This is a genomic window from Streptomyces albireticuli, assembly GCF_021228125.1.
In the GTDB taxonomy this organism is placed as follows: domain Bacteria; phylum Actinomycetota; class Actinomycetes; order Streptomycetales; family Streptomycetaceae; genus Streptomyces; species Streptomyces albireticuli.
In genome coordinates this window covers 198,744-253,965 of record NZ_JAJQQS010000007.1, presented here as the reverse complement: position 1 = coordinate 253,965, position 55,222 = coordinate 198,744, and the positions used below count along the sequence as shown (strand labels likewise).

The window sequence follows — 55,222 nt, the reverse complement described above, 5'->3', positions numbered from 1 at the left end:
CCCCTCTACTACACCGACGCCTCCTCCAACTACGGGAAGTTCAGCGACCCGCAGTTCGACAAGCTCGTCGACGAGGCCAACGCCGAGAACTCGCAGGACAAGGCGAACGCGAAGTTCCAGGAGGCGGAGCGGATCCTCGCCGCGCAGATGCCCGCCATCCCGCTCTGGTACCAGAACGGCAGCGCCGGCTACTCCAGCCGGATCTCCGACGTCACGCTCAACCCCTTCAGCGTCCCGGTCTACGAGCAGATCAAGGTCGGCTGACCCGTCAACCGGGGGAGCCGGCACCGCGCCGGCGGCCCCCACGCGAACCCCCGTGAACCCCCGGAGCCCCCATGGGACGGTATGTGATCCGGCGGCTGCTCCAGATGATCCCGGTGTTCATCGGCAGCACCTTCCTGATCTTCTTCATGGTCTACGCCCTGGGCGACCCCGTCGCCGCGCTCTTCGGCGACAAGGCGCCCGACCCCGCGACCGCCGCGCGGATCCGCAAGGAGCTCTACCTCGACGAGCCGCTGTGGAAGCAGTACCTGCACTACATGGGGCAGATCCTCACCGGTGACTTCGGCACCGCCTTCAACGGGCAGAAGGTCACCGAGCTGATGGCGAGCGCCTTCCCGGTGACCCTGCGCCTCACCCTCGTCGCCCTCCTCTTCGAGGTCGTCGTGGGCATCGTCCTCGGCGTCCTCAGCGGGCTGCGGCGCGGCCGCTCGGTGGACACCACCGTCCTGCTGCTCACCCTGATCGTGGTCTCCATCCCGACCTTCGTCAGCGGCTATGTGCTCCAGTTCCTCATCGGCGTGAAGTGGGGCGCCGTCACCCCGGCCGTCTCGCCCTACGCGCCCTTCGACGAGCTGATCCTGCCGGGCGTCGTGCTCGCCCTGACCTCGCTCGCCTACGTCACCCGGCTGACCCGCACCACCATCGCCGAGAACTCCCGCGCCGACTACATCCGCACGGCCGTCGCCAAGGGCCTGCCACGCCACCGGGTCGTCACCCGGCACCTGCTGCGCAACTCCCTCATCCCCGTCGTCACCTTCATCGGCACCGACGTCGGCGCGCTGATGGGCGGCGCCATCGTCACCGAGCGGATCTTCAACATCCACGGCGTCGGCTACCAGCTCTACCAGGGCATCCTCCGGCAGAACTCGCCCACCGTCGTCGGCTTCGTGACCATCCTCGTCATCGTCTTCCTGCTGGCGAACCTGCTCGTCGACCTCCTCTACGCCGTGCTCGACCCGAGGATCCGCTATGCCTGAGCCCGAGCCCCACGGGGACCCGCGCGCCGCGGATCCCCGGCCCGCGATGGACGCCATCACCCCCGGCGACGGCGGTGCGATGACCCTGGCCACCGGGGACGCCCGCAGCCTGGACGAGGGACCGCAGCCCGGCGTCCCCGGCAGCGGAAAGTCCCGCAGCCTCTGGTCCGACGCCTGGCACGACCTGCGGCGCAACCCCGTCTTCGTAGTCTCCGCGCTGGTCATCGTCTTCCTGGTGCTGATCGCGATCTGGCCCGGCCTGATCGCGAGCGGAAACCCCCTCCAGTGCGACCTCGCCAAGGCCCAGGAGGGCTCCCAGCCCGGCCACCCCTTCGGCTACGACACCCAGGGCTGCGACGTCTACACCCGTACGGTGCACGGGGCGCGGGCCTCCATCGCCGTCGGCATCTGCGCGACCGCCGGGGCCACCCTGCTCGGCAGCGTCCTCGGCGGGCTGGCCGGATTCTTCGGCGGCTGGTGGGACGCGCTGCTCTCCCGGATCGCCGACATCTTCTTCGGCATCCCCATCATCCTCGGCGGACTCGTCTTCCTCTCCGTCGTCACCAGCGGCTCGGTCTGGCCCGTCGTCGGCTTCATCGTGCTGCTCGGCTGGCCGCAGATCTCCCGCATCGCCCGCGGCTCCGTCGTCACCGCCAAACAGAACGACTACGTCCAGGCCGCGCGGGCGCTCGGCGCGGGCAACAAACGGATGCTGCTCCGGCACATCGCGCCCAACGCGGTGGCCCCGGTCATCGTCGTGGCCACCATCGCCCTCGGCACCTACATCGCCCTGGAGGCGACGCTGTCGTTCGTGGGCGTGGGCCTCAAACCGCCCACCGTCTCCTGGGGCATCGACATCTCCAACGCCTCCGTCCAGATCCGCAACGCCCCGCACATGCTCCTGTGGCCCGCGGGGGCACTGAGCATCACGGTGCTGGCGTTCATCATGCTCGGCGACGCGGTGCGCGACGCCCTCGACCCCAAGCTGCGCTGAGGAGCGGGCGATGGAGCACCAGAGAGACCAGCCGGTGACGCTGCTGGACGTACGCGACCTCCAGGTGGAGTTCCACACCCGGGACGGCGTCGCCAAGGCCGTCAACGGTGTCAACTACAGCGTGGACCCCGGCGAGACGCTGGCCGTGCTGGGGGAGTCCGGCTCGGGCAAGTCGGTCACCGCCCAGGCCGTCATGGGCATCCTCGACTCGCCGCCCGGCCGGATCACGGGCGGCCAGGTCCTCTTCCGCGGCGAGGACCTGCTCACCATGGGCGCCGAGACCCGGCGCCGGATCCGTGGCGCCAAGATGTCGATGATCTTCCAGGACGCGCTGTCCGCCCTCAACCCCGTGATGAGCGTCGGCGCCCAGCTCGCCGAGATGTACGAGGTCCACGACGGGATGACCCGCAAGGACTCCCGGGCCAAGGCCGTCCAGCTGATGGACCGGGTGCGCATCCCGGCCGCCAAGGACCGGGTGGGTGACTACCCGCACCAGTTCTCCGGCGGTATGCGCCAGCGCATCATGATCGCGATGGCGCTGGCCCTGGAACCCGACCTCGTCATCGCCGACGAGCCGACCACGGCGCTCGACGTGACGGTGCAGGCGCAGGTGATGGACCTCCTCGCCGAGCTCCAGCGCGAGTACAACATGGGCCTCATCCTGATCACCCATGACCTGGGTGTCGTCGCGGACGTCGCCGACAAGATCGCCGTGATGTACGCGGGCCGGATCGTCGAGACCGCCCCGGTCCACGAGCTCTACGCCGCGCCCGCCCACCCCTACACCCGCGGCCTCCTCGACTCCATCCCGCGCCTGGACCAGAAGGGCCGGCAGCTCTACGCCATCAAGGGCCTGCCGCCCAACCTGACCGCCATCCCGCCCGGCTGCCCCTTCAACCCGCGCTGCCCCATGGCCCAGGACATCTGCCGCACCGACCGGCCGCCGCTCTTCGCCGTCGCCCACGGCCGCGCCAGCGCCTGCCACTTCTGGAAGGAAACCCTCGATGAGCGCTGACGGCGAGGCGATTCTGGAGGTGCGGGACCTCGTCAAGCACTACCCGCTGACCCAGGGGATCCTCTTCAAGAAGCAGGTCGGCGCGGTCCGGGCCGTCGACGGCGTCTCCTTCGACCTGCGGCGCGGCGAGACCCTCGGTATCGTCGGCGAGTCCGGCTGCGGCAAGTCGACGGTCGCCAAACTACTGGTCAACCTGGAGCGCCCGACCGCGGGAGAGATCCGCTACAAGGGCGAGGACATCACCCGGCTGTCCGGGCGCGCCCTGAAGGCCGTACGCCGCAACATCCAGATGGTCTTCCAGGACCCGTACACCTCCCTCAACCCCCGGATGACCGTCGGCGACATCATCGGCGAGCCGTACGAGATCCACCCGGAGGTCGCGCCCAAGGGCAGCCGGCGGCAGAAGGTACGCGAGCTCCTCGACGTCGTCGGCCTCAACCCCGAATACATCAACCGCTACCCGCACCAGTTCTCGGGCGGCCAGCGGCAGCGCATCGGCATCGCCCGCGGCCTGGCGCTGCGCCCCGAGGTGATCGTCGCGGACGAGCCGGTCTCGGCGCTCGACGTCTCCGTGCAGGCCCAGGTCGTCAACCTGCTGGAGCGGCTCCAGAACGAGTTCGCGCTCTCCTACGTCTTCATCGCGCACGACCTCTCCGTCGTGCGGCACATCTCCGACCGGGTCGCCGTGATGTACCTCGGCCGGCTCGCCGAGATCGGCACGGACACCCAGATCTACGAGCACCCGACGCACCCCTACACCCAGGCCCTGCTCTCGGCGGTCCCCGTCCCGGACCCGGGCGCGCGTGAGCGGCGCGAGCGCATCCTGCTGGCGGGCGACGTGCCGTCCCCGGCAGACCCGCCGTCCGGCTGCCGCTTCCGCACGCGCTGCTGGAAGGCCCGGGAGAAGTGCGCGCGGGTGGTGCCGCCGCTGGAGGTACCGGAGTGGTTCAAGGAGGGCGCGCGCCCGGCGGCGCACCCCTCGGCGTGCCACTTCGCGGAGGAGAGGTCGGTGGTCCCGCCCGAGGAGGAGTGATCTCCCTCGGGCCGGGCCGGGTCCCCGGACACCGGGCGGGCTGATCTCAGCCCGCCCGGCGCTTGAGGACACCGCGCGACAGCGCGGAAAGGGGGCCCCGGGGGCGTCAGCCCCCGGTTCCGGGAAGGGGCGGGGTGGGGGAGAGAACCGGCACCGCCTCCGGGAAGTGACATGCCGACAGATGCCCGGAAGCACTCCCTTCCGCCCGCACCAGCGCCGGCACCTCCACGCCGCACACCTCCCGCGCCTTCCAGCACCGCGTCCGGAACCGGCACCCCGACGGCGGCAGGATCGGCGACGGCACGTCCCCGGCTAGCCGGATCCGCTCCCGCCGCACCCCCTCCGGTCCCTCCATGAGGTCGGACGCCTCCGGCACCGCCGACAGCAGCGCGTGCGTGTACGGGTGCCGGGGCCGCTCGTAGATGTCCGCCCGCCCGCCCACCTCGACGATCTTCCCCAGGTACATCACCGCCACCCGCTGCGAGAAGTGCCGTACGACGGCCAGGTCGTGGGCGATGAACAGGAACGCGATGCCGAGCTCCCGCTGGAGCCGCTGGAGCAGGTTGACCACCTGGGCCTGGATGGAGACGTCGAGCGCGGACACCGGCTCGTCCGCCACGACGATCTTCGGGTCCAGGGCCAGCGCCCGGGCGACCCCGACGCGCTGCCGCTGGCCGCCGGAGAACTCGTGCGGGAAGCGGTTGTAGTGCTCGGGGTTGAGGCCCACGATGTCCAGGAGCTCCCGGACGCGGGCCTCCCGGCCGCCGGCGGGCTCGACGCCGTGGATCTCCATCGGTCCCGAGACGATCTTCCCCACGGTCTGCCGGGGGTTGAGCGAGGAGTACGGGTCCTGGAAGATCATCTGAATGTCGCGGCGGACGGGGGCGAGCTGCCGGCGCTTGGCGTGGGTGATGTCCTGCCCCTGATAGGTGATCCGGCCGGCGGTCGGCTCCAGGAGCCGGGTCAGCAGCCGCCCGGTCGTGGACTTGCCGCAGCCGGACTCGCCGACCAGTCCGAAGCTCTCGCCCGCGCGTACGGTCAGATCGATGCCGTCCACGGCCTGGACCGCCCCGACCTTCCGCTTGACGGGGAAGCCGCCCATGATCGGGAAGTGCTTGGTCAGGCCCTCCGCGACGAGGAGTTCGGTCATCGGGTGCCTCCTCGGCCCGGCCGGGGCGCGAGCCGCGCGGCGAGGGCCGTACGCCGCTGCCCGGGGGTGAGGTGGCAGGCGGCGCCGCGGCCCGCCGGCAGCTCCGGACGCTCCGTCCGGCACCGGTCGCCGCCCACCTCGGCGACGTGGGCGCAGCGCGGGTGGAAAGGGCAGCCGGGCGGGGGCGTCAGCAGACTGGGCGGGGCGCCGGGGATGGGCACGAGGGGTTCGTCGACGTCCGAGGTCAGCCGGGGCATGGAGCCCAGCAGGCCCCAGGTGTACGGGTGGCCCGGCGCGCCCAGCACCTCGCGGACCGGGCCGCGCTCGACGGCCCGGCCCGCGTACATCACCAGCAGGTCGTCCACCGTGTGGGCGACGACCCCGAGGTCGTGGGTGACGAGCACGATCGCCGAACCGGTCTGCCGCTGGAGGTCCTTGAGCAGGTCGAGGATCTGGGCCTGGACGGTGACGTCCAGCGCGGTCGTCGGTTCGTCGGCGATCAGCAGCTCGGGGTCGCAGACCAGGGCCATGGCGATCATGGCGCGCTGGCGCATGCCGCCGGAGAACTGGTGCGGGTAGTCGTCCACGCGCCGCGCGGCGTTGGGGATGCCGACCTTGTCCAGCATCTCGACCGCGCGCCGGCGGGCGTCGCGCCGGGAGGCGCCGGTGTGCTTGCGGTAGGGCTCGGCGATCTGCCGGCCCACCGTGTAGTAGGGCGAGAGGGCGGTGAGGGAGTCCTGGAAGATCATGGCCATCTTGTTGCCGCGCAGCTTCTCCAGCGCGGACTCCGGGGCGGTGGTGAGCTCCCGCCCGTCCAGTGTGATCGTGCCCGTGATCTCGGTGCCGCGCCGCTCGTGCAGGCCGAGGACGGCGAGGTTGGTGACGGACTTGCCCGAGCCTGACTCGCCGACGATGCCGAGGGTCCGCCCGCGCTCCAGGTCGAAGGAGAGCCCGTCGACGGCCTTCACGACGCCGTCCTCGGTGGTGAAGCGCACATGGAGGTCCCGTACGGAGAGAAAGGGTGTGGCGGAGGGGGCGGGCGGGGGAGTCGTGTCGGGTGAGGTCGCGGTCACGGCAGTCGTTCTCCTGGCGGTCAGGCGAGGCGCACGCGCGGATCGATGAAGGCGTAGGCGGCGTCCACGACGATGTTGGCGATGACGATCGCCGTGCAGCCGACGAGCATCACGGCCATCAGGGTGGGCAGGTCGGTCTCGCCGACCGAGGAGACGGCCAGCCTGCCGAGGCCGTGCAGGCTGAAGGTGAACTCGGTGATGATCGCGCCGCCGAAGAGCGAGCCGAGGTCGATGCCGAAGATGGTGACGACGGGGGCGAGCGCGCCCCTCCAGGCGTAGCGGAAGAAAACCGTCCGGCGGCTCAGTCCCTTGGCGCGCGCCGTGCGCACATGGTCCTCACCCATCTGCTCGATCATCTGCGAGCGCGTCATCCGGCTGTAGTTGGCGATGAAGATGATGGAGAGCACCAGCCAGGGGATGAGCATCCCCGTGAACCACTTCCCGGGGTTCTCCGTGATCGGGTGGTAGGCGGGGTTGTCCATCCAGTGCAGCCCGCTGACCAGGACCGCGAGCGCGATGACGCCCACGAAGTAGATCTGGAGGGAGTTGCCGATCAGCGACAGGGAGCTGAAGAACTTGTCGACCCAGGTGCCCCGGAAGGCGGCGGCGAGCATGCCGATGCCGACGCCGACGACGAGGAAGACCACGGCCCCGCCGACCGTGATCGACAGCGTGGTCGGGAAGCGGTCCACGATGGTGCCCCAGACCGGCTGCTGGTTGGAGAAGGAGTAGCCGAAGCAGGGTGCCGGGCAGTGGCCGACGCTGAAGTCACGGCCGGTGAAGATGCCCGCCATATAGTGCCAGTACTGGACGGGCACCGGCTCGTCCAGGCCCAGGTTCTTGTTGATGAGCGCGAGGGCGTCCGGTGTGCAGTTCTTGCCGCAGGACATCAGGGCCGGCTCGGAGGGCAGCGCGAAGAACAGGAAGAAGGTGATCGCGCTGATCAGCACGATGATGACGAGTGCGCCTAGGACGCGGCGGGCGAGGAATCTCAGCATGGCTCCGCGGACTTCCGTCAGGGCGGGGCGGCCGGCCGGGGTACCGGGTAACGGGCCCGGCCGGCGCCGGGGCTACTTCACGAACACGCCGGTCGGGTCGACGGTGCCGTAGACGGGCTGGTACCGCACGCCGCCGATGTTCGAACCCCATAGGGAGAACTGCCGGTTGTAGAAGACCGGCACCGCGGGGACGTCCTCGGTGAGGATCCTGTCGGCGAGCTTCTGCCACTCGGGCCCGGCCTGCTTCACATCCGGGATCTTGTTGATCCGGTCCACCTCGGCGTCGACGGCGCGGTTGTTGAGATGGCTGTAGTTCTGGCTGCCGTCGGCGATCTGCCGGCTGTCGAACAGCAGCGGGATCACCGTCGAGGAGACGGGCCAGTCCGCGCCCCAGGAGTTGCGGTAGACGTCGAACTTGTTCTTCACCTCGGCGACCGCGGTCCGCCAGATGTTGGCGTCGACCTCCTTCTTCTGCACCTTGAAGCCCGCCCGTTCCAGCGCCTGGGTGACCACCACGGACACCTTCTGCTGGACGTCGGTGTTGGCATAGGCGTAGACGATCTCCATGCCCTCCTTTCCGGCCTCCTTGAGCAGCGCCCTGGCCTTCTCGGGGTCACCGGAGGGCTTGGCCTTCTTCCCCAGCGGGTCCGTGGGCCGGTAGCCGTCCATGGCGGGCGAGAGGTAGTTGGTGGCGAGCAGCCCGGCGGTCGCGCCGCCGTTCTGCTGGAGGATCTGCCCGTTCGGCATGGCGTGGGCGATGGCCTTGCGGACCCGGACGTCCTTCACCCGGTCGACGTTGATGCTCATGTAGTCGACGTAGGGCTGGACCTCGACGAAGCGGCGCGACCTGGTGTCCGCCTGCTTCAGCACCTTCTCGGTCATCTCCGGCGCGACGGCGCTGGAGAACGACAGGGCGTTCTTGTCACCGCCCTGGTCGGCGAGGAAGCGGCGGGTGGAGTCCGCGTACTGGTGACCGAAGCTGATCTCGAACCCGTCCGCGTACTGGTGGCGGATCGGATCCGTCTTCGGGTCCCAGTGCTCGTTGCGCACCAGCTTCAGCGACTTGCCGACCTTGTACTCGCCGACCTTGTACGGGCCGGAGGCGAAGGGGGCGTTGTCGTACTTCTGCTTGGTGTCCTTCTCCGCCTTGACCGCTCCGACGTTGGGCATGGCCGTGGCGAAGGGCGTGTCGGCGTGCGGCTGAAGGAAGTGGAAGATGATCGTCTTGTCGTCCGGGGTGTCCAGCACGGACGACGGCAGGTGCTTGCCCTCGTACGGGCCGTCCGGCAGCGCCTTGCGGAAGGTGCTGCCCTCGCCCGAGAGCCACTGCGGGATGTACAGCGGCCCGTCGGTCTCGAAGGGGGCGTAGAGCCGCTCGATGCCCCACCGGACGTCCCGGGCGGTGATCGGCGAGCCGTCCTCGAACTTCAGCCCGTCCTTGAGGGTGAACTTCCAGGTCCGGCCGCCGTCGGAGGCCGTGCCGGTGTCGGTGGCCAGATCGCCGACGACCTTCACCCTGCCCTGGTCGTCCACCTTGTAGGAGGTGAGCGAGCGGTTGTAGAGCATCTGCGCGGCGAGGACGTCGGCGAAGTAGATCTGGCCGGGGTCCAGGTGGTTGAAGGCGTCGCGCTGGAGGACGTTGACCGTGCCGCCCTTCTTCGCGCCCTTCACCTCGGGGGCGGGGCCGGCGGAGTCCTCCTTGGTGCCCAGGGAGTAGTTGGACGCCTTCGTCTTGTCCTCGCCGGGCCCCTCGCTCTTCCCGCCGCCTCCACCTCCGCCGCCCCCGCCGCTGCACGCGGTGAGGACCAGAGCGCCGGCCGCTCCCCAGCAGGCCAGCGCCACGGCCGCGGAACGCCGGTGTCTGTGCCTCAGTGCCTTCGTCATGGGTCGATGCACCTGCCTGTCCCCTCGGTGTCCGGTTCTGCCCTGTCGGCCGTGCGCCGTTCTCAGCGGGTGGTCCGGGGGTCGAAGGCGTCCCGGACGGAATCCCCGAGCAGGTTGAAGGCGACCACGAAAATGATCATCGCGAGGCCGGGGAAGAAGATGTAGGTGATGTCGCTCTCGTAGTAGTGGGCGCCGTTCGCGAACATCCGCCCCCAGTCGGGGGTGGGCTCCAGGATGCCGACGCCGATGAAGGACAGGCCCGCCTCGATGGTCACGACCGACGGCAGCATCAGCGTCGACTGCACCAGGATCGGCGTCCACAGATTGGGCAGCAGCTCCTTGCGGATGATCCGCCAGGGCGACGCCCCGGTGACCTTCGCGGCCTCGACGAACTCCCGCTCCCGCAGGCTCAGCACCTGGCCGCGCAGCAGCCGCGCCATCCCCATCCAGCCCAGCACCCAGAGCACCAGGATCAGGGTGAGGACCCGCAGCGAGGTCGGGGTCTCCTTGCCCGGGCTGACGAAGAGGGAATAGACCACCGGCGTGAAGGCGATGAACGACAGCTGGGAGGGGAAGGCCAGCAGGAGGTCGATGAACCTGCCGAGCAGATAATCGGTGCGCCCGCCGATGTATCCGGCCGTCACACCGACCAGGACGCCGGTCAGCACGCACAGGACCGTCGCCGCGGTCGCGATGAGCAGGGACGTACGGATTCCGTACACCAGCTGGGTGAGCACGTCCCGGCCCAGGGTGGGCTCGATTCCGAACCAGAACCGCCCGGAAATACCGCCGTTCGGCGCGACCGGGTAACCGAACTCGTTGAGCAGGCCCGGCTCGTCCAGCCCGTAGGTCTCCGTCGGATTCTTCCCGTAGACCTTCGAAAGAAGCGGAGCCGTCACGGCGACGAGAAAGAAGAACGCCACGATGTACGCGGAAACTACCCCGGAACGGTCACGCTTGAAGCGCCGCCACATCAGCTGTCCGGGTGAACGGCCCGCCAACTCTGTTTGCGTCAGCGGTAACTGGGAAGGACTCGTCATCGCGTAAATCCCCCGCACTGTCGTCTTGTCGACCTCTCGCGGACGCCGGTCACGCGATGGGTTGAGCGGACTTTCGCAATGGATTCACGGCCCAGTCAAGAGGGCTGCGCGGAAGAGGCGGCACCCCCCGCCATCTTGAGCGAAGGTTGAGCGGATCGACGACGCGGCGTGCTTGACAGGGTCTGCCGGGCACGCCGCGCACGTCACTCCACGGCGGTCAGGAGAGGCCCAGCGACCGCTTGAGGAAATCGACTTGGAGCAGCAGCACATTCTCCGCGACCTGCTCCTGCGGGGTCATGTGCGTCACCCCCGACAGCGGCAGCACCTCGTGCGGGCGGCCCGCCGCGAGCAGCGCCGAGGACAGCCGCAGCGTGTGCGCCGCGACCACGTTGTCGTCCGCGAGCCCGTGGATCACCATCAGCGGCCGGCTCTCCGCCGCGGCCCCCGACAGCCCCTCGTCGGTGACCAGGGAATTGCGCGCGTACACCTCCGGCCGCCGCTCCGGATCGCCCAGATAGCGCTCCGTGTAGTGCGTGTCGTACAGCCGCCAGTCCGTGACCGGCGCGCCCGCGATCCCCGCGTGGAAGACGTCCGGGCGGCGCAGCACCGCCAGCGCCGCGAGGTAGCCGCCGTACGACCAGCCGCGGATCGCCACCCGGCCGAGGTCCAGCGGGAAGCGCTCGGCCAGCGCCCGCACGGCGTCGACCTGGTCGTCCAGGGTGACGCCCGCGAAGTCGTCCCGGACGGCCTTCTCCCAGCCGGGTGAGCGGTGCGGCGTGCCGCGACCGTCGGCCACGACCACCGCGAAGCCCTGGTCGGCGAACCACTGGGACGTCAGATGGGCGTTCTGCGCGGCGACCACGCGCGGCCCGTGCGGGCCGCCGTAGGGGTCCATCAGCACCGGCAGGGGCCCGTCGCCCTCCTCATAACCCGTCGGCAGCAGCACGGCGCACGGGATGCGGCGCGCGCCCGCCTCCGTCAGGCGCGCGCGGGCGGTCAGCACGGGCGTCTGCGCGTACGAGGGGACCGTGGCCGCCCGTACGCCGTCGCGCAGGACCCGAACGAGGGCACCGCTGCGCTCCGGTGACGTGGAGACCAGGACCGTCACCGCCCCGCCGCGCACCGCCGAGTGCCACCCCGGCCCCTCGGAGAGGCGCTCCACGCCCTGCGCGCCGACCCGGTAGACATGGGTCTCGCCGGTCTCCGGGTCCGCCGCCTCCGGCCCCGCCGACGCCGAGACCAGCACGTCCTCCGCACCGGCGTCCAGCACGGCCCGCACATGCAACCGCGGCCCGGTCAGCGCCCGGTCGCCCACCACCAGGACCCGCGCGTCACCCTCGTCGGCGATCCGTACGAGTCGCCCGTCCGGGTTCCACACGGGCACCCCAGGGAAAAGATCCAGCCAGTTTGCGTCCTCCTCCACGTGCAGCACGCGCGTGCCGCCCGTCGCGGTGTCCACGGTGAGGTACACCTGGCTGCGCTGGTCGCGCGCCTGCACCAGGAGCAGCGGGGGACCGGCCGCCGACCAGTGCACACGCGCCAGGTACGGATAGCGCTCGCGGTCCCATTCGACGTCCTTACGGCTGCCGTCCAGGCCCAGCAGGGCAAGCGACACCTCCGCGTTGGCGGTGCCGGCCACCGGGTAGCGGACCTGGGCGGGCGCCCGGTCCGGATGGGCGGGGTCGGCGATCCACCAGCTGCTCACCGGCGCCTCGTCCGCCCGTGCCACCAGCAGCGACGTCCCGTCCGGCGCCCACCAGAAGCCCCGCGAGCGCCCCATCTCCTCGGCGGCGGCGAACTCCGCCAGCCCCCAGGTCACGGTGTCGCCCTCGGGCTCGGCCAGGGCGCGGTCGCCACCGCCGTCCGCCTCCACCACGCGCAGCGCGCCGCGCGTCACATAGGCGACCCGGCGGCCGTCGGGCGAGGGCCGCGGATCGACCACCGGGCCGGGGACGACCAGCTCACGGGCGGTGCCGCCGCGCAGCTCGGCCACGAACAGCCGCCCCGACAGGGCGAAGGCCGCCCACTCCACGGCGCTGTCCACGGCGTATCCGACGATGCCCGCCGAGCCTTCGCGGCTGCGTTCGCGGCGCGCCCGCTCCGCCGCGGACAACTCCTCCTCGGCGCCGCCCAGCAGCAGGGCGGGATCGGCCGCCACGCGCTCCCGTCCGTCGTCGAGGTCGAGCACCCACAGCACCCCCGCCCGGTCGGTGCCCGAGCGGGAGCGCAGGAACGCGACACGCGCGCCGTCCGGCGACACCGTGAACGCGCGCGGCGCGCCGAGGGAGAAACGTTGTGTACGGGCTTGCTGCCGAGGAAACGAGAGCTGTCCGGTCATGCGTGGAGCCTATTGCGGGGCGGCGAGAAGTCGCCGTGCGCCCCGGATTTGCTCCTGTGCACCGAGTGATGTCCGGGCACCGGAAAGTTATGATCACTGACGCATAGGTGATAAGTCCCGAGCGGCATCCGTGTGCCGCTCGTTCGTCGTCCGTCCGACCGCGCGTTCCTGGAGGTGAACCGCTGTGGCACTCTCGATTTCGGCGGTGGTGCTGCTGGCGATCATCGTCTTCCTGCTGGTCCGGAAGTCCGGTCTGAAGGCGGGCCACGCCGCGGTCTGTGTGTTGCTGGGGTTCTATCTCGCGAGTTCGTCGATCGCCCCGACGCTGCACAGTCTCACCTCGAGCGTGACCGGGATGATCAGCAACATCAAGTTCTGACGGTCCGGCGGAGGGCCCCGGCGGGGTCCTCGCGCCGGTCCGCGCGGGGCTGCGCCCGGCGGCGCCCCGCGCCGCCCGGTGTGCTCGTAGGCTGTCCCCATGACCGACCGCTCCGCCCTGCCAGGCCGCCGGCTGCTCCTGGTGCACGCGCACCCGGACGACGAATCGATCAACAACGGCGCGACCATGGCCAAGTACGCCGCCGAAGGGGCCCATGTCACCCTCGTGACCTGCACCCTCGGTGAAGAGGGCGAGGTGATCCCGGCCGGCCTCGCGCACCTCACCGCCGACCGGGACGACACCCTCGGCCCCTACCGCGTCGGTGAACTGGCCGCCGCGATGAGGGAGCTGGGCGTCACCGACCACCGCTTCCTCGGCGGCACCGGGCGCTACCGCGACTCCGGGATGATGGGCATCCCGCAGAACGACCGCCCCGGGTCCTTCTGGCGGGCGGACGTGGACGAGGCCGCCGCATCCCTCGTAGAGGTGATTCGCGAGGTCCGGCCGCAGGTCCTGGTCACCTACGACCCCGAGGGCGGCTACGGCCACCCCGACCACATCCAGGCGCACCGCGTCGCGATGCGCGCCGCGGACCTCGCGGGCGAAACGGCCTTCCGGCGCGACCTGGGCGACCCGCACGAGATCGCCAAGATCTACTGGAACTGCGTGCCGCTCTCCGTCGTGGAGGCGGGCTTCGCACAGCTGCGCGAGCGCGGTGTCGGCGATCCCTTCCCCGGCATCGCCACCGCCTCCGACGTCCCCGGGGTCGTCCCCGACGAGGAGGTGACGGCGGTGATCGCCGGTGCCGCGTACACCGGGGCGAAGGCCGCCGCGATGCGCGCCCACGCCACCCAGGTCGCCGTCGACGGCCCCTTCTTCGCGCTCTCCAACGACCTGGGCCAGCCCCTCTTCCCGGACGAGTACTACAAGCTCGTCCGCGGCCGCGCCGCCGCGCCCCGCGAGGACGACCTGTTCGCCGGGGTGGACGCGTGACCGGCATGGCGGCACCGCTGAGCGCCGGGCGCCTCGCCCTCTACGCCGTCCTCGCCGTCCTCGGCGCGCTGGTGGGGGTCGCGGGCGGGCTGGTGCAAGCGGGCTGGTTCCCCGGCGGATTGACGCTCGCCCTGCTCGCCCTCGCGGGCCTCTGCTACGGCGGGCTCACCGCGGCCCGCACCCGGGCCGGCGGGATGGCGCCCGGCGCCGGCTGGCTCGTCGCGGTGCTGCTGCTGACCGACAGCCGGCCGGAGGGCGACTTCCTCTTCGGCGCCGGACTGGGCTCGTGGGCCTTCCTGCTGGGCGGGATGGTCGTGGCTGTGATGTGCGCCACGCTCCCGAAAGTGCCGCAACCGGACGGCTCCTCAGTCCGACTTGGCAAGTGACGTGACGATTTCTGCCTGACCGGCCCGAGGCGCGTGGACCCGCCCCGCGCGCCTCGCCGCCGGACCGATCCGGCGGCCGTCAAGTACGCGTCCGTGGTGCCCAGTATGGTGGTGCGCGCCGCCGAGCCGCCCGAACGAGGTCATGACGGGCGGCGGAGCTAACCGGGAGAACCTGCTTTGAGCCGTGAATCTGACAGTTCGTCCTCCGGGCCCCAGGGCCGCGGTGGCGCCGCGTACCCCTCGGGGACCCCGCCGTACGGAAGCCGCCAGCCGTCCGCCGACGGTGGCGTCAGCGAGGAGCAGGCCATGGCGCCGAAGCCGGAAGAGCACAAGACCGAGACCACGCTGACGACGCGGATCCGCATCAACATCCCGGGTTCGCGGCCGATCCCGCCGGTCATCATGCGCACGCCCGTCGGCGACGAGCCGGGTGCCGCCGCCCCGGGCCCCGCCGCCGTGCCGGCCCCGCCCGCGGCCGCCAAGAACGCCCCGCCGGCCGGCCCGTCGGCCACCGGCGCGCCCGCGGCACGCCGGAGCGCCGAGGGCAAGCCCGCCCTGCCCCGCCGCCCGGAGCCGTCCGCGGCCCCGGCCCGCCAGGAGGCGGAGCGCCCGGCGTCGAAGGACAAGACGAGCGACTGGTTCGCCCCGCGCAAGTCCTCCCCGGGCACGCCGCCGCCCGCGGGCCGCCGCACGCAGGGATCCGGCGGCGGCTCGGTGCCGCCCCTCCCGCAGCGGCAGAAGTCGACCCCGCCGCCCGTGACTCCGGCCGTTCCGGCCGCTCCGGTGGACGACTGGCCGGTCGGCCAGTCGGCTTCCTCGGTTCCTTCCGCTCCTCCGGCCCCCCCGGCTTCCACGACGGGGGCGACGCCGTGGCAGGGCGCGTCCTCCGGTATGCCCGGTGACGTTCCGGGCGTGCCGAAGCCGGTCGACGACTGGCCTGTGGGCGCTTCCGCCTCGGGCACCACCGGCACCACGCCCTGGCAGCCCGACACCTCCGCCGCCCCGGTCGACGACTGGCCGGGCGGTTCCTCGACGACGAGCGCGACGCCGTGGCCCGCCGAGGGCGTGGCCGGCACGGGCGAGCAGCGTCCGGCCGGCCCGGTCGACGACTGGCCGGGCGGCGCCTCCACCACGGGCGCCACGCCCTGGCAGGCGGAGACCCCCGCCGGTCACGTGGACGACTGGCCGGGCGGTTCCTCGACGACGGGCGCGACCCCGTGGCCCGCCGACGGCACCGCCGCCGCGGCTCCGGCCGCTCCGGTCGACGACTGGCCGACGGGCCCGTCGGCCTCCTCGGCCCCCGCGGCCTCGACGACAGGCACGACGCCGTGGCAGGGCGCGTCCTCCGGTATGCCCGGTGACGTTCCGGGTGCGCCGAAGCCGGTCGACGACTGGCCCGTGGGCGCTTCCGCCTCGGGCACCACCGGCACCACGCCCTGGCAGCCCGACACCGCCACGCACGGCGGCCGGGGTTCCGGCGCGCAGGCCGACGACTGGCCGGGCGGCGCCTCGACCACCGGCGCGACGCCGTGGCCGGGCGGCCCCGCCGACGCCTCCACGACGGGCACCACGCCCGCGCCGTGGGCCGGCGACCCCATGGCCACCGGCACCAACCCCGTCGTCGGGGGCACCCCGCAGGCCACGCCCGCCGTGCCGCCGCCGGGTCCCGGCGCCTCGGCCGGCGCCGCTCCGTGGGCCGGCGCCCCGGACACCACGCAGCAGTTCCCCGCGCCCACCGCGGGCCAGGACGGCGCCTTCCCCGGCACGCCCGGCGGCACCCCCGGTGGTGCCGCCTTCGCCCCCGGGCGTACGGACACTCCGCGCGAGGGCGTCCCGCGCGTCCCCGCGCCGCCCGCCGGCGACCGGTCGGCACCGCGCGGCCCCAAGGGCCCGCAGGGCACCCAGGCGCCCGGCAACGGCCAGCAGCAGACGAAGACGCCCAAGGCGCCCAAGGGCGGCGGCAAGGGTGGCAAGAAGGGCGGCCAGAAGGCGCCCGCCGCGCCCGGCGGGACGTCCGAGACGCTCGTCAGCGGTGTGCCCGTCGTCCCGCCGCCGGGCCCCGGCAAGAAGGCCGGCCCGGTCGACAGCGGCGCGCCCCGCGTGGCCGTGCCCAAGCCCAAGGTGCCCGCTCCCGGCGCCGTCCCGGCCCCGGCCGCGGCCGCGCCCAAGAGCGCCCCCAAGAAGGCCGCGAAGAAGAAGGGCCGTTCCAAGGTCGTCCTGCTGGGCGGCGGCCTCGTGGCGCTGGTCGGCGTCGCCTACGCCGCGGGCCTGCTCCTCGACCACGCGGACGTGCCCAACGGCACCACCGTCCTCGGCGTCGGCATCGGCGGCAGCTCCAAGGAGCAGGCCGTGCAGAAGCTCGACTCCGCGCTCGGCGGCCGTGCCACGGACCCGCTGAAGGTCTCCATCGGGGGCAAGGAGGCGGAGCTCAAGCCGTCGGTGGCCGGTCTGACGATCGACACCCAGGCCACCGTGCGCGAGGCGGCCGGCCGGGACTACAACCCGATGACGGTCATCCCCTCGCTCATCGGCGGCACCCGCAAGGCCGAGGCGGTCATCGGCGCCGACGAGGAGAAGATCGCGGCGGCCCTGAAGACCCTGGCCGGCGAGGCCGGCGGCGCCAAGGACGGCACGATCACCTTCGAGCCCGGCAAGGCCGTGCCCGTCTACGGCAAGCCGTACGTCGGCCTGGACACCGACAAGGCCGTGGCCGCCGTCGCCCAGGCGTACCGCGACCGCGCCGCCACGGGTGAGAACAAGACCGTCGAGCTGCCCAGCGCCCAGCAGCAGCCGAAGGTCGGCAAGGCCGAGGTCGACCGGATGATGAACGAGTTCGCGAAGCCCGCGATGTCGGGCATCGTCATCATCCAGACCGACCCGCTCCACAGCATCCGGTTCGGCCCGGACCTCTCGCTGCCGAAGATCCTGGCGGTCAAGGAGGTGAACGGGCAGCTGGTCGAGAACTACAACCTCGAAGCGCTCAAGGAGCTCTACGGCTCCAAGTTCAACGGCGTCACCATCCAGCGCGGCGACGGCAGCAAGACGCCCGTGCAGCCGACGGACGTCGTCGGCGCCCTCCGCAAGGCGCTCCGCGGCAAGACGGCCGCCGAGCGCGTCGGGGTGATCCCGGTCAACGGCAGCTGACCCCGGCCTCGCCTGCTCGCGGCCTGGTCGCGACGAGCCCCCGTGCCCCACCCGGCACGGGGGTTTTCGCATGTCACAGGGGTCAGATGAACCATGACAAGGGGTCAAGGAAGCCATGACATCTGTCATTGTCAGCACACGACACCCGACACTGCCGCGGCGCTCCCCGGGCCCGGATCATTGAGTACATGACCACCACAGCACGTACGTTCACGGGGGACCGGCACCGCACCGCACCACCCGTGGTCAGCTTCACCGACGTCAGCAAGAGCTTCGGCGAGGTGCGGGCCGTCTCGGAGCTGGACCTCCAGCTCCACCCCGGCGAGACCGTCGCCCTCCTCGGTCCGAACGGCGCGGGCAAGTCCTCCACGCTCGACCTCCTGCTGGGCCTGCGCACCCCCGACTCTGGGCGTGTCGAGGTCTTCGGCACCACTCCGCAGCAGGCCATCGCGCGCGGCAAGGTCGGCGCGATGCTCCAGAGCGGCGGCCTGATGGAGGACGTGAAGGTTCGTGAGCTCGTGCGGCTCGCCTGTGACCTGCACCCGCACGCCTACCCGGTCGAGCAGGTGCTGGAGCACGCGGATCTGACCGACATCGCGGACCGCATGGTCAACAAACTCTCCGGCGGCCAGGAGCAGCGGGTGCGGTTCGCGCTCGCCACGGCCGGTGCCAACGAGCTCGTCGTGCTGGACGAACCGACCACCGGCATGGACGTCTCGGCCCGCCAGGCGTTCTGGGGCGTGATGCGCGCCCAGGCCCGGGCCGGCCGGGCGATCCTCTTCGCCACGCACTATCTGGAGGAGGCCGACGCGATCGCCGACCGCGTGATCGTGCTGCACCGCGGCAGGGTGATCGCGGACGGCTCGGCCGCCGAGATCAAGGCGAAGGCCGGCGCCCGCCGGATCGTCTTCGACCTGGACGAGTACATAGGCGAGGGCGCGCTGCGCGAACTGCCGTTCCTGTCCTCCCTGGAGGTATCGGGCCGCACGGTGCGCATCCAGTCGCACGACGCCGACGCCACCGTCCACGCGCTCTACGGCCTGGGGCTCTACCCGCGCAACCTGGAGGTCGCGGGCGGGCCTCGGCCTGGAGCAGGCGTTCATCGCCATCACCGACGCCGCGACCGCTGAGGAGGCGGCCAAGTGAACACTCTGATCAAGCTTGAGATCCAGCGCACCCTGCGCAACAAGAAGTTCATGTTCTTCTCCGTGCTCTACCCGGCGGGTCTGTATCTGCTGATCGCCGGCGGGGCGAGCAGCACGGAGGTCGTCAAGGGCACCGGGCTGACCTTGCCGTTGCTGATGATGGTCTCCATGGCCTCCTTCGGCGCCATCACCGCCGTCCTCGTCGGCAACAGCGAGCGCATAGCCAAGGAGCGCGAGAAGGGCTGGGTGCGCCAGCTGAGGCTCACGGCCCTGCCCGGCCGCGGTTATGTGACGGCGAAGGTGGCCTCGGCCGCCGTGGTGTCGCTGCCGTCGATCCTGGTGGTCTTCCTCATAGCCGCCGTCGTGAAGGACGTCCGGTTCGACGCGGCCTGGCAGTGGTTCGCGCTCACGGGCGCGATATGGGCGGGCAGCATCGTCTTCGCCGCGCTGGGCGTGGCGGTCGGCTATCTCGCCACCGGTGACGCCGTGCGCCCCCTCACCTTCATCATCTACTTCGGCCTGTCGATCCTCGGCGGCCTCTGGATGCCGGTCAGCACCTTCCCGGGTTGGCTCCAGGACATCGCCGAGTGGGTGCCCACCCACGCGTACGCCGCGCTCGGGCAGTCCATCGAGCTGGGCAACGCCCCGGACGTGAAGGATGTGGCCGTCCTGGTCGCCTATCTTGTGATCTTCGGGGGCGCGGCCGCCTGGCTGTACCGCAAGGACACCCGCAAGGCGTGAACCGGAGGGCGGGGCAGGGCCCGCGAAAGGGCCCGAAGCCCGAAGCCCGAGGGGCGAGGGAGGATCAGAAGGAGAGAGCGTGATGGCCGTAGGCGACCGTATCCGCGGGGTGTGGCAGGCCGCCCTGGTGGCCGACGACGACCTCGACACGGACAGCGTCCGCATCGGGGAGCCGCCCGAGACCCGCCGGCACAAAATGATCAAGCTGATGTGGATCGGGATCTGGCTCGCCTACCTGGCCGCGCCGGTCGAGGACGTCCTCGGTGACCACCACACGGTCGGTGCCGACATCTTCGGCGGATGCGGTCTGGCGGCCTTCGTGGGCGCCTACCTCGCCCTCGTCTTCCGGCACACCGCCCAGGCGCTGGAGCGGCGGCGGGTGTTCGCCGTCCTCGGCGCGCTGCTGGCGATGGCGGCGATTCTCTCGCTGGGACTGGGCTCCTCCTGGCTTGTGCTGTTCGTCTATGTGTGCGTCGCGATCGGCGCGGTCCTGCCGACGCGGCTGGCCCGCATCCTGATCCCGGTGGTCAGCGGGATCCTCGCGCTCATCGGGGTGAACACGGGCGCAGGCGGTTTCCTGTGGGCGCTGATGCTCCCGGCGCTGCTCGGTGGCTTCGCGATGGTCGGGGTGCGGCAGATGGCACGGACGGCCCGCGCGCTGCGCGAGGCCCGGGCCACGGTCGCCCACCTCGCGGCCAACGAGGAACGGCTGCGGCTCGCCCGCGATCTGCACGATCTCCTCGGCCACTCCCTGTCCCTGATCACCCTCAAGAGCGAGCTGGCGGGGCGGATGCTGCCGGGCAGTCCCGAGGCGGCCGCCCAGCAGATCGCGGACATCGAGCAGGTCAGCCGGCAGGCCCTGGTCGATGTGCGGGAGGCGGTGAGCGGCTTCCGCCGGCCCACCCTGGACGCCGAGATCGCCGGGGCCCGTACGGCCCTGGCCGCCGCCGGGGTGACCGCGGACCTCGACCGGGTGGCCGTCGGCTCGCCCGGCGCGGACGGCGGGGAGGGCTCACCCCTCGCCGGCCTGGCGCCGGACGCGGAGGGCGCGCTGGCGTGGGCGCTGCGGGAGGCCGTGACCAACGTCGTCCGGCACAGCGGGGCGCGCCGCTGCGAGGTGTCGCTCTCCGAGAGGGGCGACGAACTCTGTCTGACCGTCACCGACGACGGCCAGGGACCCGCCCGCCCGCACGGCAACGGCCTGACGGGCCTGACCGAGCGGCTGGCCCTGGCCGACGGCCGGCTGGAGACGGGGCCGGGCCCGCGGGGCGGCTTCCGGCTGCGGGCGTACGTACCGCTGGCGCGCCGGCGGGTGTCCGAGGACGGTCCGGCGCCGCTGGGGGCCGCGTGAGCTCCGGCCGCCGGGGGACGGGGGTCCCCGGCGGCCGGTACGGCGCCGTCCACGGCGGTTCCGCGCCGGACGGGGCGGCCGGTGCCGGGGCCCTGGTGGCCGGGGCGCCGGCCGCCGGGACCGCCACCGTGCCACCGGCCCGGGGCGGTCCGCCGCCTACGCTTGTCGCCGTGACCGAACAGCCCAGCTCCGTGCCCACCGACAGCCGACGCGTCATCAACGTCCTGCTCGCCGAGGACCAGTCCATGGTCCGGGAGGCGCTGGCGGCCCTGCTCGGGCTGGAGCCCGACATCGAGGTCGTCGCCCAGGTGGCCCGGGGCGACGAGGTGCTGGCCGCCGCCCGGGCGCACGACGTCGACGTCGTGCTGCTCGACATCGAGATGCCGGGCATGACCGGGCTCGACGCGGCCGCGCTGGTCCGCCGCGAGCTGCCGGAGCTCAAGCTGGTGATCCTCACGACCTTCGGCCGGCCGGGCTATATGCGCCGGGCGATGGAGTCGGGCGCGGAGGCGTTCCTGGTCAAGGACGCCCCCGCCGCGCAGCTCGCCGACGCGCTGCGGCGGGTGCTGCGCGGCGAGCGGGTCATCGACCCCACGCTGGCCGCGGCCGCGCTCGCGGAGGGCGCCAACCCGCTGACGGACCGGGAGCGGGCGGTGCTCACCGCCTCGGCGGACGGTTCGACCAACGCGGAGCTGGCGACGGCGCTGCACCTGTCGCCCGGCACGGTGCGGAACTACCTGTCGACGGCGATCCAGAAGACGGGCGCCCGGAACCGCGCGGAAGCGGTGCGGATCGCCCGCGACAAGGGCTGGCTCTGACCGCACCGGGAGCCGCCCGTACGCTCTGGCGGCGCGGGGCCGGACCGTACGTCGTGGCGGCGCGGGGCCGGACCGTACGTCGTGACGGCACGAGGCCCTGACCGTACGCTCTGACGGCGAGGGGCCCCTGACCGCACCCGCTGACCGCACGAGGCTCCGGACCTCGCGTTCCGGCCGCACCGTCGGCTCCGACCGTGCCGGGCCGACCGCGCGGCCCTCCGCCCCGGCCCCCGGTCTCACCGCCCGGTGGCAGCCGGGCCGGCCCGGGGACACCCGCGGCGCGCGGAAAGGGGCCGGAGCGCGCCCCGGCCCCGGCAGGCCGGGAACCACCCGTCGGCCGGCGGTACACGCGATCATGAATCCGGTGGGTTGTCGCACAGCCGTCATACGGCCGTCGTATGGTCCCTACGTCCCACCCGCGCACCCCGGAGGCAGGAAGGAGCCCCCGCCATGAAAGTCGGACGCGTGCCCGACGGCGGCCGTCTCCTCACCGTCCTCCTCCTCGTCGCGATCGGCGCCCTCGCCGCCCTCGACTGCATGACGGGCGTCCGGCTGCGCCTCGCCCTGGTCGCGAGCGTGATGCCGCTGATCGCCGCCCGGCTCTGCTCCTTCCGGCGGACCGTCGTCGTCGCGGCGGCCTTCGCCGTCGCCCAGGTGACGGTCCACTGCACGATCGTCCCGGACCGGGACACGCCCGGCACCCTCGTCGCCGTCCTCGGCGCGCTGCTCGTCGGCGGCTTCTCGGTGGCCCTGTGCGCGGCCCTGCTGGAGCGCGAGGCGGCGTACGACCGCACCCGGATGGTCGCCGACGCCGTGCAGCGGACCATGCTGCGCGAGCTGCCCATCACCGCGGGCCCGCTGCGGGTCGCCGGGTTCTACATCTCCGCCCAGGAGGGCGCCCGGGTCGGCGGCGACATCTACGAGGTCGTGGAGAGCCCCTACGGTCAGCGCGTCCTCATCGGCGACGTACAGGGCAAGGGCATGCCCGCCATCGGCGCCGGGCACGCCGTGCTCACCTCCTTCCGGGAGGCCGCCTACCACGAGGCGAGCCTGGAGGCCGTCGCCGAGCACATGGAGGGCGCGCTGCTCCGGCACAACCGCGCCCTGTCCCTCACCGGCACCGACGAGCGCTTCGTCACCGCGCTGCTGCTGGAGGTCGGCGGCCCGTCCGCCGGCACCCGGGTGCTGTCCTGCGGGCACATCCCGTACTACGTGGTGCGCGGCGGCGCCGTCGAGGAGCGCCTCCCCGGCCGCTCCGGGCTGCCGCTGGGCCTCGGCGGGCTGACCGGTGAGGCCCGCCGGGGCGTCGACCTGCCGCCCGATCCGCACGAGTGGGTCGTGCTGTGCACGGACGGCGTCACGGAGGCCCGTGACGCCGAGGGCCGCTTCTACCCGCTGCGTGAGCGCCTCGCCCGCCGGACCCATCTGCGGCCCGGCGCGCTCGCCCAGGCGCTCCGCGCGGACCTGGAGCGCTACACGGACGGCGAGCTGAAGGACGACGCCGCCGTCCTGATCGTCCGGAACGTCGCCTCCTGCGGCGGGCGCCCCGGCTCTCTGCCCGCCCAGCCGGCCGCCGTGGCGGGCGACTGAGCGCCGCCCCGGCCCGGCGGGCCCGGCGGACGGCTCAGTTCAGCATCGCCCGCGCCGCCCGTGCCTGCCGCCGTACGGACTCGGCGGCGGCCGGCTCCAGCGCGCCGATCACCTCCGCGTACGCCTCCAGCTCGTGCGCGCCGCCCGCGAAGTCGCCGCGCTCGACGAGCAGCTCGGCGCGCTCGTAGCGCAGCCGCGCCGGATGGCTGGGCAGCAGCAGCGAGAGCTCGACGGCCCACAGCTGGACGTCGCTGCGCTCGGGCCGGGCCGCCGCCCAGGCGCGGACGTTGTTCAGCAGCCGCAGCACGATCTCCAGTGGCTCGGCGGGCGAGAACATCGACGGCGACAGGGGCGCCCCGGTGGCCCCCGCGACCAGCAGCCCGGCGTCCTCGTAGGACAGCGTCCGGCCGCCGTCGAAGGGGTCGGCGAGGACGTGCTCGCCGCGGGGGTCGCCGAAGCCGACGACGAAATGGCCGGGCAGCGCCACCCCGTACACCGGCGCGCCGGCCCGCCGGGCGACCTCCATCCACACCACGGACAGCAGGATCGGCAGCCCGCGCCGGCGGCGCAGCACCTCGCCCAGGAGCGAGGACTCCAGCCGCCGGTAGTCGGCCGGGGAGCCGTGGAAGCCGCAGCGCTCGCCGAGCAGTTCGGCGAGCGCCTCCGCCCACCGCCGCGGAGCGGCGTGCCGGCCCAGCGCGGGCAGCAGCCCCGCGAGCCGGTCCAGCTCGATCTGGGCGGCGTCCACGGCCTCCTCGCCGGACTCCGGCTCCGCCTCGGCCGCGATCAGCAGGCACAGCAGCGCGAGGTCGGGACGTTCCTCCCGGGCCGCCTCCGCGAACCGCCGACGCCGGCCAGTGGTGTCGTACATAGGTGCCTCGTACCCGCTCGGGGCGCTGGGGGAAGCCCACCGCCGGTTTCCATCATGCGGCCCGCCACCGTGGTCGCGGGCCGTACGGCCACGGCTACGGCTGGGGCTCGCGACGGTAGTGGTACGCGTGGTGAGTGGTGAAGCCCAGGCCGTCGTAGAGCGAGGCGGCACCGCCGTTGCCCGTCTCCACCTGGAGGTACGCCGCCGAGGCCCCCTCGTCGAGCGCCCGCTCCGCGAGCCGGGCCATGACCTGGGTGGCCAGTCCCCGCCTGCGCCGGTCCGGGGCGACGGTCAGGGCCGCGAAACCCGCCCACCGGCCGTCGACCACGCACCGGCCTATGGCGGCCGGCCCCTCCTCGCCCGGCACGGTCGCGAACCACACCGACGGGCCGCCCGTCAGCACGCCCACGGCGTCGGCGACGGAGGCGGAGGTCCGGCCGTACGCGCGCAGCCACGCCTCGTCCGGTTCCCGGGAGAGCAGCACCCCGCCGGTGTCGGCGCCGGTGTCGGCGAGCGGGGCCAGGGCGGCGGTCCGTATCAGGGCGTGGCGCTCGTCGGTCCAGCCGCGCGCCGCCAGGGCCGCGTCCAGTCGCGCGTCCTCGTCCGGGTCACCGGTGGCGACCTGGACCAGGGCGGGCAGCCCGCGCGCGTGGTACCACTCGCGGACCCGGTCGAGCGCCGCCGACAGCGGCATGCCGGTGGCACCGAGGGGCAGCGCCGAATTGGCGCGGGCGGTGAAGCCGCCCGACGCGCGCAGCGTCCAGTCGCCCAGCCGCCCGGTCTCCAGGGCCGGCCAGCCGCGCGCCGCGACCTCCTGGAGCTCGCGCGCGCTCGTCGCCGGGCCGCGCCGCCGGGCCGGGGCGGCCGGGACCACCTTGCCGGCGACGAGCGTCGCCTCGTCGATCACCACGATTTCCCCGGTACGGCGTGTGATCCGCAGCACACCGCCCTCCCAGGAGTCCAGGAGACCGACGGTGTCCGTGAAGCGCCCTTCCCTCGACCCGGGGGCCGTCAAACGCCGGACGGATACCCTTTTTCCCACATCAGCGGTACTGATCCGGATTTCCAGCTGTCCGCCCGTGGTGAATTCCACAGCTCTCCTCGCCCCTCTTGTTCGTCAAGTGCCCAGGAACGGAGATACTAGGTGTGGGCATCGACGACGCCGCGCTCCCGCGCGAGATGAGCCCTACCGAGGAGGAACGACAGCGTGACCTACGTCATCGCGCAGCCTTGTGTCGACGTGAAGGACAAGGCGTGCATCGAGGAGTGCCCCGTCGACTGCATCTACGAGGGCTCCCGGTCCTTGTACATCCACCCGGACGAATGCGTCGACTGTGGTGCCTGTGAGCCGGTCTGCCCGGTCGAGGCCATCTTCTACGAGGACGACACCCCCGAGGAGTGGAAGGACTACTACAAGGCGAACGTCGAGTTCTTCGACGAGCTCGGTTCGCCCGGTGGTGCCTCCAAGCTCGGCCTGATCGAGCGCGATCACCCCTTCATCGCAGCGCTGCCGCCGCAGGCCGAGGGCGAGCACTGATCTCCGGCGCAGCTTCGCCGCGGCCCCGTACGGCGTCCCAGCCGTCCGGGGCCGCGGCCGTTTTCCCCGGCGGTTCGCCACCGATGAACCGCCGGGCATCCACCGCGTACCTACCGACCGAGTAAGAGAGAGCACCGTGGGCGCAGTCTCCTCCCGTCTCCCCGCCTTCCCCTGGGACCGACTCGACCCGTACAAGGCGACGGCCGCCGCCCACCCCGACGGCATCGTGGACCTGTCGGTCGGCACCCCCGTCGACCCCGTGCCCGCGCTGATCCGGCGGGCCCTCACCGACGCCGCCGACAGCCCGGGCTACCCCACGGTGTGGGGCACGGCCGCGCTGCGCGACGCGCTGACCGGCTGGGCGGAGCGCCGGCTGGGCGCCCGGGACCTGGCGCACACCAATGTGCTGCCGATCGTCGGCTCCAAGGAACTGGTGGCCTGGCTGCCGACCCAGCTCGGGCTGGCCGCCGGCGACAAGGTCGCCTACCCCCGCCTCGCCTACCCGACCTACGAGGTCGGCGCGCGGCTCGCGGGCGCCGAGCCCGTCGTCTACGACGACCCGACCGAGCTGGACCCCGCCGGCCTCAAGCTGCTGTGGCTGAACTCGCCGTCCAACCCGACGGGCCGGGTGCTGTCCAAGGAGGAGCTGCGCCGCGCGGTCGCCTGGGCCCGTGAGCACGGCGTGCTGGTCTTCAGCGACGAGTGCTACCTGGAGCTGGGCTGGGAGGCCGAGCCCGTCTCCGTCCTGCACCCGGACGTCTGCGGCGGCTCGTACGAGGGCGTCGTCGCCGTCCACTCGCTCTCCAAGCGCTCCAACCTGGCCGGCTACCGCGCCGCCTTCCTCGCCGGTGACGCCGCTGTCCTCGGCGAGCTGCTCCAGATCCGCAAGCACGGCGGCATGATGGTCGCCGCGCCCGTGCAGGCCGCCACCGTCGCGGCCCTCGGGGACACCGCGCACGTCACCGAGCAGCGGGAGCGCTACGCCCGCCGCCGGGCGGCGCTGCGTGCCGCGTTCGAGGGCGCGGGCTTCCGGATCGAGCACAGCGAGGCCTCGCTGTACCTGTGGGCCACGCGCGACGAGCCCTGCTGGGACACTGTCGCCGATCTGTCCAAGCGCGGCATCCTCGTCGCGCCGGGGGACTTCTACGGCGTGGCGGGGGAGCGGTTCGTCCGCATCGCCTTCACCGCGACCGATGAGCGTGTGGAGGCCGCGGTCCGCCGTCTGGCCGACTAGCCGTACGCTGGCGGCGGGACATGCGAGAGGGCCCGGGAGACGAACTCCCGGGCCCTCTCGCGCTGGGCTTCGTGAGACCGGTGGACGGCCTCGCTCAGCCGCCGATCGGCAGGTTGCCGACCGGCAGGTTCTTGGTGACGCCGCCGCCCTTGGTCGCGGTCTGGGCCGCGGTGCCGACCAGGCCGGCGGTGGAGCCGCCGAGGTCGCCCGCGACCTTCTGGGCGGCGGGGGCGCCGGTCTTGGCGGCCTTGCCCACGGTGTCCGTCGCGGCGGGCACGGTGGTGTCGATGGCGGCGTGACCGACGTGGCTCGTCACGGTCCCGGCCTGGTGCGAAGCGGCGTCGATGTTCTTGCCCAGGTTCGCTCCGTCGACCGCGGTGATCCCGTTGGCCAGCTCGGGGGCCTTCAGGTCCGCGGCGTTCGCGGCGCCGGCCGCGCCGGCGACGGTGCCCGCACCGGCGGCTACCAGCAGCGCGACGCGGGCGATCCGACGCGAAAGGGGGAGGGACATGATGCTCCTTCAGCGGAGTTGAGGACGTTGGCTGTCCGGCGATCGGACGCCGTGACTACCGCGTGAGCCCCGTGAAGGTTGCGGTGGGCCAAGGTAAAGAGTTGGCAATGCGTCGCATTATCGGGTTCCCGGAAACCTGGGCAAATAAGACAACCGCAAGAACGCCTTGAAAGGCTTACAAGCCTTTATTCGCAAGGGATTTGGCGGTGTGCGCCGACACCGCGTGGACGTGGCGTATTCCCGCTCCGCCGTGACTCACGCGCATGGCCCGTATACCTCTTTCGAGGGTGGCGTCGCACTATTGAACGGTGGTGACGGACACCCGGTCCGCCGCCCCTCCGGACCCTTCCGACGCCTCCCCGGACCGGCGCCAGCCGTCCCCGGACCGCTCCGCGGTCCACACCCGGCCGTCGAAGGAGACCCGCGAGATCCGGAGCTCGGCCGCGTGCGCCACCGCCCAGGACGCCAGCTGCCAGCCCTGCCGCTCCGGTCCGCCCTCCGCCCCCGTCCCCCGCACCGGCACGGTCACCGTCCGCGCGGCCGCGCCACCGGCCGTCGCGCCCGCCCCCGCGCCGCCCCGGCCGTCCGCCACCGACGGGGCGACGGTGGCGCCGAACTCCCGCCGCAGCTTCGCCCGGACCGCCGAAGGGTCGCCCGGCCTGCCGTCACCCGGGCTCGTCGTGCAGCTGAACGCCGCCGCCGCCCGCCCGGTCAGCCCCGAGGCCAGCAGCGACGCGTCCGGCTCGTGCTTCGCGTACGCCTGGGGGAAGCCGCTGCGCTGCACCTTCTGCGCCGCCACCGTCAGCGGCAGCCGCGAATAGCCCGGTACCTCCACCAGGTGGTCGTAGAACTTCCCCGCCGCGTACACCGGATCGGTGATCTGCGCCGCGCTGCCCCAGCCCTGCGTCGGCCGCTGCTGGAACAGGCCCAGCGAATCGCGGTCGCCGTGGTGGATGTTGCGCAGCCCCGACTCCTGCATCGCCGTGGCCAGCGCGATCGTCACCGCCCGCTCGGGCAGCCCGCGCGCCGACCCCACGGCCGAGATCGTGGCGGCGTTCACCGCCTGCTCGGGGGAGAGGGAGTACGACTCGCCGTCGGCCCGCACCGTGCAGCGCGGTGCCCCGGGGCCGCCCGTCACCAGCTGGGCCACCCCGTATCCGATGAGCGCCAGCAGCACGGCACAGGCGGCCACGATGCGCAGCAGGCGGCCACGGTGAGCGACGGAGATCCCGGACATGGGGCCCACGTTACTGGAGAGACGAGCCGATCAACGGGGGCCCACTTCCGGCGCGCTGCCGGGTACCACCCGTGCCCGTACGCGCCCGTCCGCGCCGGTCCGGCGCGGCCCCGGGCCCGTCCTCGCCCGTCCCGGCCCGGCCCGGCCGGACCCGGCCGGGTTAGAGTCGCCGCTATGGATGACGCCGCACTCGACCTGTCCCTCGACGCCGCCGCCCTCACCGCCCGGCTCGTCGACTTCCCGTCCGAGAGCGGGAACGAGAAGCCGCTCGCCGACGCCGTCGAGCGTGCCCTGCGCACCCTCCCGCACCTGACGGTCGACCGCCACGGCAACAACGTCGTGGCCCGGACGAACCTCGGCCGCGCCGAGCGCGTCGTCCTCGCCGGCCACATCGACACCGTCCCCATCGCCGACAACGTCCCCTCCCGGCTGGACGAGGACGGCTTCCTCTGGGGCTGCGGCACCAGCGACATGAAGTCCGGCGTCGCCGTGCAGCTGCGCATCGCCGCGACCGTGCCCGCCCCCAACCGCGACCTGACCTTCGTCTTCTACGACAACGAAGAGGTCGCCGCCCACCTCAACGGCCTCGGCCACGTCGCCGACGCCCACCCCGACTGGCTCGCCGCCGACTTCGCCGTCCTGCTCGAACCCACGGACGCCCAGGTCGAGGGCGGCTGCCAGGGAACCCTGCGGGTGCTGCTGCGCACCGAGGGCGAGCGGGCCCACTCGGCGCGCTCCTGGATGGGCAGCAACGCGATCCACACCGCCGCGCCGATCCTCGCGAAGCTGGCCGCCTACGAGCCGCGCCGGCCCGTCATCGACGGCCTGGAGTACCACGAGGGGCTCAACGCCGTCCGGATCGAGGGCGGCGTCGCGGGCAACGTCATCCCCGACGCCTGCACCGTCACCGTGAACTTCCGCTACGCGCCGGACCGCACCGGGGAGGAGGCCCTGGCCCACGTCCGCGAGGTCTTCGCGGACTGCGGAGTGGCCGAGTTCGTCGTCGACGACCACTCGCCCGGCGCGCTGCCCGGCCTCTCCCACCCGGCCGCGGCCGCCTTCATCGAGGCCGTCGGCGCCGTCCCCATGCCCAAGTTCGGCTGGACGGACGTCTCGCGCTTCAGCGCGCTCGGCGTCCCCGCGGTCAACTACGGTCCCGGCGACCCGCTGCTCGCCCACAAGCGCGACGAACGGGTGCGCGCCTCCCTGATCACCGACTGTGAGGCGCGCCTCCGCACCTGGCTGACCAGCTGACCAGCCCCGACAGGACGTTCGGTGGGCCTACGCTGAACAGCAACGATCTGCAGCGGAGGGAGCGCGGAATGGCAAATCCCGAGGGGACCCGTACTCAGCGGGAGCAGCGGCGGGGGCCGGTCGTCCGCCGGCACGGCCAGATGCAGCAGGGCACCACCGACCAGCACCTGCTGGACACCAGAGGAACCGCGGACTGGGTGCACGAGGACCCCTTCCGGGTGATGCGCATCCAGTCCGAGTTCGTCGAGGGATTCGGCGCGCTCGCCGAACTGCCGCCGGCGATCAGCGTCTTCGGTTCGGCCCGTACGCCCCGGGACTCGGCGGAGTACGAGGCCGGTGTGGCCATCGGGCGCGGTCTGGTCGAGGCCGGCTTCGCCGTCATCACCGGCGGCGGGCCCGGCGCGATGGAGGCCGCGAACCGCGGCGCGATGGAGGCGGGCGGCGTCTCGGTCGGCCTCGGCATCGAGCTGCCCTTCGAACAGGGGCTCAACCCGTACGTCAATCTCGGCGTGGACTTCCGCTACTTCTTCGTGCGGAAGACGATGTTCGTGAAGTACGCGAGCGGGTTCGTGGTGCTGCCGGGCGGACTCGGCACGCTGGACGAGCTGTTCGAGGCGCTGACGCTCGTCCAGACGAAGAAGGTCACCCGCTTCCCGATCGTGCTGTTCGGCAGCGCGTACTGGCGGGGCCTGGTCGACTGGGTGCGGGACACCCTGATCGCCGAGGGCAAGGCGGGCCCGCACGACCTGCACCTCTTCCACATCACGGACGACGTCGACGAGGCGATCGGGCTGGTGACGAAGGAGGCGGGGGCGTAGCGGGGAACCGCACTCCGCGCGGTGCGCCGGAGCGTGGACGGGCCGGGTCTCCGGCCCGTCCGGCGCCGGACGGGCCGGCGGTCGGCGAGGGCGCGCTCCGGAGGGCGGGCGTCAGGGGGCTCGACGGCCTCGCGCGGTGAGCGGGGTGCGTCGGCGCCGGAGGCCCGGCCCGGGGCCCCGGGCCGGGCCTCCGGCCGCCTAAGCGAGCCCCCTGCGGCCCACCGCGGGTGCCCGGTGGCCGGCGATCGACGCCACCATGTCGAGCACCTGCTTCGTCTCCGCGACCTCGTGCACCCGGTAGACCCGCGCGCCCAGCCACGCCGAGACGGCCGTCGTCGCGAGGGTGCCCAGCACCCGCTCCTTCACCGGCTTGTCGAGCGTCTCGCCGACGAAGTCCTTGTTCGACAGCGAGACCAGGACGGGCCAGCCCGTCTCCGCCATCTCGCCGAGCCGCCGGGTGGCCTCCAGCGAGTGCCGGGTGTTCTTCCCGAAGTCGTGGCCCGGGTCGATCATGATCCGGTCGCGCCGGACGCCGAGCGCGGCGGCCCGCTCGGCCAGTCCGAGCGTCACCCGCAGGATGTCCGCCATCACATCGTCGTACTCGGTCCGGTGCGGCCGGGTGCGGGGCTCGACGCCGCCCGCGTGGGTGCACACCAGGCCCACGTCGTAACGGGCCGCGACCTCGGCCAGCTTGGGGTCGACGCCGCCCCACGCGTCGTTGAGGACGTCGGCGCCCGCCTCGCAGACGGCCTCGCCCACGTCGTGCCGCCAGGTGTCGACGCTGATCACCACGTCCGGGTGGCGGCGGCGGACCTCCGCCACGAAGCCGACCGTGCGCCGCGCCTCCTCCTCGGCGGTCACCTCCTCGCCGGGGCCGGCCTTCACCCCGCCGATGTCGATGATGGCGGCGCCCTCCGCCACGGCCTGCTCCACCCGGGCCAGCGCGGGCTCGTCCTGGAAGGTCGACCCCTGGTCGTAGAAGGAGTCCGGCGTCCGGTTGACGATCGCCATGATCACCGGTTCGTGCTCGTCGAACTCGCGTCGTCCCAGCCGCAGCATTTCCGTACTCCTTCTCCGTGGTCCGCCAGCGACCTTAACCGTCGGTGCGGCATGGCACGATCGGGGAGGACGGATTGGCAGTCCGCTCACCGACGGAAGTCCGGCGCAGCGGGCGGCGGACGCACCTGGGAGTTGGTCGTGTTCTGGTTCTTGCTCATCGCGCTGGTCGTGGTGGTCGCCGCGGTCACGCTCTTCGTCGCGGGCGGCGGGGGCGGGGCCCCGCTCACCGAGGCCGTGCCGGACCGGATCGTCTGGCCGCTGCCCGCCGACCGGCCCATGGGCCGCGCCGACGTCGACGCGCTGCGGCTGCCCGTCGCCGTGCGCGGCTACCGCATGGCCGAGACCGACGACGCCCTGGACCGGCTCGGTGCCGAGCTCGCCGAGCGCGACGCCCGGATCGCCGAGCTGGAGGCGGCGCTCGCCGGGGCGCAGGCCGCGGCGGTGAGCGGCCCGGAGCTGCTCGAGCGCAGGGCCGGTGAGCGCGTGGCGGGCGAGCGGGCGACCGGCGAGCGGGTGGTCGGGGAGTGGACGGCGGGCGAGCGGCCGGCCGGCGAGGAGCCGGGCGAGCGGGACAAGGGAGCGGACGCGTGAGCGGTGGAGCGGTACCGGGGCCGGACGGACTGGCGCGCTGCCCCTGGGGCCTGGAGGCGGAGTCCAAGGAGGACTACCGCGTCTACCACGACACCGAGTGGGGCCGCCCGGTGCACGGCGACGACGCGCTGTTCGAGCGGATGTGCCTGGAGGCGTTCCAGTCGGGCCTGTCGTGGCTGACGATCCTGCGCCGCCGGGAGGGGTTCCGCGCCGCGTTCGCAGGCTTCTCGGTGGCCAAGGTGGCGGCCTTCACGGAGGCGGACGCCGAGCGGCTGCTGGCCGACCCGGGCATCATCCGCAACCGCGCGAAGATCACCGCCGCGCTCGGCAACGCCCGGGTGGCCGCGGAGTGGGCCCCCGGCGAGCTGGACGCCCTCATCTGGTCCTACGCCCCGGACCCGGCCGGCCGCCGCGCCCCGCGCACGGCGGCGGACGTCCCGGCGACGACGCCCGAGTCCATAGCCCTGGCCAAGGACCTCAAGAAGCGTGGCTTCCGCTTCGTCGGGCCCACCACGGCCTACGCGATGATGCAGGCCTGCGGCCTGGTCAACGACCACCTGGCGGACTGCCACGCGCGGTAGCCGCCGGGCGCGGCCGCCCGGCCGCGCCCGCTCGCGGGGGTCAGCGGCCCACGTACCGCGGCCGCTCCTTCTTCAGGAAGGCGTCCACCGCGATGCGGTGGTCCGCCGAGGCGCCGGCCCGCGCCTGGAGTTCGTTCTCCTTGGCCAGGGCGCCGGGGAGGGAGTGGTCCGCCGCGTAGGACAGCGACTCCTTGATCGCCGCGTACGCGGCCGTGGGGCCCTCGGCGAGCCGGCGGGCCACGGCGGCGGCCTCGGCGGCCAGCTCCGCCGTCGGGACGAGCTTGTTGGCGATGCCCAGCTCGAACGCCTCCCGTGCGCTCACATTGCGCGGGAACAGCAGCAGGTCCGAGGCGCGGCCGCGGCCGATGAGCCGGGGGAGGGTCCAGGAGACGCCCGAGTCGGCGGTGAGCGCGACCCCGGCGAACGAGGTGTTGAAGGCCGCGTCCTCGGCGACCACCCGGTAGTCCGCCGCGAAGGCGAAGCCCGCTCCGGCGCCCGCCGCGACGCCGTTGACCCCGGCCACGACCGGCTTCGGCATCTCGGTGATCGCCGTGACGATCGGGTTGTAGTGCTCCTCCACGGTGCTCATCACATCGCCCGCGGCCAGCAGCCCCACGTGCTCCTTGAGGTCCTGCCCGACACAGAAGGCGCGACCGGTGGCGGTCAGCAGGACGGCGCGGACGGCCGGGTCGGCGCCCGCCTCCCGGAGGGCGTCGCGGAGGGCGACCTTCGCCTCGATGTTCAGCGCGTTCATCGCGTCGGGGCGGTTGAGCGTGATCGTCGCGAGCCCGTCGGTGATGTCGTACAGCACGGCGTCGGCCATGGTGCTGTTCCCTCCCTCTCGGTACCGTCACCGGCCCCGCCCGTCGCGTGCCGTCGCCTGCGACCGCGCGCCCGTCGGGGCCTGGTGGTGCGCCGGTGGTGGACCGGCGGCTGCCGTGGCTCAGCATGCCGGAGATCATCCGTCGCCGATATGTGACCTGCGTCAAAGAATTCCACCCCCGTGCATGTGCGGGGGTGGCGCAGTATCGCAGCCCGATCGCCGAATTGGGTGGTTTTGTGTGATCGCCTTGCCGAAGGGATGCGGACCGATGTTGGTCATCGGGTCATGCGATGCGGGATAATGGCCTGGAAGCAATGTGTTCGATGCCGGTGACGCGGAGCCCTGCCAGGGAACCGTCGGCTGACGATGAGCTGGTTTCAGGAAGGGGAACGAGCATGGCGGCCATGAAGCCGCGGACGGGCGATGGCCCGCTCGAGGTGACCAAGGAGGGGCGGGGCATCGTCATGCGGGTTCCGCTCGAAGGCGGCGGTCGTCTCGTCGTCGAGCTGACACCCGATGAGGCCGAGGCCCTCGGAGACGCCCTGAAGAAGGTTGTCGGCTGACGCACCGGCCCGCAATTCTTTCGCTGCCCCGGCAGCCGGCCGCCGCCGGCTCCGGGGCAGAGTCGTGTCCGGGCCCGGAGCGGGCGCCGTGCCCGGGCGGTCCCGAGGCGGCGGGTCAGCCGCGCCGGGCCGCGCACAGCAGCCCGTCACCGACCGGCAGCAGCGAGGGCACCAGCACCGTGGACTCCCGGACCGCGCGCAGCAGCTCGCGCACCCGCTGCACCTCGGCGGGCTGCACGGCGGAGTCCACCGTCCGGCCGTCCGCGAAGACGCCCTCGAAGCAGACGAGTCCACCCGGCCGCAGCAGGCGCAACGATTCGGCTAGGTAGTCCAGGCACTCCAGCCGGTCGCCGTCGCAGAACACCAGGTCGTACCCGCCGTCGGCGAGGCGCGGCAGCACCTCCAGGGCGCGGCCGGGGATGAAGCGCGCCCGGTTGCCGGCGAAGCCCGCGGCGCGGAACGCCTGCCGGGCGAACTGCTGGCACTCCGGGTCGCTGTCCACCGTGGTCAGCACGCCGTCGGGGCGCATGCCGTGCAGGAGGTGGATGCCGGAGACGCCGGTGCCGGTGCCGATCTCGGCCACCGCCTTGGCGCCCACCGCCGCGGCGAGCAGGCGCAGCGCAGCGCCGGTGCCGGACGCCACCGAGCGCAGCCCCGCCTCGTGGGCCCGGTCCCGGGCCCACCGCAGCGCCTCGTCCTCGGCGACGAACGCGTCGGCGAACGCCCAGCTCGTCTGCCGGTTGCCGGTAATGGCCCTCTCCTGTCCCCGTGGTCCGCAACCGTGACTGTATCCGCTGATCACGGGAACCCGCAGATGGGACCGCGCGTTGAAGGGGTAACGAGGGCCGGCGCGGAGCGACGGCGGGGTGGCCGCGCGGTGCGGCGGGGGATCGGAGGGGACGCCGGGCGAGGCGGGGTGGTCACCGAAGGGTGGCCAAGACCAAATGCAGGTCAAAATTCCTTATCCGGAGCTAACGGGCGGGATGGATATGGTAGGGGCTCTACTGGACACCACCAGAGCCGACAGGGGAGGTGCGGCTGCGGCCGGAGACCGTCGGAGAGTGCACAGGCGCTTTCGCGGGTCCCCCGGCGAGCCGAAATCCGTGACCAAGACCGCTGACCGTTCTCGCATCGCCGACTCCGCACAGACCGCGACTTTCGCCACCCATGCGGATTCGCAGGCGTGGACCCCTCCCACCTGGGAGGAGATCGTCAGCACGCACAGTGCACGGGTCTACCGACTGGCCTACCGCCTCACCGGCAACCAGCACGACGCCGAGGACCTCACCCAGGAGGTGTTCGTGCGCGTCTTCCGCTCGCTGTCCACGTACACCCCGGGCACCTTCGAGGGGTGGCTGCACCGCATCACCACCAACCTCTTCCTCGACATGGTCCGGCGCCGCCAGCGCATCCGCTTCGACGCCCTGGGCGAGGACGCCGCCGAGCGGCTCCCCAGCCGTGAGCCCTCCCCCCAGCAGCACTTCAACGACACCCACTTCGACGCGGACGTCCAGCAGGCGCTGGACACGCTCGCCCCGGAGTTCCGCGCCGCCGTGGTCCTGTGCGACATCGAGGGCCTCTCCTACGAGGAGATCGCCGCGACGCTCGGCGTGAAGCTGGGCACCGTCCGCAGCCGGATCCACCGGGGCCGCTCCCACCTGCGCAAGGCGCTCCAGCACCGCTCGCCCGCCGCCCGGGCCGAGCAGCGGGCCGTCGCCGGGGTGGGTTCCGGTGTTCCGCTGGGTGGGGAGGTAGGGATCGCGTGACCGGTTCAGGCGGTCAGTCCCCCGCCGAGCTGCATCTCGGCGACCGCCTCGCGGCCCTGGTCGACGGGGAGTTGGGACACGACTCTCGGGAGCGGGTGCTGGCGCACCTGGCGACCTGTTGTAAGTGCAAAGCGGAAGCCGACGCCCAGCGCCGGCTCAAAAGCGTGTTCGCCGAGGCGGCGCCCCCACCGCTCTCCGAGGGGTTCCTCGCCCGGCTCCAGAGCCTGCCCGCCGCGGGCCTGGACGGCGATCTTGAAGGCCGTCCCGGCGCGGTGGACGCGGACGGGCGGTGGGACGCCTCAAGGGGTCCCGGAAGGCCGGGAGGAAGCGCCTTCGGCGAGTCCTTCTCCTTGATCCCGGCCGCCGTCGCGCCGCACCGTGACCGTCCCCGCGACCGGGGCTTCCGCGTCCACGCCGTCCCCGACGCCCCGCGCGGCTCCCGCAGCCGTCGCTTCGCCTTCGCGGCGGCCGGCGCGGTCTCGCTCGCCGCGTTCGCGCTCGGCGGCGCGCAGCCGCTGGCCTCAGTCGCCGAGGCCCCCGGCGCGCGCGCCGAGGACCCCCGTGCCACCGCCACCCCGCTCGCCCGCACCACCGGCGGCGTCCGTGACGACGGCCGGCTCCTCCCACTGGGCTTCACCGCCGCGGTCCGGCCCGCGCCGGCCGCGCCGTCGCCCCCCGGCGCCTCGCTGTTGCGCCCTTCCACCGCCGCACCGCTGCCGCCGGCGGCCCGTGCCGCCCTCCCCGGTCCCGGTGGGCCCACGGCGGGCAGCGCGCGCTGACACCGCCCGCGGGGACCTGGTTGAATTCCAGGTGGGCCGCGGATCCCTCGGGCGATGCCGCGCGCCCTCCGGGCGAACGGTGGGGAGAAGATGGACGAGGGGAAGGCGGGGGCCCAAGGGCCCAGGCCGCACTGGTGGAGCCGGTCCGCCCCTTCGCGGGAAGCGGCGGAGACCGCGGACGCGACGACGGGCGGCCCCGCCCCCGACGACAGGGGCCGGCCGCACGCCCCCGGATCCGCCACGGTGCCGCTGCACGCCCCCGATCCCTACGGCACACCCCCGTACGGCCGCCCGGGCCCCTGGGCCCCGGCCCCACCGGTCCAGCGCCCGGTGACCCCGGCCCACGGCACGCCCGCCGCGGGCGCCCAGTACCCCCCACCCGACACGCCCGCCCCGTACGGACCGGCCTCGCCGGACGCGAGCGCGTCCCCCGCGTACGCCACCCCGCCGGGTGGTACGGGCGTGCCCGCGTCGGGGATGACACCGCCGTACGGGATGCCGCACCCGGCCCCGGGCGTGCCCTCGGCCCAGGAAACGCCTTCCCCCGTGCCGGGCGCGACACCGCCGTACGGATCGGCGCGTCCGGCGCAGGGGATGCCGTCTCCGGTCCCGGGTGCGACTCCGTCCGGTGGTACGGGTGTGCCGGCGTCGGGCATGGCACCGCCGTACGGATCGGCGCGTCCGGCGCAGGGGATGCCGGCTCCGGTCCCGGGTGCGACTCCGCCCGGTGGTACGGGTGTGCCGGCGTCGGGCATGGCACCGCCGTACGGATCGCCGCACCCGGCGCAGGGCATGCCCTTCCCGGCTCCCGGCGCCACCCCGCCCGGCGGCACGGGCGTACCTCCGTCCGCCATGACCCCGCCCTACGGGACGCCGCACCCCGCGCCCGGTGCGACCCCGCCCGGTGCCACCGGGCTGCCCTCCGGCACGACCCCGCCCGCCGGGACCCCTTTCCCGGTGCGCGAGCCGTGGCAGTACGACCCCTGGGCCGCCGGGCAGCAGGCCCCGGCCGGAGGGGCCGGCGCGCCCGCCCGTGGCGGGCGGGGCCGGCTCGTCGCCGGGGCCGTGGTCGTCGCGCTGGTCGCGGGCGGGATCGGTGGCGGCATCGGGGCGTATCTGGAGCGTGACGGCCGCCTCACCTCGCACCGGGTGGAGCTGCCGCAGGCGGCGGCCGACCGGACCGCACGCGCCCCCGGCAGCATCGCCGGGATCGCCGCCCGCGCGCTGCCGGGCGTCGTCACCATCCATGTGCGCGGCGGCGACGACCAGGGCACCGGCACCGGCTTCGTCCTGGACAAGGAGGGCCGGATCCTCACCAACAACCACGTCGTGGAGCCCGCGGGGTCCGGCGGCGAGATATCGGTGACCTTCAACGGCGGCCAGACCGCCAAGGCCACCGTCGTCGGTCGCGACAGCAGCTACGACCTCGCCGTGATCAAGGTGTCCGGGGTCTCCGGCCTGACCCCGCTGGCCCTCGGCAACTCCGACTCCGTCCGTGTCGGTGACTCCGTGATCGCCATCGGAGCCCCCTTCGACCTCGCGGGCACCGTCACCACCGGCATCATCAGTGCCAAGGAGCGCCCCATCACCGCGGGCGGCCATAAGCAGGACGGCAGCGACGTCAGCTATGTCGACGCCCTTCAGACGGACGCCCCGATAAACCCGGGCAACTCCGGCGGGCCGCTGATGGACTCCGAGGCCCGCGTCATCGGCATCAACAGCGCCATCCGCTCCGCGGGCGACGGCTCCGACCTCGGTGGCGGCCAGGGCGGCAGCATCGGGCTCGGCTTCGCCATACCGATCAACCAGGCCAAGCGCGTCGCCGAGGAGCTCATCAACACCGGCAAGGCCACCCACCCGGTGATCGGCGTGACCCTCGACATGGAGTACACCGGCGACGGCGCCCGGGTGAACACCAAGGGCGCCAAGGGCCCGGCCGTCACCCCGGGCGGCCCCGGCGACGCCGCGGGCATCCGCTCCGGCGATGTGATCAAGAAGGTCGACGGGGTCCCCGTGCGCAGCGGCCAGGAGCTGATCGTCAAGATCCGCAGCCACCGTCCGGGGGACCGGCTCACCCTCACCGTGGAGCGCGACGGCCGGGAGGAAGCCGTGCGGCTGACCCTCGGATCGGCGGGTTCGTCGTGAGCTTTGGCCTGATGTTGGCCGAGGTGTCTCCCTTCGGGCACGTTGGGCCAGGTACCGTGAAGGGTGGCCTCGACCGTCGGCCACTGACGCATCAAGGAGCTGCAACGTGCTCGACATAGGACCCCTCGAGCTGGTCACGCTCGTGGTGCTCGCTGTGCTCATCTTCGGCCCGGACAAGCTGCCGAAGATGATCCAGGACGTGTCGCGGACGTTGCGCAAGATCCGGCAGTTCTCCGAGAGCGCCAAGGAGGACATCCGCTCCGAGCTGGGTCCCGAGTTCAAGGACTTCGAGTTCGAGGACCTCAACCCCAAGACCTTCGTGCGCAAGCACGTGCTGGACAAGGACGAGCTGGGTCTCAAGGAGATCCGCAACGGCTTCGACCTCAAGTCCGAGATGAGCGAGGTGGCCGACGCGGTGCACGGGCGTGGCGCGGAGCAGGCCCCCGCGTCCGGATCCGCCGCCCCGTCCTCAGGCAGCGGCCCTGACCTGCTCAAAAAGCGCCAGAGCCCGGCACCCGGCGAGCGCCCGCCGTTTGACTCCGACGCCACCTGAGCCCGCGCATCCCGTGCCCTGTTGACGGGGGTGGCTATCCTCCCTTTGTTTGGGGTGAAGTCGTCCGAGGGGGGCGGGCTCGCCCAGGGCATCGGGCAACAAGGAGGCGCCGCGCAGATGGAGACGACGAGTCGGGTTGGGGCGCAAGGGGCCGACGCGTCCTCGGACACGGCACAGGGCGGGCCCGGGTCCCGGCGGTCGGTCGACGGCTATCTGCTGGCCTCGTTCCCGTGGTACGGCCTGGACGAGGCCTACAGCGGGTCGCGCTGGCTGATGCAGGTCGGCGCCGCCGCCGACGGGACCGTCGAGCACGGATCCACCGGGCACGGCGAGGAGCCGACGCTGCGCGGCGAGCGCGTCGACCCCGGTGCCGAGAAGCGGCGCTTCGCCGTCGTGGTGACCGTCGCGAGCCGCCCCGTGCGGCGCAGCGCGGACGGCACGGGCGTGCTGGAGGCCACCTCGGTCTCCTCGGCGGCCTGGCTGGCCGGCTCGGGGCTGCTCTCCTGCACCTGGCCCGCCCAGATGGAGCGCGCCCTGCGGCAGGACTGGCTCGACCAGCAGACGGCCCTGGCCTGGGAGCTCGCCGACCACCTGGACGAGCCCGCCTGGTCGACGCTGTCGCTCCCGGTGGACGGCGCCCCGACCGAGTTCCGCTACCGCGAGTCCGAGTACGGCTGGGTCCTCGCGGGCTCCGCCGAGGGCGTCCACCTGGGCGCGTACGGGCGCGGCATGAGCGCGTACGGCATGGGCTTCTCGGTGATCAAGGACATCGCCGCCTACGCGGGCTGATCGCCGCCTACGCGGACCGCCTCACCCCTTCAGGGCCGTCCGAGCTGCGTCCGCCCCTCCCCGGGACTTCAATTCCTGGCAGGGGGAGCAGCAGGGCGAGCACTCGACAGAGGTGAGGCGTCATGGCGGGCAAGTTCGAGATGTACGAGGACAGGGCCGGTAAACACCGCTTCCGGCTGAAGGCCGGGAACGGCGAGATCATCGCCGTCGGCGAGGCGTACAACACCAAGGCGGCCTGCGAGAAGGGCATCCAGTCGGTGAAGGCGCACGCCGCCAACGCGCCGGTGAAGGACCTGGAGCAGGACCAGCCCTGACCACGGGCCCGGAGCCGCCGCGCCACGAGGGCCGGCGGGACCGAGGGTAAGGGGCTGCCTCCCTGGAGGCGCGCCCCTTACCCCCGCGTGGTCCGGGGACTCAGAACTTGTTGCGCGGGGTGATGCCCAGCGACATGCCCGACAGACCGCGCTGCCGGCCGCCGAGCTTGCCGGCGATGGCGCGCAGGGCGCTGCCGGCCGGGGAGTCGGGGTCGCTCAGCACGACGGGCTTGCCGTCGTCGCCGCCCTCGCGCAGCCGGACGTCGATCGGGATCGAACCCAGCACCGGCACCGTGGCGCCCGTGGTCCGGGTGAGGCCGTCGGCGACCTTCTGGCCGCCGCCCGAGCCGAAGACGTCGACCATCTCGTCGCAGTGCGGGCAGGGCAGCCCGGACATGTTCTCCACCACGCCGACGATCTTCTGGTGGGTCTGCACGGCGATGGAGCCCGCGCGCTCGGCGACCTCGGCGGCGGCCTGCTGAGGCGTCGTCACCACCAGGATCTCGGCGTTCGGCACGAGCTGCGCGACGGAGATCGCGATGTCACCGGTGCCCGGCGGCAGGTCGAGCAGCAGGACGTCCAGATCGCCCCAGTAGACGTCGGCGAGGAACTGCTGGAGCGCGCGGTGCAGCATCGGGCCGCGCCACACCACCGGGGCGTTGCCCGGCGTGAACATCCCGATCGAGATGACCTTCACGCCGTTCGCCGACGGCGGCATGATCATGTTCTCGACCTGGGTGGGCTTGCCGTCGGCGCCCAGCATGCGCGGCACCGAGTGACCGTAGATGTCCGCGTCGACGACGCCGACCTTCAGGCCGTCGGCCGCCATCGCCGCCGCGAGGTTGACCGTGACGGAGGACTTGCCGACGCCGCCCTTGCCGGAGGCGACCGCGTAGACGCGGGTGAGCGAGCCGGGGCGGGCGAAGGGCACCTCGCGCTCGGTCTGGCCGCCGCGCAGCGCCGCCGCCAGCTCCTTGCGCTGCTCGTCGCTCATCACGTCCAGCTCGACGGTCACGCCCGTGACGCCTTCGACGCCGGCCACGGCGTTCCGTACGTTGGTGGTGATCGTCTCGCGCATCGGGCAGCCCGAGACCGTCAGATAGACGACCACCGCGACCGTGCCGTCCGCCGCGATCTCCACGGACTTCACCATGCCCAGTTCGGTGATCGGGCGGTGGATCTCGGGGTCGTTCACCGTCGCCAGGGCGGCGCGGATCGCGTCCTCGGACGGAGCGGATCCTGCGGGAGTGTCGGTAGCCATGACTCGATGTTACGGCGCCCGACCGGGCTGCCGGAAAGGGCTGTCAGCGGTCGCGTTCCTCACTCTCCGCCGGGAATAGGCGACGCTGTTCCAGCTCCTTGACCAGGTCCTGCACCTCCGAGCGGATCCAGTCCCGGGTCGCGACCTCACCCAGCCCCATGCGCAACGCCGCCACCTCCCGCGTCAGGTATTCGGTGTCCGCGATGGACCGCTCGTTCTGCCGTCGGTCCTGCTCCAGGTTGACCCGGTCCCGGTCGTCCTGCCGGTTCTGCGCGAGCAGGATCAGCGGGGCCGCGTAGGAGGCCTGGAGCGAGAGCATCAGGGTCAGGAAGATGAACGGATAGGTGTCGAACCGCAGGTGCCCGGGGGCCGTGGTGTTCCACACCACCCACAGGATGATGACGACCGTCATCCACACGATGAACCGGCCCGTGCCCAGGAACCGAGCGATCCGCTCCGACGCGTGCCCGAACGCCTCCGGGTCGTACGCCGGCAGCCAGCTGCGCCGCTTCAGCTTCGGCAGGTCCAGCCGCACCCGGACGTGCTGGGCCGGGCGGTCCCGGTCCCGGTCCTCACGGCGGTCAGTGCCCATCGGCGGCCTCCGGCGGTTCGCTCATCCCCGGCGCACCGTGGTGCAGCTCGGTCTCCCGCCAGTCGTCCGGCAGCAGGTGGTCCAGGACGTCGTCGACGGTCACCGCGCCCAGCAGTGAACCGCTCTCGTCCACCACGGGCGCGGCCACCATGTTGTACGTGGCCAGGTAGCTGGTGACGGCCGGCAGCGGGGCGTGCGGCGGCAGCGGCCGCAGATCGGTGTCGGTCAGCCGGCCGACCAGTGTGAAGGGCGGGTCGCGCAGCAGCCGCTGGAAGTGCACCGTGCCCAAGTACTTGCCCGTCGGCGTCTCGTCCGGCGGCCGGCAGACGTACACCTGCGCGGCGAGCGCGGGGGAGAGGTCGGGGTTGCGCACCCGGGCGAGGGCGTCGGCGACCGTGGCGTCCGGCCGCAGCACGACCGGCTCGGTGGTCATCAGGCCGCCCGCCGTCCGGTCCTCGTACGCCAGCAGGCGGCGCACGTCGGCGGCGTCGTCCGGCTGCATCAAAGTGAGCAGCCGCTCCTTGTCGTCCTCCGGCAGCTCGGACAGCAGGTCGGCCGCGTCGTCCGGGTCCATCGCCTCCAGGACGTCGGCGGCGCGCTCCTCCTTGAGCTTGCCGAGGATCTCGATCTGGTCGTCCTCCGGCAGCTCCTCCAGGACGTCCGCGAGCCGGTCGTCGTCCAGGGCCGCGGCCACCTCGGCGCGCCGCTTGGGCGTCAGGTGGTGCAGGACGCTCGCGAGGTCGGCCGGGCGCAGCCGCTCGAAGGTCGCCAGCAGGCTCTCCGCGCCCTGTCCGTGCTCCTCGACCGAGAAGCCGGTGACCGCGGACCACTCGACGGTGAGCGTCTCACCCTTACGGCGGAGCGCCCCACCCTTGCCGCGCCGGACGAAGACCTTGTCGATCTCCCAGTCGCGGCGGGCCGGCAGCTGCATGATCGATACATCGAGGACGGTGACCTCCTCGCCCCCCTCGACCAGACGTACGCGTCGGTCGAGCAGCTCGCCGAGGACCAGGGTCTCGGTGGCCCGCTGTTCGAAGCGCCGCATGTTGATCACACCGGTGGTGATCACCTGGCCGGACTCCACGCCCGTCACCCGGGTCATGGGCAGGAAGATGCGGCGGCGGCTGACCACCTCCACGACCAGACCGAGGACGCGCGGCGGCCGCCCGCCGACGCGCAGCATCGCGACGACGTCCTGCACCCGGCCCACCTGGTCCCCGTTGGGGTCGAAGACGGCCACGCCGGAGAGGTGCGAGACGAACACCCGGTGCGCGCCTGCTGCCATGGCCGCGCCTCCTCCGCCGATGCTCTGTCCGGTTCAGGCTAACGTGACCGGCTTGTGCCCGGCGCGGGAGAGACGCCCGTACGGACTGCTGGCTTCCGCTCCTGGGACGCACGGGTACGCTGCGGTTCTCCACCCGTGACAGGAGGCAGGAGCACACGTGCGTACCCGGAAGGCGGCCCTCGTGGGGGCGCTGTGCGTCGGCCTGTCCGCGGCGCTCACCGCCTGCGGCGGGGGTGGCGAGGACCCCGACGCGGGCACCAACGGCGTCGGCAAACTGGAGCCCGCGAAGATCCAGGACAAGGCGCAGTCGGCCGCCCGCGGCGCGGCGGCGGTCCACCTCTCCGGCAACGTCGTCAGCCAGGGCCGTACGTACAAGCTGGACGTCCGGCTGAAGCGGGACGGCGGCGCCGGGCGGGTCACGTCCGGCGCGGACTCCTTCGAGCTGCTGCGGGTGGGTGACGCGCTCTTCCTGAAGGCACCGGCGGCGTTCTGGTCGCACGGCGAGGACGGCGCGGCGGCGCCGCAGGGCGCGTCCCCCGGCACCGCGGGCAAACCGCCGGGCGGCACGGCGGGCAAGACGGCCGGCAAGGCGGACAGCGCCGAGGCCGCCCTGAAGCTGGAGAAGAAGTACGTGAAGGTGCCCTCCGGCGACCCCTCGTACCAGAAGCTCAAGGGCTTCACGGACAAGGACGTCCTGCTGGACGGCCTCCTCGGCCTGCACGGCAAGCTCACCCGCGGCGAGCACGGCACGGTCGCGGGCACCCGCACGATCCGCGTCACCGGCGCGGGCGGCTCCGGCGGCACCCTCGACGTCTCCCTCACGGGGACGCCGTACCCGCTGCGCGTCCAGCGGGCGGGGGGCGCGGGGCAGCTGGAGCTGGCGGACTGGGGGCAGGACTTCGCGCTGTCCGTGCCGTCGAAGGGGGACACGGTGGACTACGGGAAGGCGATCCCCGCGGGGAGCTGACGGGCGGTACCGGCGGGGCGCACGCTCCGGCCGGGGCCCGTGCCACGCGCTGCCCGGGCGCGGCGTCCCCGGACGCCGGACCGGAAGGACGGCGGGGACGCCCCCGGCCGGGCCGTGCCCCGGATCGCCCCGCGCGCGCCGTCGTCGAACGCCGGACGGGCCCTCCCGATCCGCCGAGCGGGCCCGGCGAGGTCCGATGCGGTTCGGTGGCGCCTCGAAGGGGCGCGGGACTGTGACCTCGTGCGGCTCCGCCGCGTGGGCGCGACCGGCCACGACACACCCGCGGATGACGCGCCGGACTTCCAGCGCGCCGGGCTTCCGGCGCACCGGGCTTCCGGCGGAGCGCTCAGCCGCGCTTGCGGCGCCCGCGCAGCAGCCGCGGCAGCGCCGCCGGCATCGGCTCCCGCGTCGTCGCCGGGGAGGCGAGCGGCACCGCCGCCAGGGACCCCTCCGGCAGCTCCGTCGTCCCGCCGGTGGGCGCGAGGCGCAGGACCCGGCACTCGCGGGCCCACCGCTCCTCGATCCGCTCCGCGTCCGGCGCGTTCAGCCGCTTGCCCTTCAGCTCCGCGACCGCGGCCCGCCACTCCTCGCCGCCCGCCGCCGGCTCGCCGACCTCCGCGGTCCACGTCACCAGCCGGCCGCCCTTGTCCTTGCTGCGCACGGTCACGGTGGCCCGGCCGCCGTCCGTGAGGCCGAGCCCCTCCAGCGGCTGTTCGCCCGGCCCGCCGACGACGTGCGCGGCGCCCTCGTGCCATACGTGCCACAGCGCGCGGCTGGGCCCCGCCGGGCCCTGCACCCAGATCAGGCCGGACTTCTTCGTGGCCTCTTCGATCAGTGCCTGCGTCAGCGTCATGCGGCTTACCTTATGCCGCTGACTAGGCTGGGTGGGTGACCACCGCCCGCAGCCCCCGAGACGCCCGGCCGCAGAGCCCCGCTCCCGTGCCCCCGGCCCCCGCCGCCGAGGGGCTCACCGCCCGGCCCGGCGTCCGTACGGACCTCGTGCTGCTGGCGATCGGGATCGCCGGTGTGTCGCTGTCCGCCCCGCTCATCGCGTCCATCGCCGCCCCGGCCCTCGCCATAGCCTTCTGGCGCAACGCGATGGCGATCGGCGCGCTCACCCCGCTGGTCCTGCTGCGGCACCGCGCCGAGCTGCGCGGCCTGGGCCGCCGGGCCCTGCTGCTGTCCGCCGGCGCGGGCGCGCTGCTCGCCCTGCACTTCGCGCTGTGGCTGCCGAGCCTGCGCATGACCTCGGTCGCCTCCTCCACCGCGCTGGTGACGACCACCCCGATCTGGACGACGCTGATCCTGCGGCTGCGCGGCCACCGCCCGCCCGCGCTGGTCTGGGCGGGCACCGGGCTCGCCGTGCTCGGCGTCGTGATCCTCACCGGCGTCGACCTCTCGGTGTCGCCGCGCGCCCTCGCCGGGGACGGGCTCGCCCTCGCGGCGGGCGTGGCGGCGGCCGGTTACGTCCTGCTGGGCGCGGAGGTGCGGCGGACCGTGGGCACGATCGCGTACACCTACGTCTGCTATCTGACGACGACCGTCCTGCTGCTCGTGGCCTGCCTGCTCGCCGGGACGCCCCTGGCCGGCTACAGCGGCACCACGTGGTGGAAGCTGGCGGTGCTGACGGTCACGGCGCAGCTGCTCGGCCACGGGCTCTTCAACCGGGTGGTGAAGGGCCTCGGCCCGTCGGTCACCTCGACGGCGATCCTGCTGGAGACGCCCGGCGCCGCCCTCATCGCGGCGCTGTGGCTGGGCCAGACGCCGACGTGGGCCGCCTATCCGGCGCTCGTGGTCATCCTGGCCGGCCTGGCCCTCGTGATCATGGCCGACCGGCCGCGGAAACGGGTCAGAGCCAGCCGTTCCGCTTGAAGCCGCGGTGGATGGCCACACAGATCCCCACCGTAATGATCATGACGGTGGGGTAGCCGTACTTCCACTTGAGCTCCGGCATGTGCGTGAAGTTCATGCCGTAGATCCCGGCGATCATCGTCGGTACGGCGAAGATCGCCGCCCATGAGGTGATCTTGCGCATGTCCTCGTTCTGGGCGACCGACGCCTGCGCGAGGTTGGCCTGGAGGATGGAGTTGAGCAGGTCGTCGAAGGAGACCACCTGCTCGTGGACGCGTGCCAGGTGGTCGGCGACGTCACGGAAGTACTTCTGGATGTCCGGGTCCACAAGCCGCATCGGCCGCTCGCTCAGCAGCTGCATCGGCCGGATCAGCGGCGTCACCGCCCGCTTGAACTCCAGCACCTCACGCTTCAGCTGGTAGATCCGGCCCGCGTCGCCACCGCGCGAGGAGCCCTTGCCGGTCGGCGAGAAGACATCGATCTCGACCTCGTCGATGTCGTCCTGCACGGCGTCGGCGACCGCGATGTAGCCGTCGACGACCTGGTCGGCGATGGCGTGCAGTACCGCCGAGGGGCCCTTGGCCAGCAGTTCCGGGTCGTCCTGTAGGCGGTGCCGCAGCGCGCGCAGCGATCCCTGGCCGCCGTGCCGGACGGTGATGATGAAGTCCGGGCCGGTGAAGCACATCACCTCACCGGTCTCCACCACCTCGCTGGTGGCGGTGAGTTCGGCGTGCTCCACGTAGTGGATGGTCTTGAAGACGGTGAACAGCGTGTCGTCGTACCGCTCCAGCTTGGGCCGCTGGTGGGCGTGGACGGCGTCCTCCACGGCGAGCGGGTGCAGCCCGAACTCCTGGGCGATGCCGGAGAACTCACGCTCCGTCGGCTCGTGCAGCCCGATCCAGGCGAAGCCGCCCTCGGCCCGCACCCGCCGCATCGCCTCCGCCGGACCCACCTGGTCGTTGACCCGCTTCCCGTCGCGGTAGACGGCGCAGTCCACCACCGCGCTGCTGTTCGAGCGGTCGCGGGTGGGGTCGTACGGGTAAGAGGTGGCGCTCCGCCGCAGGGCGGGGCGGACGGCGGCGCGCAGGTCACGGATCATCGACATGGCTGGCTCCTTCACGGGCCGGCCGTCAGTCACGGGGGCGAACTCAACGCTGCCCGGAACGTGGACGTGGCGCCTGGCAAGAGGGGGACGTCCGCGAATCGGGCGGCGCTTCGCGCGGCGTGCGGGGACTGACGGCAGTTCACGGAGAACGTCGCAGAGAACACGGAACAAAGCGAGAAGAAGGCGCTCTTCCGTCAGGCACTGCGGGCGCGAAAAGGCTTCCGGGGCTCGGCCGGTGGAACGGCCGGGGACGGAAGACGTCAGATCACTGGAAACGCGTCCGGAGCGGAGGGACGGGAGAACTGCCGGTACTGCACGGTCGACTAGGATCCACCGACGCCCCACCTCCTCCGGCCGGTCCCCGCTGGGGGACGAACGTAACTCCCTGACCAGAGGTCAAGGCTAGCAGCCACTTGACGCGTCAATACCCTCCTTTGCCCGTTCGATACGCGTTCTATGCTCGCTGCATGTCAGACGTTCTCGCTCTTGTCGAGGCCCGGTTGCGGACAGCCCTGGGCGAACCGGACGCGCGCGCCGCGGTGACCTTCCTCGGGACCGACCGCGTCGAGGTCCTCCGCTTCCTCGACGGGGACGTCGTGCGCTACGCCACCCTCGGCATGTCGGCCCAGCCCATGGCCGACCCCACGGCCGTCGTCGCCGACCCCCTCCGCGGCCCCCGCGCCGAACTCGTCCTCTCCGTCCGGGCCGGCCGCGCCGACACCGACAAGGTGCTCCGCCCGCTGGCCGTGCTCGCCGCCTCCCCCCAGGTGGAGGGGGTCGTCGTGGCGCCCGGCGCGTCGCTGGACACCGGCGAGCCGCTGTGGCCCGGGGCGCCCTTCACCTCCGTCCTCGTCGCGGAGTCCGGCGGCCTGGTGCCGGACCTCGAACTGGACGAGCCGATGGACCCCGTCCGCTTCCTCCCGCTGCTGCCGATGACGCCGAACGAGGCGGCCTGGAAGCGGGTGCAGGGAGCGGCGGCGCTGGAGGAGCGCTGGCTGCGGCACGGCACCGATCTGCGCGATCCGCTGAGGCCAGGGGTGCCGCTGGGATGACGGCCCGCGGTGTCGGCGTCCGGACGGGTGATCGTCCTTGACGCGACGCCGGTCGCGGAGGACCGTTGGGCCTTATGAGGGGCGAACCCAGTTGCCCGAAGTGCGGTGGCCGGGTGCGTGCGCCCGGTCTCTTCGCCGACTCCTGGCAGTGCTCCGTGCACGGCACTGTGCACCCCTTGCAGCCGGTCGTCCCGCCGAGTGTCGAGGCACTGGCCGTCGTGGTCGACCGCGCCCGGGTCCCGGTGTGGATGCCCTGGCCGCTGCCGGTCGGCTGGCTCTTCACGGGCGTGGTCTGCGCGGGTGACGACCGCAGCGGCGGCCGGGCCACCGCCGTCGCCTGCTCGGGCCCGAGCCCCCTCGGCGGCCCCGGCGAGCTGCTCCTCGTCGCCGAGGAACTGGGCGTGGGCCTCGGCGCGCGCTACGCCGGCGTCGACGGACCCGACCCCGGCCCCTACATCTCCGTGGAGCGCCCCCCGCACGCCAAGGTGCACGCCGCGGGCCGCCCCACCGCGCTGTGGCACGTCGACGGCGCGCCCGAGGACCGGGCGGTCTTCGCGGGCGAGGCGCGCGGGCTGTGGCTGTGGGCGGTGGTGTGGCCGGAGCGGTCGGGGCTGCTGATGTACGACGAGCTGGTCCTCACGGATCTGCGGGACGCGGGCGCGGAGGTGGGCCTGCTGCCCTGCGGAGCACTGTCCCCACGCCTGTTGTCGCCGGAGGCGGGCTGAACCTCCCGGGGATCCGCCGTCCCGGACCCCTGCCCTCCGGCACCGCGCCGGGCCGCGGAACCGCGCCGTCCGCCGCTCCTTTGCCCCGCGTGCGGCGCGGTCGCGGGACACCCCGGGCCGAAGCCCCGGCCCCGGCGATCCGCACGCCGGTTATCCTGAACCGGTTCCCGCCGTCCCGACCACACCCTGGAGGCTGTCGTGCGCATCGATCTGCACACCCACTCCACGGCGTCGGACGGCACGGACACCCCCGCCGAGCTGGTGCGCAACGCCGCCGCGGCCGGTCTGGACGTCGTGGCGCTCACCGATCACGACGGTGTCGGCGGCCACGCCGAGGCCATCGCGGCGCTCCCCGCCGGACTCACCCTCGTCACGGGCGCCGAGCTGTCCTGCCGGCTGGGCGGACCCGACGGCTTCAGCGTGCACATGCTGGCGTACCTCTTCGACCCGCTGGAGCCGGAGCTGGCGCGCGAGCGCGAGCTCGTCCGCGACGATCGCACCCCGCGCGCCCAGGGCATGGTCGCCAAGCTCAACGAGCTCGGCGTGCCCGTCACCTGGGAGCGCGTGGCGGAGATCGCCGGTGACGGCGCCGTGGGCCGCCCGCACGTGGCCAGCGCCATGGTCGAGCTGGGCGTGATCGACACGGTCTCGGACGCCTTCACGTCCGAGTGGCTCGCCGGGGACGGCCGGGCCTACGTCGAGAAGCACGAGCTCGACCCCTTCGACGCGATCCGCCTGGTCAAGGCGGCGGGCGGGGTCACCGTCCTCGCGCACCCGCTCGCGCTCAAGCGCGGCAACTGCGTCTCGGAGAGCGCGATAGCCGAGCTGGCCTCGGCCGGTCTGGACGGCGTCGAGGTGGACCACATGGACCACGACGACGCCACCCGTGCCCGGCTCCGCGGCCTCGCCGCCGACCTCTCCCTGCTGACCACCGGTTCCAGCGACTACCACGGCAGCCGCAAGACCTGCCGGCTCGGCGAGTACACGACCGATCCGGAGATCTACGGCGAGATCACCCGCCGGGCCACGGGCGCGTTCCCCGTCCCTGGCGCCGGCGGCTGACCCACCCCTTCCCCCAGGGCTCCCCTCGCGCCCGTACACGTGCCGTCCCGCTGGCCGCCGTGTGCGCGCCCCGGCGCCCGACCGTGCTTCCCCACACCCCGCCCCTCGGTGTTCGTACGCCCGTACGCGCCCGACGGGTGTGTCCCTCCCGCTTGTCCCGCTCCTGCTCGCACCACTCCCGCTAGGCCCTCACTGTGTTCGACATCGCTGTCTTCGGCTCCCTCTTCCTCACCCTTTTCGTGATCATGGACCCGCCCGGGATCACGCCGATCTTCCTGGCGCTCACCTCCGGACGCCCGGCCAAGGTCCAGCGCCGCATGGCCTGGCAGGCCGCCGCGGTCGCGTTCGGCGTCATCACCGTCTTCGGCCTCTGCGGCCAGCAGATCCTCGACTATCTGCACATCACGACCCCCGCGCTGATGATCGCGGGCGGTCTCCTGCTGCTGCTGATCGCGCTGGACCTGCTGACCGGCAAGTCCGAGGAGCCGACCCAGACCAAGGACGTCAACGTCGCGCTCGTACCGCTGGGCATGCCGCTGCTCGCCGGTCCCGGCGCCATCGTCTCGGTGATCCTCGCGGTGCAGCACGCGGACGGCGTGGCCGCTCAGGTGTCGGTGTGGGCGGCCATCGCCGCGATGCACCTCGTGCTGTGGCTGGTGATGCGTTACTCGCTGCTGATCATCCGCGTGATCAAGGACGGCGGTGTGGTGCTGGTGACCCGCCTCGCGGGCATGATGCTCTCGGCGCTGGCCGTCCAGCAGATCATCAACGGCATCACCCAGGTCATCAACAGCCACTGACGTCACAGAAGCGCCGCCGGCCGTGATCGCGACCGGCGCGGCGCCGCCCCGAACGCACGACACCCCCGTACGGTCCGTACGGGGGTGTCGTGCACGGGGAACCGCGTAAGCACTACCGGGCCGCGGTGGTGGCCGGGCGGATATAGATGCGCTGGCCGATCGAAGCGGCCTGCTGCACGATCCGGTTGACGGAGGCGGCGTCCACGACGGTGCTGTCGAGGGCGGTGCCGTCGACGTCGTCCAGACGCATGATTTCGAAGCGCAAGGCTTCTCCCTTCGTCGTGATCCTCCTGAGGAGAACTCAATGAAAAGTGGTGCGCGTCGCCACAGTGGGACGCGCTTCCATACGTGTCCAACGAGGTGACCCCTGCAAACATTCCCTACGCTAAGGAAATTTTTAACATGACTAATTACTGACGAGTAGCGCACCGGAACATGTCCTCTGCGTGACGAACCCCTGACAATGAGACCTCCCACATGACTCATTCCTCGCCCGAGCACCCTCCGTACGCCCCCCACACCTCGCACGCCCCTCACGCCGCGCACGACGAATCCGATCTCGCGGCGATCGCCGCGGGCGTCGAGCGCACCAACGAACTGCTCACCCGCGTCCTCGCCGAGGTCGCCACCACCCCGTCGACCCACGCGATCTTCGTCGACGCCGGCTACGTCTACGCCGCCGCGGGCCGCCTCGTCGTCGGCACCGAGGACCGGCGGTCCTTCGACCTCGACGCCGAAGGACTGATCGACGCCTTCATCGACAAGGCCCGCACGATCTTCCCGGACAGCAGGCTGCTGCGCGTCTACTGGTACGACGGCGCCCGCCGCCGCATCCACACCGCCGAGCAGCAGACCATCGCCGAGCTCCCCGACGTCAAGGTCCGCCTCGGCAACCTCAACGCCAACAACCAGCAGAAGGGCGTCGACTCCCTCATCCGCACCGACCTGGAGTCCCTCGCCCGGCACCGCGCCATCAGCGACGCGGCCCTCATCGGCGGCGACGAGGACCTCGTCTCGGCCGTCGAGGCCGCCCAGGGCTACGGAGCCCGAGTGCACCTCTGGGGCATCGAGGCCGGCGGAGGCCGCAACCAGGCCGAACCACTGCTCTGGGAGGTCGACAGCCAGCGCACCTTCGACCTCGACTTCTGCAAGCCGTACGTCACCCGGCGGGCCGCCTACGAGCCGTACGCCACCTCCGGCGAGGGCACCGGGCACCAGGCCGCGCCCCCCGGCCGGGACGACGTCCGCTTCGTCGGCGCCCAGGTCGCCGCGCAGTGGCTGGGCGCGCGCGGCCGGGACTCCCTCGCCGAACTGCTGCCGGGCCATCCCTATCTGCCCGGCTCCGTCGACCAGGAACTGCTGGTCGAGGCCGAGGCGCTGCTCGGTCTGTCGCTGCGCGGCCACGCCGATCTCCGCCGGGCGCTGCGGGACGGCTTCTGGGACCACCTGCGGACCCAGTACTGAACCAGCCGGACGTGTGCGCGCGCCGGAATGCGCGCCGGGGTGGTGAGTGGAACCCTGGCAGCGGGTGGCCGTGGCCCCGAGAGCGCGGCCACCCTTCAAGCGCGGGACCAGCCTTCCGCCCGTCCGCCCGGAACAGAAATCGAGGCGATCGCCCATGGCCTCCCCCTCCCCTCACCGCGCCGTGCCGGGCGCGCCGTGCTGGGTGACCCTGCTGACCTCCGAGCTCGCAGCCGCGCAGGACTTCTACGGCGCGGTGATGGGCTGGACGTTCCGGCCCGGCTCGCTGGGCGAGGACTTCTCCGTCGCCCTGGACGACGGCAGACCGGTGGCGGGCATCGGCAACGTCGCCCGCGCCATGGGCGTCGCCGTCTCCTGGACCTCCTACTTCGCCGTCGAGGACGCCGACAAGGTGGCGTCGCGCATCCGCGAGCGCGGCGCGACGGTCGCCGTCGGCCCGCTCTCCGTGGGCCACGGACGGGCCGCCCTGGCCGCCGACCCCGCCGGCGCCGTCTTCGGCTTCTGGGAGGGCGAGACCCTGCGCGAGTGGAACATCGGCCACGCCGGCGCGCCCGCCTGGCTGGAGCTGCGCACCAGGGACGCCTTCGCCGCCGCCATCTTCTACGGCGAGGTCTTCGAGTGGGCCACCGGCCGCCCGGACCGCTGCGAGGTCCGCTACGAGGACGAGGCGGTGATGGTCCGCTCCGCCGGGCACACGGTGGCCTGTCTGCGCGGCGGGGCGGTCGAGGCGGCGCCCGACCCGCGGATCCGGCCGCGCTGGCACGTCTACTTCTGCGTCGACGACGTCGAGAAGGCCGTCGAATCCGCCCTCGCGGCGGGCGGCACGGTCGCCGCGGAGCCGGACGACACCCGGGTGGGGGACTACCGCCAGGGCCGTGAGGCGACGCTCCGCGACCCCGAGGGCGGACTCTTCACCGTGACCGCGAACACCGCCTGAGCCGGGGCGCGCGGCCCCGGCCGGGCGTTCAGCTCAGATCCCAGAAGCGTGCCAGCGCCCCGGCCGTGGCGGCCGGGCGCTCCGCGTTGGGGGAGTGCTCGGCGCCGTCGATCACCGTCCGCGCGGCGGACAGCTGCTCGGCCATCGCGTCGATCGACGGCACCGGCCACACATAGTCCCGGACCCCGGAGACGACGTGCTTCGGCAGGGGCACCGCCGCCAGCTCCGCCGTACGGTCGGGCTCGGCGACCAACTGCGCGCCGGTGGTCATGAGCTGCTCGGGCGCGGTGGCCATCCACCGGCGGTACAGGAACGCGCCCAGCGCCGGGTCGACGGGCCCCGCGGGCGCGTTCTCCACGGCCTCGGCGGGCTTCGCGGCCTCCCCGTCCAGGCGCCGCATCTCCTGCCAGACGGCGTCCATGTCCAGCGCGCCCAGCGCGTCGACGAGCATGCGCGTACGGGCCTGCTGCGGCGCGCAGATCGCGGCGGGGCCGGAGCCCATCAGGGTCAGCGACCGGTACGGCGACGCGTCCTCCAGCACCGCGGCGCGGGCGATCAGGCCGCCGAGCGAGTGCCCGAGCAGATGCACGTCACCGCCGAGCGCCACCGCCTGCGCGTGGACGTCCCGGGCCAGCTCGGCCTGCTTGTACGCCCCTGTCGTCCCGCGCGGCCCCTCGGTCTCGTGCTGACCGCGGCCGTCGACGGCGACGGTGCGGTAGCCGGCGGCCGCCAGCGGCTCCAGGAGGGCGATGAAGTCCTCCTTGCTGCCGGTGAACCCCGGCACGAGCAGCGCGGTGCCGCGCGGCGTCGCGGCGGGCCGTGCCTCGTGCACGGCGAACTCGCCGCGTGAGGTGGCGAGGCGGTACGCGCGGGCGCACGCGGGCAAGGTGAGGAACGGCGGCCTGCTCATCCCCCGAGGCTAGCGCGGCCGGACACGCCTACGGCCGGCCACCCCTCGCGGGGCGACCGGCCGTAGGGCGGTGCGGTGCTCGGCGGACCGAGCGGCGGGCTCAGGCCTCGGTGGCCGCGGCCTTCTTGGTGGTGCGGGTGCGCTTCGGCTTGACGGCCTCGGCGCCCTCGGCGCCCTCGGCCACGACGGTCTCCGCCTCGGTGGCGACGGCCTTCTTGGCCGTACGCGTCCGCTTCGGCTTCACCTCGGCGGCCTCGGCCACCTCGGTGCTGTCGACCGCGGCGACGGCCTTCTTGGTCGTACGCGTCCGCTTCGGCTTCACCTCGGCGGCCTCGGCCGGCTCGGTGGCGTCGACCGGGGCGACGGCCTTCTTGGTCGTGCGGGTGCGCTTGGGCTTGGCCTCGGCTTCGGTGACCTCGGTGGTCTCGACGGCCGCG

Annotated in this window: 53 protein-coding genes and 3 pseudogenes (1 of these 56 running past the window's edge); 35 read left to right on the top strand and 21 right to left on the bottom strand. The window is 73.0% G+C overall.

What is annotated here, in order from left to right:
- The 5 genes from LUZ64_RS16110 to LUZ64_RS16090 form a co-directional block, all read left to right on the top strand.
- Window positions 1-264 carry the end of a peptide ABC transporter substrate-binding protein gene (locus tag LUZ64_RS16110; protein WP_095579392.1) on the top strand. The gene continues 1,359 nt to the left of window position 1, outside the view, so 264 of the gene's 1,623 nt are visible here — the last part of the coding sequence; the start codon falls outside the window, past its left edge; its stop codon occupies window positions 262-264.
- Between the two features lie 71 nt (window positions 265-335).
- Complete coding sequence (locus LUZ64_RS16105) at window positions 336-1,259, top strand: ABC transporter permease (RefSeq protein WP_095579393.1); 924 nt, start codon at window positions 336-338, stop codon at window positions 1,257-1,259.
- Entirely contained in the window at window positions 1,252-2,253 is a 1,002-nt protein-coding gene (locus LUZ64_RS16100) for an ABC transporter permease (RefSeq protein WP_095579394.1), read from the top strand. Before LUZ64_RS16105 ends, LUZ64_RS16100 begins: the two co-directional genes overlap by 8 nt.
- Before the next feature lie 10 nt (window positions 2,254-2,263).
- Window positions 2,264-3,268, top strand: a complete 1,005-nt coding sequence (locus tag LUZ64_RS16095) for an ABC transporter ATP-binding protein (RefSeq protein WP_095579395.1) — start codon at window positions 2,264-2,266, stop codon at window positions 3,266-3,268.
- Window positions 3,258-4,301, top strand: a complete 1,044-nt coding sequence (locus LUZ64_RS16090) for an ABC transporter ATP-binding protein (RefSeq protein ID WP_095579396.1) — start codon at window positions 3,258-3,260, stop codon at window positions 4,299-4,301. Before LUZ64_RS16095 ends, LUZ64_RS16090 begins: the two co-directional genes overlap by 11 nt.
- A 106-nt stretch (window positions 4,302-4,407) precedes the next feature.
- Here LUZ64_RS16090 and LUZ64_RS16085 read toward each other — a convergent pair whose 3' ends face one another.
- From LUZ64_RS16085 to LUZ64_RS16060, 6 genes are all read right to left on the bottom strand, one after another.
- The gene (locus LUZ64_RS16085; RefSeq protein WP_095579397.1) at window positions 4,408-5,451 is read right to left on the bottom strand and encodes an ABC transporter ATP-binding protein; all 1,044 of its coding nucleotides are present in this window, start codon (window positions 5,449-5,451) and stop codon (window positions 4,408-4,410) included.
- On the bottom strand, window positions 5,448-6,524 hold the full coding sequence (locus LUZ64_RS16080) for an ABC transporter ATP-binding protein (RefSeq protein WP_095579398.1): 1,077 nt from the start codon (window positions 6,522-6,524) through the stop codon (window positions 5,448-5,450). Before LUZ64_RS16080 ends, LUZ64_RS16085 begins: the two co-directional genes overlap by 4 nt.
- A 20-nt stretch (window positions 6,525-6,544) precedes the next feature.
- Window positions 6,545-7,522, bottom strand: coding sequence for an ABC transporter permease (locus LUZ64_RS16075; RefSeq protein ID WP_095579399.1), 978 nt, complete (start codon window positions 7,520-7,522; stop codon window positions 6,545-6,547).
- Window positions 7,523-7,594: 72 nt separating this feature from the next.
- Window positions 7,595-9,406 (bottom strand): ABC transporter substrate-binding protein, encoded by a 1,812-nt coding sequence (locus tag LUZ64_RS16070; RefSeq protein WP_095579400.1) that lies wholly within the window; start codon window positions 9,404-9,406, stop codon window positions 7,595-7,597.
- Between the two features lie 62 nt (window positions 9,407-9,468).
- Window positions 9,469-10,446, bottom strand: a complete 978-nt coding sequence (locus LUZ64_RS16065; RefSeq protein ID WP_095579401.1) for an ABC transporter permease — start codon at window positions 10,444-10,446, stop codon at window positions 9,469-9,471.
- Between the two features lie 217 nt (window positions 10,447-10,663).
- Entirely contained in the window at window positions 10,664-12,784 is a 2,121-nt protein-coding gene (locus LUZ64_RS16060) for a S9 family peptidase (protein ID WP_095579402.1), read from the bottom strand.
- Window positions 12,785-12,968: 184 nt separating this feature from the next.
- Between LUZ64_RS16060 and LUZ64_RS16055 the strand changes: the two genes are divergently transcribed.
- The 9 genes and pseudogenes from LUZ64_RS16055 to LUZ64_RS16015 all read left to right on the top strand — a co-directional run bounded on the left by LUZ64_RS16055 (window position 12,969) and on the right by LUZ64_RS16015 (window position 23,331).
- Entirely contained in the window at window positions 12,969-13,163 is a 195-nt protein-coding gene (locus LUZ64_RS16055; RefSeq protein ID WP_087926441.1) for a hypothetical protein, read from the top strand.
- 99 nt (window positions 13,164-13,262) lie between these two features.
- Window positions 13,263-14,156 (top strand): N-acetyl-1-D-myo-inositol-2-amino-2-deoxy-alpha-D-glucopyranoside deacetylase, encoded by an 894-nt coding sequence (gene mshB / locus LUZ64_RS16050; RefSeq protein ID WP_095579403.1) that lies wholly within the window; start codon window positions 13,263-13,265, stop codon window positions 14,154-14,156.
- Between the two features lie 5 nt (window positions 14,157-14,161).
- A complete protein-coding gene (locus LUZ64_RS16045) occupies window positions 14,162-14,542 on the top strand; it encodes a DUF6113 family protein (RefSeq protein ID WP_095579405.1) in 381 nt (126 codons plus the stop codon).
- A gap of 177 nt (window positions 14,543-14,719) precedes the next feature.
- Window positions 14,720-17,686: pseudogene (locus LUZ64_RS16040) on the top strand (hypothetical protein); the annotation flags it as partial.
- Window positions 17,687-17,874: 188 nt separating this feature from the next.
- A pseudogene (locus LUZ64_RS16035) lies at window positions 17,875-18,832 on the top strand (ABC transporter ATP-binding protein).
- Window positions 18,829-19,572 (top strand): ABC transporter permease, encoded by a 744-nt coding sequence (locus LUZ64_RS16030; protein WP_095584627.1) that lies wholly within the window; start codon window positions 18,829-18,831, stop codon window positions 19,570-19,572. Before LUZ64_RS16035 ends, LUZ64_RS16030 begins: the two are co-directional and overlap by 4 nt.
- An 82-nt stretch (window positions 19,573-19,654) precedes the next feature.
- Complete coding sequence (locus LUZ64_RS16025; RefSeq protein ID WP_211305169.1) at window positions 19,655-20,923, top strand: sensor histidine kinase; 1,269 nt, start codon at window positions 19,655-19,657, stop codon at window positions 20,921-20,923.
- Between the two features lie 170 nt (window positions 20,924-21,093).
- Window positions 21,094-21,741 (top strand): response regulator transcription factor, encoded by a 648-nt coding sequence (locus tag LUZ64_RS16020; protein ID WP_267897231.1) that lies wholly within the window; start codon window positions 21,094-21,096, stop codon window positions 21,739-21,741.
- A gap of 450 nt (window positions 21,742-22,191) precedes the next feature.
- A complete protein-coding gene (locus LUZ64_RS16015; protein WP_095584628.1) occupies window positions 22,192-23,331 on the top strand; it encodes a PP2C family protein-serine/threonine phosphatase in 1,140 nt (379 codons plus the stop codon).
- A 34-nt stretch (window positions 23,332-23,365) separates the two neighbouring features.
- Here LUZ64_RS16015 and LUZ64_RS16010 read toward each other — a convergent pair whose 3' ends face one another.
- Window positions 23,366-24,202 (bottom strand): transglutaminase-like and tetratricopeptide repeat-containing protein, encoded by an 837-nt coding sequence (locus LUZ64_RS16010; protein ID WP_095584629.1) that lies wholly within the window; start codon window positions 24,200-24,202, stop codon window positions 23,366-23,368.
- 94 nt (window positions 24,203-24,296) lie between these two features.
- A complete protein-coding gene (locus LUZ64_RS16005) occupies window positions 24,297-25,295 on the bottom strand; it encodes a GNAT family N-acetyltransferase (RefSeq protein WP_095584630.1) in 999 nt (332 codons plus the stop codon).
- A gap of 114 nt (window positions 25,296-25,409) precedes the next feature.
- Between LUZ64_RS16005 and fdxA the strand changes: the two genes are divergently transcribed.
- Window positions 25,410-25,739 (top strand): ferredoxin, encoded by a 330-nt coding sequence (gene fdxA / locus LUZ64_RS16000; protein WP_087926433.1) that lies wholly within the window; start codon window positions 25,410-25,412, stop codon window positions 25,737-25,739.
- A gap of 136 nt (window positions 25,740-25,875) precedes the next feature.
- Window positions 25,876-26,973, top strand: a complete 1,098-nt coding sequence (gene dapC / locus LUZ64_RS15995; RefSeq protein ID WP_095584631.1) for a succinyldiaminopimelate transaminase — start codon at window positions 25,876-25,878, stop codon at window positions 26,971-26,973.
- A gap of 94 nt (window positions 26,974-27,067) precedes the next feature.
- Here dapC and LUZ64_RS15990 read toward each other — a convergent pair whose 3' ends face one another.
- Window positions 27,068-27,484 carry an ATP-binding protein gene (locus LUZ64_RS15990; protein ID WP_095584632.1) on the bottom strand — a complete coding sequence of 139 codons (417 nt, stop codon included), beginning with the start codon at window positions 27,482-27,484 and terminating at the stop codon, window positions 27,068-27,070.
- 298 nt (window positions 27,485-27,782) lie between these two features.
- The gene (locus LUZ64_RS15985; RefSeq protein WP_095584633.1) at window positions 27,783-28,721 is read right to left on the bottom strand and encodes a VldE C-terminal domain-containing protein; all 939 of its coding nucleotides are present in this window, start codon (window positions 28,719-28,721) and stop codon (window positions 27,783-27,785) included.
- A 174-nt stretch (window positions 28,722-28,895) separates the two neighbouring features.
- On the opposite strand from LUZ64_RS15985, the gene dapE reads away from it, so the two are divergent.
- Together dapE and LUZ64_RS15975 are read left to right on the top strand one after the other, a co-directional pair.
- Window positions 28,896-29,975, top strand: coding sequence for a succinyl-diaminopimelate desuccinylase (dapE, locus tag LUZ64_RS15980; RefSeq protein ID WP_095584634.1), 1,080 nt, complete (start codon window positions 28,896-28,898; stop codon window positions 29,973-29,975).
- 68 nt (window positions 29,976-30,043) lie between these two features.
- Window positions 30,044-30,793: an LOG family protein gene (locus LUZ64_RS15975; protein ID WP_095584635.1), complete on the top strand. Its 750-nt coding sequence runs from the start codon at window positions 30,044-30,046 to the stop codon at window positions 30,791-30,793.
- A gap of 198 nt (window positions 30,794-30,991) precedes the next feature.
- On the opposite strand, the gene folP is transcribed toward LUZ64_RS15975, so the two are convergent.
- Complete coding sequence (gene folP, locus LUZ64_RS15970; protein ID WP_095584636.1) at window positions 30,992-31,852, bottom strand: dihydropteroate synthase; 861 nt, start codon at window positions 31,850-31,852, stop codon at window positions 30,992-30,994.
- A 138-nt stretch (window positions 31,853-31,990) separates the two neighbouring features.
- On the opposite strand from folP, the gene LUZ64_RS15965 reads away from it, so the two are divergent.
- Together LUZ64_RS15965 and LUZ64_RS15960 are read left to right on the top strand one after the other, a co-directional pair.
- Entirely contained in the window at window positions 31,991-32,443 is a 453-nt protein-coding gene (locus LUZ64_RS15965) for a cell division protein DivIVA (protein WP_232390255.1), read from the top strand.
- A complete protein-coding gene (locus tag LUZ64_RS15960; protein ID WP_095584637.1) occupies window positions 32,440-33,024 on the top strand; it encodes a DNA-3-methyladenine glycosylase I in 585 nt (194 codons plus the stop codon). The genes LUZ64_RS15965 and LUZ64_RS15960 overlap by 4 nt, the downstream gene beginning before the upstream one ends.
- A gap of 40 nt (window positions 33,025-33,064) precedes the next feature.
- Here the strand turns inward: LUZ64_RS15960 and chcB are convergent, their stop codons facing one another.
- The gene (gene chcB, locus LUZ64_RS15955) at window positions 33,065-33,847 is read right to left on the bottom strand and encodes a 2-cyclohexenylcarbonyl CoA isomerase (RefSeq protein ID WP_095584638.1); all 783 of its coding nucleotides are present in this window, start codon (window positions 33,845-33,847) and stop codon (window positions 33,065-33,067) included.
- A gap of 395 nt (window positions 33,848-34,242) precedes the next feature.
- On the opposite strand from chcB, the gene LUZ64_RS15950 reads away from it, so the two are divergent.
- Entirely contained in the window at window positions 34,243-34,410 is a 168-nt protein-coding gene (locus tag LUZ64_RS15950; protein WP_009997451.1) for a DUF3117 domain-containing protein, read from the top strand.
- Between the two features lie 115 nt (window positions 34,411-34,525).
- Here LUZ64_RS15950 and LUZ64_RS15945 read toward each other — a convergent pair whose 3' ends face one another.
- The gene (locus tag LUZ64_RS15945; protein WP_372472009.1) at window positions 34,526-35,212 is read right to left on the bottom strand and encodes an O-methyltransferase; all 687 of its coding nucleotides are present in this window, start codon (window positions 35,210-35,212) and stop codon (window positions 34,526-34,528) included.
- Between the two features lie 187 nt (window positions 35,213-35,399).
- Between LUZ64_RS15945 and sigE the strand changes: the two genes are divergently transcribed.
- The 6 genes from sigE (at window position 35,400) to LUZ64_RS15915 (ending at window position 40,756) form a co-directional block, all read left to right on the top strand.
- Window positions 35,400-36,176, top strand: coding sequence for an RNA polymerase sigma factor SigE (sigE, locus tag LUZ64_RS15940; protein ID WP_095584639.1), 777 nt, complete (start codon window positions 35,400-35,402; stop codon window positions 36,174-36,176).
- Window positions 36,173-36,955, top strand: coding sequence for a zf-HC2 domain-containing protein (locus tag LUZ64_RS15935; protein WP_107426707.1), 783 nt, complete (start codon window positions 36,173-36,175; stop codon window positions 36,953-36,955). Before sigE ends, LUZ64_RS15935 begins: the two co-directional genes overlap by 4 nt.
- A 90-nt stretch (window positions 36,956-37,045) precedes the next feature.
- Window positions 37,046-39,100 (top strand): S1C family serine protease, encoded by a 2,055-nt coding sequence (locus LUZ64_RS15930; protein WP_232390268.1) that lies wholly within the window; start codon window positions 37,046-37,048, stop codon window positions 39,098-39,100.
- Between the two features lie 106 nt (window positions 39,101-39,206).
- On the top strand, window positions 39,207-39,653 hold the full coding sequence (locus tag LUZ64_RS15925) for a sec-independent translocase (protein WP_095585148.1): 447 nt from the start codon (window positions 39,207-39,209) through the stop codon (window positions 39,651-39,653).
- Window positions 39,654-39,770: 117 nt separating this feature from the next.
- Window positions 39,771-40,442: a hypothetical protein gene (locus LUZ64_RS15920; RefSeq protein ID WP_095585147.1), complete on the top strand. Its 672-nt coding sequence runs from the start codon at window positions 39,771-39,773 to the stop codon at window positions 40,440-40,442.
- 122 nt (window positions 40,443-40,564) lie between these two features.
- On the top strand, window positions 40,565-40,756 hold the full coding sequence (locus LUZ64_RS15915; protein WP_095585146.1) for a YegP family protein: 192 nt from the start codon (window positions 40,565-40,567) through the stop codon (window positions 40,754-40,756).
- Between the two features lie 100 nt (window positions 40,757-40,856).
- Here the strand turns inward: LUZ64_RS15915 and LUZ64_RS15910 are convergent, their stop codons facing one another.
- Genes LUZ64_RS15910 through LUZ64_RS15900 form a run of 3 tightly spaced genes read right to left on the bottom strand, consistent with a single transcriptional unit; the run spans window position 40,857 to window position 43,894 of the window.
- Window positions 40,857-42,017 carry an Mrp/NBP35 family ATP-binding protein gene (locus LUZ64_RS15910; protein WP_095585145.1) on the bottom strand — a complete coding sequence of 387 codons (1,161 nt, stop codon included), beginning with the start codon at window positions 42,015-42,017 and terminating at the stop codon, window positions 40,857-40,859.
- Between the two features lie 43 nt (window positions 42,018-42,060).
- Window positions 42,061-42,609 (bottom strand): DUF1003 domain-containing protein, encoded by a 549-nt coding sequence (locus LUZ64_RS15905; protein WP_095585144.1) that lies wholly within the window; start codon window positions 42,607-42,609, stop codon window positions 42,061-42,063.
- On the bottom strand, window positions 42,599-43,894 hold the full coding sequence (locus tag LUZ64_RS15900; RefSeq protein ID WP_095585143.1) for a magnesium transporter MgtE N-terminal domain-containing protein: 1,296 nt from the start codon (window positions 43,892-43,894) through the stop codon (window positions 42,599-42,601). Before LUZ64_RS15900 ends, LUZ64_RS15905 begins: the two co-directional genes overlap by 11 nt.
- A gap of 157 nt (window positions 43,895-44,051) precedes the next feature.
- Between LUZ64_RS15900 and LUZ64_RS15895 the strand changes: the two genes are divergently transcribed.
- Window positions 44,052-44,861, top strand: a complete 810-nt coding sequence (locus tag LUZ64_RS15895; protein WP_095585142.1) for a hypothetical protein — start codon at window positions 44,052-44,054, stop codon at window positions 44,859-44,861.
- A gap of 346 nt (window positions 44,862-45,207) precedes the next feature.
- Here the strand turns inward: LUZ64_RS15895 and LUZ64_RS15890 are convergent, their stop codons facing one another.
- Window positions 45,208-45,714, bottom strand: a complete 507-nt coding sequence (locus LUZ64_RS15890) for a hypothetical protein (RefSeq protein ID WP_095585141.1) — start codon at window positions 45,712-45,714, stop codon at window positions 45,208-45,210.
- Window positions 45,715-45,800: 86 nt separating this feature from the next.
- On the opposite strand from LUZ64_RS15890, the gene LUZ64_RS15885 reads away from it, so the two are divergent.
- Window positions 45,801-46,733 (top strand): DMT family transporter, encoded by a 933-nt coding sequence (locus LUZ64_RS15885; protein WP_095585140.1) that lies wholly within the window; start codon window positions 45,801-45,803, stop codon window positions 46,731-46,733.
- On the opposite strand, the gene LUZ64_RS15880 is transcribed toward LUZ64_RS15885, so the two are convergent.
- Window positions 46,711-47,817 carry a magnesium and cobalt transport protein CorA gene (locus LUZ64_RS15880; protein ID WP_095585139.1) on the bottom strand — a complete coding sequence of 369 codons (1,107 nt, stop codon included), beginning with the start codon at window positions 47,815-47,817 and terminating at the stop codon, window positions 46,711-46,713. The two genes, LUZ64_RS15885 and LUZ64_RS15880, sit on opposite strands and share 23 nt — an antisense overlap.
- Window positions 47,818-48,284: 467 nt before the next feature.
- Between LUZ64_RS15880 and LUZ64_RS15875 the strand changes: the two genes are divergently transcribed.
- The 4 genes from LUZ64_RS15875 (at window position 48,285) to LUZ64_RS15860 (ending at window position 51,456) form a co-directional block, all read left to right on the top strand.
- Window positions 48,285-48,869, top strand: a complete 585-nt coding sequence (locus LUZ64_RS15875) for a suppressor of fused domain protein (protein ID WP_095585138.1) — start codon at window positions 48,285-48,287, stop codon at window positions 48,867-48,869.
- Window positions 48,870-48,943: 74 nt separating this feature from the next.
- Window positions 48,944-49,594 (top strand): DUF6758 family protein, encoded by a 651-nt coding sequence (locus LUZ64_RS15870; RefSeq protein WP_095585137.1) that lies wholly within the window; start codon window positions 48,944-48,946, stop codon window positions 49,592-49,594.
- 198 nt (window positions 49,595-49,792) lie between these two features.
- A complete protein-coding gene (locus LUZ64_RS15865; protein ID WP_095585136.1) occupies window positions 49,793-50,656 on the top strand; it encodes a PHP domain-containing protein in 864 nt (287 codons plus the stop codon).
- A 194-nt stretch (window positions 50,657-50,850) separates the two neighbouring features.
- Complete coding sequence (locus LUZ64_RS15860; protein WP_095585135.1) at window positions 50,851-51,456, top strand: MarC family protein; 606 nt, start codon at window positions 50,851-50,853, stop codon at window positions 51,454-51,456.
- Between the two features lie 112 nt (window positions 51,457-51,568).
- Here the strand turns inward: LUZ64_RS15860 and LUZ64_RS15855 are convergent, their stop codons facing one another.
- The gene (locus tag LUZ64_RS15855; RefSeq protein ID WP_087926408.1) at window positions 51,569-51,721 is read right to left on the bottom strand and encodes a DUF8834 family protein; all 153 of its coding nucleotides are present in this window, start codon (window positions 51,719-51,721) and stop codon (window positions 51,569-51,571) included.
- A 212-nt stretch (window positions 51,722-51,933) separates the two neighbouring features.
- Between LUZ64_RS15855 and LUZ64_RS15850 the strand changes: the two genes are divergently transcribed.
- On the top strand, window positions 51,934-52,920 hold the full coding sequence (locus LUZ64_RS15850; protein WP_095585134.1) for an NYN domain-containing protein: 987 nt from the start codon (window positions 51,934-51,936) through the stop codon (window positions 52,918-52,920).
- 154 nt (window positions 52,921-53,074) lie between these two features.
- On the top strand, window positions 53,075-53,875 hold the full coding sequence (locus tag LUZ64_RS15845) for a VOC family protein (RefSeq protein WP_095585133.1): 801 nt from the start codon (window positions 53,075-53,077) through the stop codon (window positions 53,873-53,875).
- 28 nt (window positions 53,876-53,903) lie between these two features.
- On the opposite strand, the gene LUZ64_RS15840 is transcribed toward LUZ64_RS15845, so the two are convergent.
- Window positions 53,904-54,785: an alpha/beta fold hydrolase gene (locus LUZ64_RS15840; RefSeq protein WP_095585132.1), complete on the bottom strand. Its 882-nt coding sequence runs from the start codon at window positions 54,783-54,785 to the stop codon at window positions 53,904-53,906.
- A gap of 100 nt (window positions 54,786-54,885) precedes the next feature.
- Window positions 54,886-55,222 (bottom strand): annotated as a pseudogene (locus LUZ64_RS15835) (DEAD/DEAH box helicase); the annotation flags it as partial.

What these genes read in the sequence shown, in the direction of transcription:
- LUZ64_RS16105 (WP_095579393.1), top strand. Translation starts at nt 336, where the DNA reads ATGGGACGGTATGTGATCCGGCGGCTGCTCCAGATGATCCCGGTGTTC.
- LUZ64_RS15920 (WP_095585147.1), top strand. Translation starts at nt 39,771, where the DNA reads ATGGAGACGACGAGTCGGGTTGGGGCGCAAGGGGCCGACGCGTCCTCG.
- LUZ64_RS16060 (WP_095579402.1), bottom strand. Translation starts at nt 12,784, where the DNA reads ATGACCGGACAGCTCTCGTTTCCTCGGCAGCAAGCCCGTACACAACGT.
- LUZ64_RS16095 (WP_095579395.1), top strand. Translation starts at nt 2,264, where the DNA reads ATGGAGCACCAGAGAGACCAGCCGGTGACGCTGCTGGACGTACGCGAC.
- LUZ64_RS15880 (WP_095585139.1), bottom strand. Translation starts at nt 47,817, where the DNA reads ATGTCGATGATCCGTGACCTGCGCGCCGCCGTCCGCCCCGCCCTGCGG.
- LUZ64_RS15915 (WP_095585146.1), top strand. Translation starts at nt 40,565, where the DNA reads ATGGCGGGCAAGTTCGAGATGTACGAGGACAGGGCCGGTAAACACCGC.
- LUZ64_RS15975 (WP_095584635.1), top strand. Translation starts at nt 30,044, where the DNA reads ATGGCAAATCCCGAGGGGACCCGTACTCAGCGGGAGCAGCGGCGGGGG.
- LUZ64_RS15850 (WP_095585134.1), top strand. Translation starts at nt 51,934, where the DNA reads ATGACTCATTCCTCGCCCGAGCACCCTCCGTACGCCCCCCACACCTCG.
- LUZ64_RS15900 (WP_095585143.1), bottom strand. Translation starts at nt 43,894, where the DNA reads ATGGCAGCAGGCGCGCACCGGGTGTTCGTCTCGCACCTCTCCGGCGTG.
- LUZ64_RS15840 (WP_095585132.1), bottom strand. Translation starts at nt 54,785, where the DNA reads ATGAGCAGGCCGCCGTTCCTCACCTTGCCCGCGTGCGCCCGCGCGTAC.
- LUZ64_RS15950 (WP_009997451.1), top strand. Translation starts at nt 34,243, where the DNA reads ATGGCGGCCATGAAGCCGCGGACGGGCGATGGCCCGCTCGAGGTGACC.
- LUZ64_RS15985 (WP_095584633.1), bottom strand. Translation starts at nt 28,721, where the DNA reads ATGTCCGGGATCTCCGTCGCTCACCGTGGCCGCCTGCTGCGCATCGTG.
- LUZ64_RS16090 (WP_095579396.1), top strand. Translation starts at nt 3,258, where the DNA reads ATGAGCGCTGACGGCGAGGCGATTCTGGAGGTGCGGGACCTCGTCAAG.
- dapE (WP_095584634.1), top strand. Translation starts at nt 28,896, where the DNA reads ATGGATGACGCCGCACTCGACCTGTCCCTCGACGCCGCCGCCCTCACC.
- LUZ64_RS15870 (WP_095585137.1), top strand. Translation starts at nt 48,944, where the DNA reads ATGAGGGGCGAACCCAGTTGCCCGAAGTGCGGTGGCCGGGTGCGTGCG.
- LUZ64_RS15990 (WP_095584632.1), bottom strand. Translation starts at nt 27,484, where the DNA reads ATGTCCCTCCCCCTTTCGCGTCGGATCGCCCGCGTCGCGCTGCTGGTA.
- LUZ64_RS15905 (WP_095585144.1), bottom strand. Translation starts at nt 42,609, where the DNA reads ATGGGCACTGACCGCCGTGAGGACCGGGACCGGGACCGCCCGGCCCAG.
- LUZ64_RS15910 (WP_095585145.1), bottom strand. Translation starts at nt 42,017, where the DNA reads ATGGCTACCGACACTCCCGCAGGATCCGCTCCGTCCGAGGACGCGATC.
- LUZ64_RS16085 (WP_095579397.1), bottom strand. Translation starts at nt 5,451, where the DNA reads ATGACCGAACTCCTCGTCGCGGAGGGCCTGACCAAGCACTTCCCGATC.
- LUZ64_RS16025 (WP_211305169.1), top strand. Translation starts at nt 19,655, where the DNA reads ATGGCCGTAGGCGACCGTATCCGCGGGGTGTGGCAGGCCGCCCTGGTG.
- LUZ64_RS15930 (WP_232390268.1), top strand. Translation starts at nt 37,046, where the DNA reads ATGGACGAGGGGAAGGCGGGGGCCCAAGGGCCCAGGCCGCACTGGTGG.
- LUZ64_RS15845 (WP_095585133.1), top strand. Translation starts at nt 53,075, where the DNA reads ATGGCCTCCCCCTCCCCTCACCGCGCCGTGCCGGGCGCGCCGTGCTGG.
- LUZ64_RS16010 (WP_095584629.1), bottom strand. Translation starts at nt 24,202, where the DNA reads ATGTACGACACCACTGGCCGGCGTCGGCGGTTCGCGGAGGCGGCCCGG.
- LUZ64_RS16075 (WP_095579399.1), bottom strand. Translation starts at nt 7,522, where the DNA reads ATGCTGAGATTCCTCGCCCGCCGCGTCCTAGGCGCACTCGTCATCATC.
- folP (WP_095584636.1), bottom strand. Translation starts at nt 31,852, where the DNA reads ATGCTGCGGCTGGGACGACGCGAGTTCGACGAGCACGAACCGGTGATC.
- mshB (WP_095579403.1), top strand. Translation starts at nt 13,263, where the DNA reads ATGACCGACCGCTCCGCCCTGCCAGGCCGCCGGCTGCTCCTGGTGCAC.
- chcB (WP_095584638.1), bottom strand. Translation starts at nt 33,847, where the DNA reads ATGGCCGACGCCGTGCTGTACGACATCACCGACGGGCTCGCGACGATC.
- LUZ64_RS15890 (WP_095585141.1), bottom strand. Translation starts at nt 45,714, where the DNA reads ATGACGCTGACGCAGGCACTGATCGAAGAGGCCACGAAGAAGTCCGGC.
- LUZ64_RS15875 (WP_095585138.1), top strand. Translation starts at nt 48,285, where the DNA reads ATGTCAGACGTTCTCGCTCTTGTCGAGGCCCGGTTGCGGACAGCCCTG.
- LUZ64_RS16100 (WP_095579394.1), top strand. Translation starts at nt 1,252, where the DNA reads ATGCCTGAGCCCGAGCCCCACGGGGACCCGCGCGCCGCGGATCCCCGG.
- LUZ64_RS16015 (WP_095584628.1), top strand. Translation starts at nt 22,192, where the DNA reads ATGAAAGTCGGACGCGTGCCCGACGGCGGCCGTCTCCTCACCGTCCTC.
- LUZ64_RS16045 (WP_095579405.1), top strand. Translation starts at nt 14,162, where the DNA reads ATGGCGGCACCGCTGAGCGCCGGGCGCCTCGCCCTCTACGCCGTCCTC.
- LUZ64_RS16070 (WP_095579400.1), bottom strand. Translation starts at nt 9,406, where the DNA reads ATGACGAAGGCACTGAGGCACAGACACCGGCGTTCCGCGGCCGTGGCG.
- LUZ64_RS16065 (WP_095579401.1), bottom strand. Translation starts at nt 10,446, where the DNA reads ATGACGAGTCCTTCCCAGTTACCGCTGACGCAAACAGAGTTGGCGGGC.
- sigE (WP_095584639.1), top strand. Translation starts at nt 35,400, where the DNA reads ATGGTAGGGGCTCTACTGGACACCACCAGAGCCGACAGGGGAGGTGCG.